A 57,671-nucleotide genomic window follows, 5' to 3' on the forward strand; every position below is an offset into this window, starting at 1 on the left:
CTCTGGAAGGGCATGATGCTGCAGAAAATCTTGCACTGTGGACACTGCTATGTGAGCCGCCTGGTCTTTGGGGTAACCGTAGATGCCCGTGCTGATGTTTGGGAACGCAACCGTTTTGATCCCATGCTTTTCTGCCAGCTCCAGGGAGTGGCGGTAGCAATTGGCCAAAAGGGCAGGCTCGTTTTTATGGCCGCCGTTCCACACGGGCCCCACCGTATGAATCACGTAACTGGCCGGTAAATTCCCTCCTGTTGTAATCACGGCCTCGCCGGTTTTGCAGCCGCCCTGCCGGGCCACAATCTGCCGGCATTCGGCTAGAATGGCCGGGCCGCCGGCTCTATGGATGGCACCGTCCACGCCGCCGCCGCCCAGCAAACTGGTGTTGGCCGCGTTGACGATGGCGTCTGTATTCACCTTGGTAATGTCACTCTGCATGAGGTGGATTCTGTGGCTGTGGGGCATGGCGTTTTTGGGTTATTTTCCAGAAATCAGGCTAAAAACGATGGTTTTGGTTTGGCTTCAGCTAATGCTCCAAACAATCATTCATTCAATCAATAAGAATTAGCATTTGACGTAGACGCGCAGGGCCTTCAGGCCGCTCACGCCTTGCAGGTCTTCAATCTCCAGATGTTCCACGTCTTCGGTGAGCATGTTCTTGTTTTGGAGGTACTCAATGTACTCCAGGTACTCGTTGGCTTCGCGGGCCTGGGAGTACACAATGGCAATCTTACCCGGCTGGGTGAGGCGTTCGTCAGTGCCGCGTACCATGGCTTTGTCAACCCGCTTCTTCACAATCTCATAGCGTATGTTGTAAGCACCGTCCACGTCAAACTTGCGCTCATCCTGCCTGAACCTGATGGCCAGGGGCTGGCTGTGCATCAAGATGAGCTGGGTGGTTTCCAGCGGCACTTCCAGCTGGGGTTTTAGAGCGGCGGTGAGACGGGTGACCTCACACATGACCATGAGCTGCCAGAGCCTGAGGTTGCGCAGAAACATGGCGTCAAAGGGTTGGGTTTCTTCCAGAGACGCGCCCACGTAGATGTTGAATTCTACCCCGTCTGTCTTGAACTTCTCAAAATAATGCGGGTACATCTCCTGGGCTTTCAGCTCTTCCTGCTCAATGTATTTAGAGATGGTCTCATTGATAAGCGTGAGGCTTTCTTCAAAGGCCTTGCGGCGCTTGTACAAGATGCCCAACTGCGGATCCATGGCGTTGCGGTAGTTCTGGATGTAGGGCAGTAGGTCTGGGTGCGTGGCCTCCAGAAACGTGAACATGGGTTCTACCTGCGTGCGCAGCAGCTCAAAAATGAGAATACCGTCTTGTTGCAGCACGCCCTTTTTCAATTGCCTCAAATGCTTGGAAACCGAAAAGCGCAGCTCATCCAGAATGGGCAGGGTGTGTACTTCAATGGCTTTTTTCAAGATGCGCTCTGCCAGGTGCAGGTGCTCGGCCAGGTCTCCCTGAATGGCGGTGTTACGTTCTGTGCTGGAACTGCGCACGTCTGCCACGGCATAGAGCGGGTACACGTCTTTGAACACAATAGGCTCCATTTCTGCCGCGCCGTTCATCTCATTGGCTCGGTTGAGCATGTTGAGGGCCGCTTCTCTAAACCGCCATTCCAGCACCGGATGAATGGCCGTGAACTTCTCCCTGATTACCGCCTGCACCCGTGATTCTACTTCCTCTGAGTTCCTGTTCACAGCCACCGAGAAGAGAGGCAGGAACTGGTCCATTTTGGCCAGCGAGAAATTGTCCAGGTCGCCGGGGTTGGGCGAGCCCAGTTCCAGAATGCCAATGGGCTCATCGCCGTACCGTAACAGAGCCAGGATGATGTTGCGTATGCCCATGCCCAGCATTTCTTCGCGCACGCCGTCTGGCAACAACTGCGTCACAGACACGTCTTTGATGACCAACGGCTTGCCCTCGCGCACCAGACTGTCATAAATGGACTTGAACCCCACGTAGCTGCTGCTGCCCGGCTCACTTTGCAGTAAAAAGCTGTGGTTGATCTTATTCCCGAAGTTGACGAACGTGCTCCGGTTCTTATGGAAGGCCGCCACGCCCAACTGCAGGTGCGGGCGTTTAAAGAAAATGCGCACCTTCTCCTGCAACTGCTCAAAGCGGTCTGGGGCCAGCATCACGTCGCGTTCCAGCAAATCATTCTTAAGCGATGACAATACCTCCTGCACCGTCACGTCTACCAGATGCAAGGTGTAAAAGCCACTTATCTCAAACAGATCGGGTGGCAAGGCCTGCATCCAGATATCCATGTCCCGGATGTTGTCCAGCAGGTACTGGATATCAGATTCGGCGAGTTCTGGCAGCTCCTGCAAGGCGTTGATCTCCAGAAACTGGGTATTAATTTCTACATTGAAATGGCGGTACAAGCCCAGCTGGTAATCTGGAACGGTATAGATAAGGAACTCCTCATGCGGCACCTGTATGCCATAGAACTTCTCCAGCACCAGAAAATACACCATGCGCACCCGGTTGAACAGCATGCGGTTCTCATCAATGTTAAGCGGGCGCTTTAAATGGTTTTGGTCTGTGAGGATGATCTGTTTGAACAGGTCAGTGTAGTAAAAGCTGGCATCATACAATGGTCCCACGGTGCCAATGGCCTCCACCACCTGCGTGGCCGGCGGAAAAATAGCCGTCATGAGCAAATCAATCAGGCACTGATGCTTTTCCAGGGCGCTGAAGTCTTCAATGGGCTGAAGCAGTTCTGGGGCGGCCTTCAACTGCTTTTTTATCTCATCGGCGCATAAATTAAAGCTGCTCCGGCAGCCCGTTTGCTCATTCTGCCAGTAGTTAATGATGGGAGTAAGGCTGAAATAAGCCTTAAACGGAAACGCAGCGATGCTTATCTGGTGTTCTTGGGAATTCATACACGGCTTTAAACGGAAAATCTGTGGTGTAGGGCAAGAAAACCCACGTTTCCTGCAGGAGTTTTTCAATAATTTTCTGCCGGCCTGTTCCCAACGTTTCAGGTAAGTGCTAAAAAGGTCCTTGCTGCGTTAGACAACTCGTTCAGAAAGGCTAGCAAAGCTAGTTTTGTAAACGCTCTTATTGCAAAGGAAATTGGAGAAAATTAGCTGAAGGTTTTTATTTTAAATTGGTGGAATTGTAAAAAAAAGACTTAACAAATAGTTGGCCTAATTGTTTTATTTAAACTGAAAATTGGTTACATGAGAAGGCGAAAAATAACCTTTATTAAAAAGAAAAGCCCGTCAACGGCGGGCTTTTATTTGTGCTCATGTAAATCTGTTAAAGTTTACATGGTGGGTAAAACTACGGCATCAATCACGTGGGTTACGCCATTGCTGGAGATGACATCGGCTATGGCAACCGTGGCTCCATTGATCATGACCATGTTGCCCTTGCGGGTGACGGTGAGGGTTTCTCCATTCACAGTTTTTAGTTTCTGGCCGTTTTTCAGGTCTTTGGCTTGCAGGCGACCGGGTACTACGTGGTAGGTTAAGATGGCCGTGAGTTTTGCCTTGTTTTCTGGCAGTAACAGCATTTCAAGGGTGCCGGCGGGCAGTTTCTCAAACGCTGCATTGGTTGGGGCAAACACTGTGAAAGGGCCTGGGCCCATCAAGGTTTCTACCAGGCCAGCGGCTTTTACAGCGGCAACCAGAGTGGTATGGTCGCTAGAACCCAAGGCATTGGCGACAATGTTTTTGGACGGTACCATCATGGCGCCGCCCACCAGCACGCCTTCTTTTTTCTCGGCACCGGTGGTTTTGTCCATTTTAGTTTTAGACGTGGTTTGGGCAGTGGCATCAACGGCAAAGAAAGAGGCGCCTGCCAAGGCAATGAATAGGATAGACTTTTTCATAATGGTAAGATGGCTTTTGGTTTGTTATGCCTCACTTACGTTGCCAGCCCCGCCTCCGGATTTTAGCTTTTAAAAAATATTTTATGCGCTTATTAAATACACTTTTGTATTGTTTGTTTTAATGTTGTTTTTGGTGTGTTTTATCGGAATTAGCCAAAAACAGGTAGCTATTAAAAAAGAAAAGCCTGCACATGCGGCAGGCTTTTCTTGAGAGATAAGGGAATGTGGTTTATTTGAACGTGTCTTTGGTATCTACCACGCGCACTTCTTTTACATTTAGTTTGAAGTTGGCAATCTGGGCGTCTTCTGTCTTCACTGCCTGCGGCAGTCCTTCCTTGACAATGTTAGAATAACTCATTGGGGAAGGCGTGTTGTTGCGTAGGGCATCGGCGAGAGGTTGGGCTTCGCTGTCATCGGTGACAATGGTGACAAACAGGTTGTCTGCGGTCCAGTATTTCTTGATGGCGGCGTTCACATCTTCTACCGTCAGTTTAGCCAGCAGGGCGTCCATTTCCTCTATGTAGTTTTTGCGGCCGTAGTAATGCGAGTCCAGCAAGAAGCCCAGTTGTTTCTCTGGCGTCTGGATGTAGAGTTTGTTGTAGCTGCGCAGGAACTGGCGGGTCAGGTCAAAGTCTTCTTTGGAGATGCCGTTCTTAATCATGTCATCCACCTCGCGCAAAGCCAGCCGAAGCGCAAAATGCGCATGCCCCACCTTGATGTTGCCCAACTCCTTGTACTGCTGTTTCAGGCCTTCGGCGGTTTGCACGGGCCTGATCCAGAGGGCGTGGTAATTAGACGTTCTGGGCACGCCTGCTACCGGCAGCATGTTACCGCCGCCGTTCTCGTACCATTCAATGTAAGAATAGTCGCCGTAGTTCATGGAGCGGGTGCTGCGTATTTTCTCATACAGCTGGCCGTAGCTTTTGCGGTGCTCGCCCAAATACGAGTTAGCCACCATCAAAGCGGCAAAGTTATCTGAAGACCGCGTGATGGACAAAGGCGCACCCGTGAAGATGGCAGAACCTAACGCGTTTGGCTTACTGATGATCTCCACCACAATACCGTTCGGCTTATTGGGCTGACCCGGACGCCCCACATTAGGCTCTACAGATGAAAGGCCTTTCATGTCTTGCTTCAGCTGGCTCAGAAACTCTGGAGAGTAGTTACCGGCAATGCCAATGGTCACGTTGTTATGGGTGAAGAAGTTCTTGTATTGGTTCTTCACGTCCTCTAAGGTGATGGCCTGCACGCCGGCGCTGGTGCCTTGGGCGGTGTGCTGGTAGTTGGTGCCCCTGAACAACAGATCTTCCAAGGCTTTCTTGCTGTATTCTTCATCTGAAGAAGTTCTCAACACCTGGTCTACGTAGTTCTGCTGGTTGGACTTCACGCGGCTGAAATCCTCTGGCGCAAAACGCGGCGTGAGCATCAAGCCTTTCAAGATGGGATAGAACTGGTTCAGGAAGTCTTTGTGCACCGCAAAGGTGAACACCGTCACTTCTTTGTCCACGCTGGCGCCGTAGCGGGCCGCCATGGGGTAGATTTTTTCCTGAATCTGGGTGTTGGTGAGGTCCTGCGTGCCGCTGGCCATGATGGTTTGCGCCGTGGCATAGGTGAGGCCTTCTTTTCCGTCTGGGTCAGTCATAGAGCCGTTTCGGAACATGAGCTTTACAATCACCTTGTCAGACTCGGGCAGGGAAAGTTCTACCACGTCAATAGGACGTAATGGCTGTAAGTTTTCTATAACCGTTGGTGCGGCGCCGTCTGTAGTGGTGGCAGACGTTTGCAGTTGTTTCTGGCAGGCTGCCATGGTCATAGCCAAGGGCAGAATGTAGGCGAAGATTCTTTTCATTATTTCACACCTCCTTCTTTGTTAGGCGAAATGGTGGCAATGGTTAAGCCGCTTTCCACGAAATATTTTTTAGCCACGTTCATCAAGTCCTGCGGCGTTACCTGGTCATACAAGGCATAGGTTCGGTTGAGGCTCTCTGCGTCACCGGTCAGCCAAATGAACCTAGACAGCGAGTTGGCGATGGCGTCTGGGCTGTCCATACTCATGGCAAAAGAGTAACGGTTGTTCGACTTGGTGTCGGCGAGCTTCTGGGCATCTACCGGTTTGGTCTTCATCTCATTCACGGCCTTCACAATTTCGTCCTTTACGTATTGCATGTCTTCGGCTTTCACTACGGAGGCAGACAAGGAAATGAGGTTAGGGTCGCGGGCAAACTGCGCACCGCCGCCCACAAAGCGTACTTTCTGCTCTTGCAGCACCAGTTTCTTGTACAAGTCTGAGGTCTCTGAAAACAGGATGCTGGTCAACAGGTCCAGGGCCGGCAGGTCCTTGGCTTCGTCTGAAAACGCCGGGCCTTTGTAACCCAGCATCAGGTACGGCGGAAAACCGGCTTGCTGCACGTGCGCGTATCGCGTCTCTTTCTGGGCGGGCTCGGTCTCAATTTTAGGTTGGTAGCTTCCGCGTTTCCAGGCCCCAAAGTATTTCTCTGCCAGGCGGTTTACTTCTTCCTGTTTCACATCGCCTACTACCACAATGGTGGCGTACTCTGGGCGGTAGAACCGGTTGAAGAATACCTTGGAGTACTCATACTGGTTGGGCATGTCTACCACGTCTTCAAAGAAACCCATGGTGGTGTGCGCGTAAGTATGCTTCTTGAAGGCCGTGCCGTACACCTTCTCATTCAGCTGCGAATAGGGGCTGGCCGAGTTTTTGGTGTATTCGCCTTTCACGGCGCCGGCCTCTGTCTTAAAGTCATGCACCGAGTATTTGAGGTTCTGGAAACGGTCTGCCTCTATCTCGAACATCTTGTCCAACATGTCGGCGTTGCCTGTCATGTGGTAAATGGTGCGGTCAATGGAGGTGTTGGCGTTGGCAGAGGCCCCCAGGGCTTTCACGGTCTCCTCGTACTTCTCTGTAGGGTATTTGTCTGTGCCCCTAAACATCATGTGCTCAAAGAAGTGCGCGAAGCCTGTCTTGCCGGGTTCCATTTCTTCCCTGGAACCTGCGCGCACCACAATGTAAAAGGCGGCCAGTCCCGGGCTGTTGTAGGGCACCGTCACCACGTTCAGGCCGTTGGCCAGTTTTTTCTGCTGAATGGGGTAGGGCAGAATCTTGTCGCCGCCCTGGTCTTGGGCAAAGCCACTGGACACCAGTGCCGCCCAGGCCACCAGAAGGCTGAGTAGTTTCGTCTTCATTTGTCTTGCGTTTTGGTAGGAATTTGTGAACTGCTGGTAAGTCGCAGCCACCGGGTTGAATTTACAAAAGCATTGCCGTTTTTGCTCTGTTTTCTGAGAAAGAAGCTAAAAACTGGTTTGTAAGGAGGTTCATCTTCCTCCTTGAGGGCAAGGGTATGAGGGGCAAGTTCAAAGTCTATAGTAGCTAATCCAAGGCAATGTCTTGACTCGCCGCAGATTCTTACCTTGAGGATGATTGCCCAAACGAGCGTTTGAGACAGCGAGCGTAGCTCAGGGGAGGGGTGTTTACATCAACTGGTCATCCTTTCTGCCGTTGTTGGTGTTATCACCGACAACCAAAACTGCCGTTAAAGCCACTACCTCCCAACTCCTTCTTACTAAACCTCTACTTATCTTACTTTCTGCCTGGGTTTGTCACTTTTCTCCTTGATGAGAAAAGTAACCAAAAGAATCAAGAGCCCCCGAACTCGCTGAACGCTCGGACAGGCGGTGGTTCAGAGTTCTGCACCTGGCTGAGGTGATCTGTTTCATGGCTGGCTTACGCCGCTGCCGGTTGACAAGCCACTACTTTCTCCCTCGGGAAAAGAGACTTAGATTGAACAGTCTCTTTTCCCTCAGTCAAGGGCAGGCTGGGTCGTGTTTGAAGGGTTGCAATGCCTGCATTCGCTGGCGCGGGAATGTAGAGACAACGGCACTGCCTTGTCTCCCGCGCGTTGCTGATAAAGCTCCCCTCCTGATGTAGGAGGGGCTGGGGGTGGTTATCCCCTGCGTCTGTGCCAAATACCGTTTTTGACCTAAATCACCCAAAAAAACAAAAACGAATTGCCAGACTCAGAACTCAGGACTAAACGCGTAGTGCACGCAGCTCCTATTAGAGTCTATGCTCGCTTTTCGCCTAATTCCCAGAAAGCAGGCCAGAAACGGCTTTTAATCCATCCTGGCTCTGGAGGAAAGTACCGCTACGGTGATGCCCATCACGGCAATGAGGGCGAAGGAGAGGCGCAGGCTGCTGAGGCCGGCCACCAGGCCAATCAACGGTGGGCCTACCAGAAACCCCGCAAAGCCGATAGTGGTCACCGCCGCCAGGGCCGTACTGGGAGACATGGTCTTGGACCGGCCGGCCTCACCATACACTAGGGGCACTACCGCACTCACGCCCATCCCAACCAGCAAAAAGCCTAAAATGGCAGTCGCCAGGTACGGGAACAAGACGGCAATGGTCAGGCCACCGGCCGTTAGAAGACCGCTGAAGATTAAGACCTTCCGGAGGCCCAGTTTGGTGGTAAGCCAGTCGGCAATGAAGCGGGTGCCGGCCATGGTGCTCATGAAGGCAGTGTACCCGGCGGCTACCCAGGCTTTTTCGGCGCCCACCACTTTCTGGAAGTAGATACCGCTCCAATCAAACATGGCCCCCTCGCAGATTAACGAGCAGAAGGCAATCATGCCCAGCACAATCAAAGAACGGTCTGGCATGACAAACAAGGGCTGCTTTTCCTGGGGCTTGTCGTCTGCCGGCAGAACGTATCTGAAACAAACGGCCACGCCCACTACGGTCACTGCCAGAATGAGCAGGAAATGATGAAACGGGATCACATTGGAGCCGATCATGAAGGTGCCAATGGCCGCGCCCGTGAAACCAGCCAGACTCCAGAGCCCATGAAAAGAAGCCATGATAGACTTCTTGTACATATTCTCTACGCCCACGGCCTGCGTGTTCACGGCAATGTTGGAGAGGTTGCTGCCAAACCCGAAGAAGAACAAGGCCACCACTAGCTGCCAGGTGTTTTGGGCTAAACCAATGGACACCAGCACCAGGCTGTAGAATAGCAGGCCCGCCGTGATGGCGTTTCTGCTGCCAATCTTGGGAATGAGCCAACCGGCAAAGGGCAGTGACATCATCAAACCCACGGGCAGGGAGAACAACACGCCGCCCAAGGCTGCTTCAGAAAGGTGTAGTTTTTCCTGAATGCTGGGAATGCGCGAACCCCAGCTGGCAAAGCACAGACCTAGTAGAAAGAACAAGCAGCCCACGGCCAGGCGGTACGTTCTGCGTGAGTATGTTGAGGAGGGAGTAGTGGTCATGAGGATACGTGGGCAAAGTGCAAAAATAGCCTAAACACATGGGAAATCGATTTCGTTTTTGGCTTCTTTCCTGGGAAACAGACCAAAAACGGACCGCTATCTTTTTTGAAACCGGCCAGACTTCTCTTTTTTTGGACCTATACAAGCACTTTTTTCTTCCAGTGTAAAATGAAAGAAAAAGTTCTCTTCTAAATTTCGCATCTTTAACCAGTCGAACTAAGTCTTCTTTTCAAAACCGCCCTTTCAGCGGATATTTTCTTCTCTTAACTTCCCCTATGGATCAAGGTCAAAGCGTCAACAACCTGGGCAATACCGTAAAAAATACAATTCTCATTGGAATGGGCATCCTGTCGGCGGCCTTTGGCCTGAAGGGCTTCTTGCTCTCCAGCCACCTGATTGACGGCGGTGTAACGGGTATTTCCATGCTGTTGTCGGCGGCGTTTGGATTGCCGCTGGCCATTCTTATTCTGCTCATCAACCTGCCGTTCATTGTGCTGGGTTATAAGCAGATGGGCATGCGGTTTACCTTGAAAAGTGCGGCGGCCATTGCCGGTCTTTCCCTGGCCTTGGTGTTTGTGGAGTTTCCAGACGTAACCCATGACATTCTGCTTACTGCCGTATTTGGCGGTGTATTCATTGGCGCCGGCATTGGATTGGCCATGCGGGGCGGGGCAGTCCTGGACGGAACGGAGATTGCCGCCCTGGTGGTAAGCAAAAACTATCCGCTCAAGGTGAGTGACTTCATCCTGCTGCTCAACATACTCATCTTCCTTTCGGCGTTGTTCGTGCTGGGCACCGAGACGGCGCTTTACTCTATCCTGACGTACTTCTCTGCCTCTAAGATGATTGACTTCTTTATACAGGGTATTGAGCAGTACACTGGCGTGACCATTGTCTCTGAGCACAGTGAGAAGATACGGCAGGCCGTGACCGAGAACCTGGGCCGCGGCGTGACCATCTACCAGGGCAAGCGCGGGTTTGGCAAGCGCGGCACCTCCAACGTAGACATTGACATTGTCTTCACGGTAGTGACGCGGTTTGAGCTGCCAGATTTAAAGAAGGAAGTGAAATTGATTGACCCCAATGCGTTCATGTTCCAGCACAGCATTGATGACACTGAGGGCGGCATGGTTAAACGCAGACCGTTGCACTAATATTTAATTGGTACATTACTCTTATTAAGTCTGTTTTGATGTTATTTTAGGAATAATGAGAAAGATATTGCTGGGAATTACGATAGGAATGGTTGTCGTCTTAGGATTTTTTGGCCTGTCTAAAAACAGAACAGGAGAGGCAGGAAAGGAGCGATTCCCTCTAGAAGATTTCAGTATTCTTCAAGCCAATGACCGAAACGGCGGACTTGGGTTCTTAATGGTGAACCAATCCTATAAGAATTATGAATTTAAAAAAGAGTATCCCTGGTATTTGTGGGTAGATATTGAGGTCCGAGAAAAAAATGCAAACGGACACCCCACCAGTAATGAAGCTACACACTTAAATAATTTGGAGGATGAAATAGATGCTGAATTGAAGAAGGTCTGCGGTAGGCATTACTTGGGAAGAACCACCTTTGAAGGGACCAGAGAATTACTGTATTATGTAGATGACCCAGAAAAAGCGAATGCTGTCCTGCAAAAACTAGCGAGTAATCCCAATTCTATCAGGCAATTTCAGTTTAAGATAGAAGAAGACAAAGAATGGAGCAAGGTAGCCTATCTCTTTCAGCAGGATTAAGCATCAGGTTTGTTGATTAAACCGTTTTTGGCTTGTTTTCCAGGAAACAGCCTAAAAACGGCAGCATAAATCAGGATAAAATAAGAGAGGCCGAAGAAAAAGCACCATACATGCTTTCTTCGGCCTCTCTTATTTTGGTAAGCTTTGGGGTTACTTTTTCTCGGTGCCTTTGATGATGTTGAGCAACTGCATTTCAATGGTTGGGTAGGCTACTTCTACAATCCTGCCCAGTTCCTTGCCTTCTTTGTTGTACACGATGAAGGTAGGCACGGCCGTCACGTTGTATTGCTTTTCTTCGCCGGTCCAGGTGGTTTTGTCTTCGCGCAAGCTTACCATCTGCAGTTTGGTAAGCGGTACGCGGCCCACGTCCAAAACCTTGAACAAGCGCGGCAGGTCGCGCTGGGTGTCTATGCACCAACTTCCTACAAAAGCCTTGAACGTGACATTCTCCAGCAGCGGCGTCAGTTCTTCCATTATTTTGGCGTTGGGCGTGTACCGCTGGTAAGCCGGGTGGAACCAGCCGCTGTACGGAGCCTGGTCAAAGGCCACGCGTGTGATGGGGCCAATTAGAATGGTCTCGCCGGTAGCGGTTTTCTCCTCGCGGTTCTCATTGGGGTTGATGCCCGTGTGCACGGCTTCGCTGGAGCTTTGTTTGGATCCGGCGCAGCCAGCCAGGGCCAGGGCCGTCGCAAAAACAAGAAGATGCTTTTTCATACTATTTTCTATTCTAATAACAGCCGCGCTCGCGGTGATGACTTAGATGGCTTCAATAGGTCTTGGCTCGTCCAGGTCCACAAACTCGCCTTCCCAGCGGGCAATGACGGCGGTGGCCAGGCAGTTACCAATCACGTTCACAGAGGTGCGGGCCATGTCCATTAGTTCATCAATACCTAAAATGATAAAGATTGGTTCTACCGGCAGGTTGAAAGAAGCGGCCGTGCCCAGCAGAATTACCAGAGAAGCTCTTGGTACCCCGGCCACGCCTTTACTGGTCAGCATGAGGGTAAACACCATCAACAACTGCTGCTCCCAGCTTAAGTTAATGCCCGCAGCCTGCGCCACGAAGATAGAAGCCAAGGAAAGGTACAACGTGGTACCGTCCAGGTTGAAGCTATAGCCCATGGGCATGACAAAGGCCACCACCTTGCGGGGTACGCCAATAGATTCCATGGCTTCCATGGCACGCGGCAGGGCGGCCTCAGAACTGGTGGTGGCAAAGGCAATGGATACGGGCTCTGCAATGGCCTTGGCAAACATCTTCACCGGAATCCGGAAGAAGAGCGCCACCGGAAGCAACACCAGTAACAAGAAGGCAATCAAGGCCACATAGAGCGTAGCCAGCAGTTTGAACAGGTTCACCAGAATCCCGAAGCCCATGTGCCCCACGGTGTAGGCAATGGCCGCACCCACCGCAATGGGCGCAAAGTACATGATGATGTTGGTGAACTTGAACATGGTCTCAGCCAAGCTCTCTGTTACCTCTAGCAACGGACGGCGTTTGCGCTCATTGAGCATGGCCAGGGCAATGCCAAACAGCACGCTGAACACCACAATCTGCAACACCTGACCCTCGGCCACGGACTTGGCAATGTTCTCTGGGAAGATGTGCAGCACAATGTCTTGCCAGGTTTGCGGCTCTGCGGCTTTAATCTCATTGCTGGTAACGCCTTTCAAGACAATGCCTTCGCCGGCCTTGCTGATGTTGATGGCCGCCAGACCAATGAAAAGCGCCACGGTTGTGACTACCTCAAAGTAAATCAAGGCCTTGCCACCCATCTTGCCCACCTGTTTCAGGTTGGAGTGGCCGGCAATACCCACCACCAGGGTAGCGAAGATCAAGGGAGCAATGATGGTTTTCACCATCTTCAAGAAGATTTTGCTCATCACGTTCAGGCCCTGGGCGAAGTCTGGGAAACTGTACCCAATCTCGGCGCCAATGACCATGCTCACCAGAATCCAGGTGGTCAGTGATTTTTTACGATAGGCAAACAGGATGAGCACCAGGATGCCAATCCAACGGGCGGCGCCCAGCGCCAGGTCTGGCACGGCAACAATGCCGTAGTTGTGCATGACGGTAAGAACGGCAGAGATGGTGAGCACCAGAAACGCCACCAACGCAAGAGTAGAGTTTTTCATAAAGTAGTACGCGGTCACACCCAGAAAGGGGTGTTGGGCAAAGGGTTAGAAGAATGGGAATGAGCGGTTTTTTGAAGTTCGCCCACCTTTGTGACTGCCAAATATACTTTAAAACTATGGTTTCCTAAAGAGGCAGTCAAACGATAGTTTCCCTCTTTTTTCTGGCTTTTCCCCCTTTTTTGCCCTAGACTTGAATTCTGACCCAAACCCCTGACAAGATGAACTGGCAAATTGAGCTTCTGGACCTGGCCTTGAAATTCACCTGGAAAATCTCCAGAAACGCCTCAGACATGAAAACCAACCTGTTGGTGACCGTGGGCGATGAGCGCACACAAGGCAGGGGAGAGGCCGCCCCCAACATACGCTACGGCGAAACGCCTGAACTTCTGCAACAACAGTTTAATAGTCTGCAAAAAAACGGCCTGGCCAACGTTGAAACCGTGGAGGAACTGCAACACCTTACCCAGCAGGAGAAAACGCTGCCGGCCCTGCGCTTCGCCCTGGAGTCTGCCCTGGTGCATTACCTTGCTAGAAAAGAAAACAAAACCGTGGCCCAGTACTTGGGCGTGCCGGCGGTGGCTTCTACCCCCACAGCCTTCACGTTCCCCATCATGGACCCGGGCAAAATTGCCGACTTCGCCAAAGAACACCAACTGCAACGGTTCCAATATCTGAAGGTGAAGGTAAACCAGGAGTCTGGTCTGGATATGATGGGCGAGGTGTACAAAGCCACCTCGCAGCCCCTGATGGTAGACGCCAACGAGGCCTGGCAGGACCCAGACGCCCTTATTCGGTTTATGGAAGGCCTCAAAAAGTGGCCCATTCTCATGATTGAGCAACCCATGCCAGCCGGCCTGGACGAGGAATATCTGTACCTGAAAAAGCATTCACCCTATGATCTCTTCGCAGATGAGTCTGTGACAGACCACGCCGACTGGGATTTGTTAAAGCAGCAGTTTCACGGCGTGAACATGAAGCTCATGAAAGCCGGCGGTTACCTAAATGGGCTATCCATCCTGCAGAAGACACGGTCCCTAGGTTTAAAAACCATGATTGGCTGTATGGTGGAAACCTCCATGGGCATCTGGTCTGCCATTCAATTGTCCCATGGCGTAGACTTCCTGGACTTGGATGGTATGCTGGTGGTCAAAGACGAGCCCTTCAAGTATGTAAAAGAACAAGACGGTCTCTTACTGCCCGTAACGCAGCCGTAGCCGCCGTTTTTGGCTTGTTTTCTGGAAAACAAGCCAAAAACGACGGCTACGGAATGATTTGTGATTAGTGAATAATGATTAATAGTTATTATGAAGTCATTATTTTTTTTCCATCTGCGTGAGTTGCTTCTGGACTTTGGCCAGGTCTGCGTCTACTTTCTGCAGTTCTTTTGATTTGGTTTTGGACTGAACGGCTTTTTCTAGAAGGGCGTTTTTCTGCTCCAGCAGTTCGCGTTTGCGTTGTAGTAGGTCCAGGCGGGTTTGCAGGTGCTGGGCCATGTTGAGCTCATTTCTGAGGGCAGCCGTGTCTCCCGTAACCACCGTGCTCTCATTTATAATCACGGGCGTTTTGGCAAACACGCCGTTCACGTCCACGCGGTCGCCTTCCAGCATTTTTATTTCGTCTCCTCTTCTGGTCACCACTACGCCGTCTGGGGTAACGGTGGTGCCGTTGGGCATTCTTCTGGTTTCTTGGATGGGCGTAATGACATCATTGTTGATTTCCACCACCACGCCGTTGCGCATCATGAGTCCCTGTTTGAAAGGAGTCACGCTGGGAGTGACGGTTTTTCCGCTTTTAGAAGTAGAGATAGAAGCACTCTGGGCCAGGCTCTGGTGGCTAGCACCAAAGATAAACAAGAGGAGTAAGGCCGGTAGTAAGAGGATGCGTGTCATGTGCGTTGGTTGAAAATGGTTTTTAGGCTATTTTTTGGGAATAAGGGCAAAAACAGGAATTACAGTTCTGTCTTGGCCGTGGCGTTCCGTTCTTTAAAGTACTGAATAATACCCGGCAAGATAGACAAAGCTATGATGATTGGTATAGCATAATGCAAATACTCTTTCAATTGAGGGAACTGCCGGCCCAGGTAATAGCTGCTCACCACCAGAGAGCAGACCCACAGCGCCGTGCCCAGGGCGCTCACCACCAGAAACCGAGAGAGCTCCATGCCGGTGGCGCCGGCCAGCAGCGGATTGAACGTGCGCACCACCGGCACAAACTTGCCCAGAATCACGGCAGACTTTCCTTTCTCCTGGTAAAATTTCTGTGCCTTGTCCAGGTGCCGGCGCTTAAAATACCAGGTGTCTTCTTTCTTGTAGAGCTTTTTGCCCATTTTCCGGCCAATGCTGAAGCCCAGCAGGTCTCCGGCAATGCCGGCGGCCGTCATACTGATTAACAAGACGCCCAAGGGAACCGTGAGCACGTCTGCCCCGGCTAGCAGTCCCGTGGCCAGCAGCAGAGAGTCGCCGCCGGGTATGACCAGGCCAATGAGCAGTCCCGTCTCTACAAACATCACCGAAAGGATAAGTGCCATGCCACCGTACTTGATCATGTTCTCAGGGCTGGAGAACATCTCAGGAAAAGTTACCAGAAGAAATAAAAGCGTCATGGTGCGGGTGGTTAACGGTGTCTGTGGCTCATACGCAGAGCGGTCCGGTCATGTTAGGCGGGGCCATCATCTGGTATTTTTCCTTCAGCTCAGAAAATGTTGCCATTAACTCACAGAATACTTTGCCTTTATGCTATTTTTGCCATGACATGAAGATTGAAGACGAAATAAAACAAAGCACGTTCAAGGATGCTTTCCAAAAGGCCTACATCAATATTGTGTATACGGCCAACAGCCTGCAGCTGACCCAGTCCACCATCCTGAAGGGGTACGGCATCACGTTGCCCCAATACAACATTCTGCGCATACTGCGGGGACAATACCCCAAGCCTGCCACCGTTAACCTTTTAATTGAGCGCATGCTGGACAAGACTTCTAACGCGTCCCGCATTGTAGACAAGCTAGAGGCTAAGCAATTGGTTACCCGCACACAGTGCCCCACAGACCGCCGTACGGTAGACATTCTCATCACAGAGAAAGGATTGCAGATTCTGCAGGAACTGGACCAGGCCCAGCAAGGGAACCAACACGGCATCCAGAACCTTACCCAGCAAGAAGCAGAATTGCTGAGCAACCTGCTGGACAAGATCAGAGACTAACCATTTACTCCACTTAATAAACCCTAATTTTAAGCCCATGAAAAGAATTGTACTTTCTGCGCTACTGGCCGCCGCAGTGGGAGCCTCTGCCTTTACCACCTTCAATCCTGTAACTTCTGAAACTGCGGTGCCGGCAAAACTGGCTGCCGGAGTGCAAACGTTCAAGGTAGAGACCACAGAGAGCACGCTGGGCTGGATTGGCCGTAAAGTGACTGGTGAGCACAACGGCAACCTGAAACTGCAGAGCGGCTCCATGCTATTTGACAAAAGCGCCCTGCGCGGCGGTTCCTTTGCCATTGACATGACCTCCATCACCTGCAATGACCTGCAAGGCAACTCCAACAAAAACCTGGTGAATCACTTGCGCTCAGATGACTTCTTTTCTGTGGAGAAAAACCCTACGGCCAACTTCATCATCACCAACCTGGTGCCCAAGGGCAACGCCAAAGTAGGATCTACCAACTACATTGTGACGGGAAATCTTACCATTAAAGGCATTACCAATGAAATCACATTCCCGGCGGCTGTTTGGGTGAAAAAGGGCGTAGCCACGGCCACTGGCACCTTAAAGTTTGACCGTACCAAATGGGACATCAAGTTCCGGTCTGGCAACTTCTTCGAGAACCTGGGCGACAAAGCCATTCAAGATGACATTGAACTTAAACTGAACGTGGTAGCGAAAGCAGAAGAGGTGACCAAAGCTAAAAAGGAGAAAACAGACAAAGCCAAGGTAGCCAAAAGCTAAACTAGGTTACCCGTCTAGGCATAAAAAAAGCCGCTCTTCTCATTAAGAAGAACGGCTTTTTTTATGCCTAGACGGGTAAAAACGAAAAACCCGGAAGCTCGGTGTCTTGTGGCCAGGCTTTCGGGTTTTCAGGAAAATAGGAGAAAGGGTACTAGAAAATCTCTTTAATGCGAGGTCTGTTGTAATCAGGCTCCCAGTCATCAATGGGCAGGCGAATGCCTGGGGGGAGGTCAAGGTCGGGCAAGCCGTCATTGAGAGGTTCGCCGCCGTCGTCGTCGCTGTCATCCTGGGGGGGCACCCGGTATTTTTTGCGCGGTACCAAAGCAAAAAACGCCAGCATGGCCAACACCACCAAGGAGTATACAATACTGATCATAAGAATCAACATTAGGTGTCATACATACCACTCACAGTCAGGGGGGTGGGTCCTCTTGTTCAACGTATAGCGGGCTCTCTATGTTAGGCCCAGAACCAAAAAAATAGCCAGGGTGAAACAGGTTCTTGGTTTGTTTTTAAATAAGTAGCTGCTAGCTTTGTCCCAAGTTTTAGGGGTGCCTTAACAAAACGGGCTGAGATCATACCCATTGAACCTGATACGGTTAGTACCGGCGAAGGGAAAAACAAGGGAAACAAAACAATTTGGGAGCACCAACCCCTGGTGTGGCCTGCATGTTTTACCATTACCATCTTTCACATGAAAAGAGTATTAGCCCTGCTTGTGGGCTGTCTGTTGCCTTGGTTTGCCATGGCACAAATTACGCTGTCTTCTTATGATTCTGTAGACGTCACCTTATCTGGCCGCGTAATAGACGCCGCCACCCGCCAGCCGTTGGTGGGCAGTACCATTTACATCCAGCAGATAAGTCTGCAAACCCAGAGCGGCGCAGACGGGCGCTTTCAATTTGTCAACCTTCTAGCTGGCGACTATTTGGTAAGAATCAGCCATGTGGGCTACGGCACCGTGACAGAGTACATAGAGTTGGGTGAAAGCCAGAACCAGGAGTTTGCCCTCACGCGCGACAACCTCACTACCAAAGAAGTATTGGTGACGGCCACCCGCGCCAATGAGAAAACCGGCACCACCTACAGCAACGTGAGCAAAGAAGAAATCCAGAGCCGAAATTTCGGTCAGGACCTGCCCTATCTGCTGGAAAACACGCCGTCATTGGTCACCAACTCAGACGCCGGGGCGGGTGTGGGCTATACCGGCTTGCGCATACGGGGCTCAGACATTACCCGCATTAACGTGACCGTGAATGGCATACCAGTGAACGACGCCGAGAGCCACGGTGTCTTCTTTGTGAACATGCCTGACTTTGCTTCTTCTTTGCAGGACGTGCAGATACAGCGAGGCGTGGGTACCTCCAGCAACGGACCCGGAGCCTTCGGGGCAAGCCTGAACCTGCAGACCCAAGACGCCAGCCAGGAAGCGTATGCGCGCACGGACAACGCCTTTGGCTCTTACAACACCTGGAAAAACAACGTACAGTTTGGTACCGGCCTGCTGGGTGGAAAGTTTGCGGTTGACGGCCGTCTATCCAGAGTCTCTTCTGACGGCTACATTGACCGCGCCACCTCAGACCTTAAGTCCTTTTATGTGTCTGGCAGTTACTACGGCGCTAAGGATTTCTTGAAACTGGTGGTCTTTGGCGGAAAGGAAATCACCTACCAGGCATGGAACGGGGTAGACGAAGAAACCCTTAAAACCAACCGCACCTTTAACTCTGCGGGCACAGACTATGGTAGCACAGAAATACCCTATGACAACGAGGTAGACGACTATCAACAGAACCATTATCAATTACACTATGGCCATTCCTTCAGTCCGCAATGGACGCTGAACGGAGCTTTGCACTATACACGGGGCTTCGGGTTTTATGAGCAATTCAAAGTGAATGAGAAATTCGCCAATTACAACATTCCGGTGGCTGATGGCAGTACCGTGAAAAGAACGGACTTAGTGCGCCAGAAGTGGCTGGACAATCATTTCTACGGAACCACTTTCTCTTTGCAGTACCAAGGCCTGGGCAGATTGTCGGCTACGTTGGGAGGGGGCTGGAACCGGTATGCCGGAGACCATTACGGCGAGGTAATTTGGGCGCAGTACGCTTCTACCATTAGACCCAACCACCGCTACTATGAGAACGATGCCCAGAAAACCGACTTCAACGTGTATGGCAAGGTAAACCTGGCCGTCACGGACCAACTAGGCTTGTTCACTGACCTGCAGGTGCGTACCGTGGATTATAAGATTGACGGCTTTGACGATGACCGCCGCGACGTAACCACCCGCGCTGATTATGCTTTCTTCAACCCCAAAGCCGGTATCACCTACAACATCACCAACAACCACAACCTGTACGCATCCGTGGCGGTGGGCAACCGTGAACCTACGCGTTCTGATTTCACAGACCGTCCGGCCAATGACGTGGCCAAACCAGAGCGCCTGGTGGACTGGGAAGCCGGTTACCGTTTCAACCAAAGCCTGGGCCAAGTGGCAGGCCAGTCATTGCTGTTCCGCTCAGATTTGACGTATTTTTACATGGACTACAAAGATCAATTGGTCTTAACGGGTCAGCTGAATGATGTGGGAACGGCACTTAGAACCAACATCCCAGAAAGCTATAGAACCGGCGTAGAGCTGTCGGGTAACCTGTTCATTGGCGAGTTTGTGGATGTGACTACCAACCTGTCCTTCTCCAGAAACCGCATCAAGCAGTTCACCGAGGTCCTGCCTATTGACTATAACCCAGAGGATGTGGTAGTAAATGAGTACGATGAAACCACCATTGCCTATTCGCCTAGCGTAGTGACGTCTTCACAGATTCAGGTGAGACCCCTGACCGGTTTGCGCGTGGCTTTCCAGTACAAGACCGTGAGTGAGCAATTCCTGGACAATACCGCCAGCCAGAACCGAAGATTATCACCGTATGGCATAGGGGATGCCCACGTGTTCTACACCTTCAAACCGGTTTCTTGGATGAAGGAAGTAGAAGTGGGATTGCTGGTGAACAACGTCTTCAATAAAGAGTATGAGGCCAACGGCTACACCTTCACAGAGCTATACGATGGTGACCCGAACCGCTATGATTACAACTATTATTTCCCCCAAGCGCCACGTAACTTCCTGGCTCAGGTAAGCCTTCGTTTTTAACCTGATTTCCAGAAAACACCCGAAAAACGGCATCCCCTGCTCAGGCGGGGGATGCCGTTTTTTTTATGGCTGAACCGATTTTGGCCTGTTTTCTAGAAAAGAGGCGAAAAACGATGTTTAACTCATCAGGTCAAGCTGGTCATGGTAGAGGGAGTCTAAGTTATTGGTGATAACACCAACAACGGCGGGAGGTGTTGCATCCATATGCTCAGAAAATCAATGCGTACTTATACTCGCAACTCTAGACTCGCGACTCAAGACTCTTTACTTAGAACTTGGGTAGCACCTCAATTCTTGCTAAGTTTGGCAATAGTCCTCATTAACCAAGTAATAACTCTATTTCTCATGGCTTCTGATACTTCTGGTTTCACAGATTACTTTAACATAGATGACCTCCTGACAGATGAGCACAAGCTTATCCGACAGACCATGCGTGACTTTGTCAAGCGCGAAATCTCCCCAAATATTGAGAAGTGGGCGCAGGACGCACATTTTCCTTCTGAGATTGTCAAGAAGTTTGGCGACGTAGGCGCCTTTGGTCCTACCATTCCCACAGAATACGGCGGGGGCGGACTGGACTACATCAGCTACGGCCTCATCATGCAGGAGATTGAGCGCGGCGACTCAGGGATGCGTTCCACGGCATCGGTGCAGGGTTCTTTGGTGATGTACCCCATCTACGCCTACGGCTCTGAGGAACAGCGCAACAAGTACCTGCCTAAGCTAGCCAGCGGCGAATGGTTGGGTTGCTTTGGCTTAACCGAGCCAGACCATGGTTCTAATCCGGGCGGAATGACCACCAACATCAAAGACATGGGTGACCATTACCTGTTGAACGGTGCCAAGCTTTGGATTTCTAACTCACCCGAAAGCCAGGTGGCGGTGGTGTGGGCCAAAAACGAGGAAGGTAGGATTAAGGGTGTCATTGTAGAGCGCGGCATGGAAGGCTTTACCGCCCCCGAAATCCACAACAAATGGAGCTTGCGTGCCTCAGTTACTGGCGAGCTGGTATTTGACAACGTGAAAGTGCCCAAGGAAAACCTTTTGCCCAACATTGATGGCCTGAAAGGACCTTTGGGATGTTTGGATTCGGCTAGATACGGTATTGCCTGGGGAGCGATTGGCGCCGCCATTGACTGTTATGAGTCTGCCTTGAAATATGCCAAAGAGCGCATTCAGTTCGGTAAACCCATTGCCAGCTTCCAGTTAATCCAGAAGAAACTAGCCGAGATGATCACCGAGATCACTAAAGCCCAATTAATGGTTTGGCGTTTAGGCATGCTTAAGAACGAAGGCAAAGCCACTACTCAGCAAATCTCCATGGCGAAGCGCAACAGCGTGGACATGGCCTTGCACATTGCCCGCGAAGCCCGCCAGATTCATGGTGGAATGGGCATTACCGGCGAGTACCCAATCATGCGCCACATGATGAACCTGGAAAGCGTGATTACCTATGAAGGCACCCATGACATCCACTTGTTGATTACTGGCGCAGACATTACCGGTATTCAGGCATTTAAGTAATCATTGTTCGTTATTGGTTACTCGAATTCCAAGTAAAAACAAAAAGGCCACTACAGAAATGTAGCGGCCTTTTTGTTTTTGGGCTGTTTTCTTGGAAACAGGCCAAAAATGAATTGATGGAAGGGCTAACTTAACTTCTTTTCCCTCGCTCGACTCTGGCGAGTGTGAAGTACGTGCGGCGTCCCGCCGCTATACCAAAACGCACCCATTCTTTTGGTTAATTCGGCCAGAGGCCTGAGGTTGCCCACACTCGCCAGAGGCGAGTGTGGATTTTGCCTGTTTTCTGGGAAACAGCCCAAAAACGGCACTAGTTGTAATTCAGGTTCAGGATAATCTCCAGGCTGGCATGGGCGGGACCGCAGATATCATGCAGGTCTACCGTCCCGTTTTGACCTGCCTGCACCGCAACGCGTTTGGTGTCAATCTCAGACAAGGCCTTGTAAATGTACTCCAAGGCTTGTTTGGTGGCAAGTTGCACGTGCGCCGAGTTGTTGGTGAACTGTAAGGTCTTTATCAGGTGGAGAATCTCGTTGCATTGCGTCTGAAGTTCATGAAGAGCTTCCTTTTCATTAGTGGCTTCGCACTCCAAGTTTTCCATCAATACCTTTAAGGAGGCGAATGTATCTATGTTCATGTGATTGGTATAAAGGAAAGGTAAGCCGGTTCAGCTTGGTAACAAGGGCAATGCCATAATCGGTCCAATTACTAGATTAATGTTCCAGACTTGGAAGATGATAGAGGAGGGATCTATGTAAGGTATGCTAAATATATTAGATTCTTGGATGTATTTGGTAAAAATACTAGCAAAAAGATACGCTTTTACAGCTTTATATGGAGCGTTTTTACATCGATAGCTGTTATCTTTACAACTGAATCTTTGCTGTACTGCTAGGAGATTTTACACATGAGAGAAGATTATTTAAGCGGCGAAGCCGAGAACTTATCACCCGCTGAGAAGGAGTATGACAAAGCTCTTCGGCCGCTGGACTTTGGTGACTTCACCGGCCAGGACAAAGTGGTAGAAAACCTGAAGATATTTGTGGGCGCAGCCATCATGCGCGGCGAGGCCTTGGATCACGTCCTTTTACACGGACCTCCCGGCTTGGGTAAAACCACGTTGAGCCACATCATCGCCAACGCCTTAGGCTCCAATATCAAAATCACGTCTGGCCCCGTGTTGGACAAACCCAGTGACCTAGCTGGTCTACTCACGAATCTGGAGCGCAACGACGTGCTCTTTATTGATGAGATTCACCGCCTGAACCCCATTGTAGAAGAGTACCTGTACTCGGCTATGGAGGATTATAAGATTGACATCATGCTGGATTCTGGCCCCAACGCCCGTTCCGTGCAGATTTCACTCAATCCGTTTACCTTGATTGGCGCCACAACGCGTTCTGGTTTGCTGACCTCGCCACTGCGTGCGCGCTTTGGTATCAACTCGCGTTTGGAATACTATGACTCCAAGTTGTTGACCTCTATTGTGATGCGTTCCTCAGAGATTCTGGGAGCGCCTATTTATGAGGACGCCGCTTTTGAGATTGCCCGTCGTAGCCGTGGTACGCCGCGTATTGCCAACAACCTGTTGCGCCGTACCCGTGACTTCGCGCAGATTAAGGGAGACGGTACCATTACGGTTGACATTGCCCAATTTGCCCTCAACGCCCTGGACGTAGACAGCAACGGTCTGGACGAGATGGATAAACGCATCTTGAGCACCATCATTGACAAGTTCAAAGGTGGTCCGGTGGGTCTTTCTACTATTGCCACGGCCTGCGGCGAAGAAGCCGAGACCATTGAAGAGGTATATGAGCCATTCCTGATTCAGGAAGGCTACATTAAGCGTACCAGCCGGGGCCGTGAAGCTACGGAGGCCGCGTACCGTCACCTGGGTAAAATTGCGCCTAACCACGTGCGTAGCGGTACCTTGTTTGACCAGGCTGAGTAATTGGATTTATACATTGCATTAGAAAGCCCTGACTCATTTGAGATTCAGGGCTTTCTTTTTAGAAAATTATGTAGTTGTCGTTTTTAGCCTGTTTTCTAGAAAGTAGGCCAAAAACAGAATTTATAAGGCAACTGAAATTCTTTTCCGCCAATTTTGTTCCCACAACAGAAGCATCTCTCTTTTTCCAATGTTTAACCTCGCCCCAAAACATACGCAACTTATCAAGCAGAAGGCTCAGGAACTGGGCTTTATGTACTGCGGGGTGTCCAAGGCTGAGTTTTTAGAAGATGAGGCGCCTAGGCTGGAGAACTGGCTCAACCAGAATAAGCACGGCCAGATGCATTACATGGCCAACCATTTTGACAAGCGCCTGGACCCAAGACTACTGGTAGAAGGTGCCAAGTCGGTGGTGAGTTTGCTGTTGAATTATTTTCCAGAGGAAACGCAGCCGGAAGACACGCTCAAAATTTCAAAATACGCCTACGGGCAGGATTATCATTTTGTCATCAAAGACAAGCTTAAGACGCTATTTAATTACATTCAGGAAGAGATTGGCGAGGTAGGGGGAAGGGTGTTTGTAGACTCAGCACCGGTCATGGACAAGGTTTGGGCCAAGAAAAGCGGACTGGGCTGGGTAGGTAAGAACAGCAATTTAATACGTCCGGGAACTGGCAGTTTCTTCTTCATTGCCGAACTGATTCTGGACTTGGAGCTGGAGCCGGATGGACCCATCAAAGACTACTGCGGTACCTGTACCAAATGCATGGACGCGTGTCCTACAGACGCCATTTCACAACCGTATGTGGTAGACGGCAGCAAATGCATTTCTTATTTTACCATTGAGTTGAAAGACCAGATTCCTTATGAAGTAGACGGAAAGTTTGGGAACTGGGTGTTTGGCTGTGATATCTGCCAGGATGTGTGCCCGTGGAACCGGTTTAGCAAGCCGCACCAGGAGCCGGCCTTTGCGCCACATCCAGAGTTGCTCCGCCTCACCATGGGGGATTGGCAAGAGCTTACTCAAGATGTATTTCAGGATTTGTTCAGGAAATCTGCTGTCAAGCGCACGGGCTATAATGGATTGCTCCGGAACCTGCGCTTTGTCACAGCCGACGAGAAAACTGCCTAGGCAGCCATTACATTCCCGAATACCCGGTTCAAGATGCTGTCATACTTGTTGTTGTAGCGTTTGTAGCACCACTCTCTCAAGCTTTCCAGTTCATTTCTCACGAGCATACGGAGACCTTTTCTAAGCTCTTTCTCAAATAGTTTTTGATCAAAGCTCACTTTGTCCAAGATCATTTTCACATACTCCAACATGGCGTGTATAAGTGTTTATAGGTAAGGTATAAGTTGAATGGATTAGACTATACGTGCTAAAATTGCAAAAGATGCCTTTAAAACAGATGATTTTATACAAATTTAATAAAAAAAGGCAGCCCACAAGGCTGCCTTTTTTTATTTTCATAATGATGGGTGAAAAATTGCCTATTTGATAAAAGGATCTACAATCGCGAGCACTTGGGCCATGGTCAACGGCTCGTCAAAGGCCTCAGACGCGGCCTCGGCGGTGATGGTTACACTTCCAAAAGTACCCGTGATAGGCACACCTGCCTGCGTAGTCACTTCTTCCCCGTCATAAATGCCCTGGAAGGCCGCTGGCAAACCACCACGGTCTTTCAACGTGATCCATGGCTTGTTAGAGGCTACGCCTCCGGTGGCAGCGTCTCTGCGCATGCGGCGCAAGTGAGCAGCGTGGCGGGCTTCTACAGAGTGAATCTGCAGGGCAGCCTGTAACACGGCGTCATTGCTGATCAAAGACGGAGCGGCACCTTTATAGGCACGGACCCCAGTGTCTTCAAAGGCCTGGGCCACGGCCAGCATGGTGCCGTAGTTGGTGAAAGTGTCAGACAACAGACCACCGGCAGAATAGTCAAAGCTAGCCTGCGTGTACGTAGTGGGGGCACCACTGTTCAAGCTGGTTATGGCGCTTCTCAAGAAGGCTACGTGGTCTTCTTCATGGTCTCTGATGGTTTCAAAGGCCGTCTTAGCCGCAGCGGTAGGGAAAAGGTTGGTAGCAGCGGCTTGCTTGTAGAAGTAGTACTCCAGGTTCTCTAAGGCCAGGGCGTATTCCAGTACTTCTCTGATAGACGACGTGCTCTGACCATAGGCTTTGTTCAACACAGACCCGAAGGCCAATGGAACGGCGGCGGCAGCCAGCTTCTTGCCAAAACCGGCGAAGTGCTTGAACACCGCTCTTCTTGGGTCTAAGCGATCGTATACCTCTGGGTCTACTTTTTCTATTTCTTTGATGATGTTGAAGATATTCATAGTAGTCTGCTGCTTATTGGGTTGGTAAATTGCTTCCGTTTAGTTTTTCTTTCACAAATGGCTGAGCCAAGGCGAGTACCTGCATAGGCGTCAACGCCACGTCCAGGCCATTTTCGTCTACAATGTTACCAGCCGTAACGCCGGCTGCACCACTGGCGAAGGTTCCGTTAGAAATCATGTCCCTGATTTCGGCGGCGTGACGGGCCTCTACAGAAACAATTTTACCGGCAATGCCCAGGTACGCAACCCCGGCGGCAGAGATTAGCTTGCCAGCGCCGTTGTAGGCGGCTACTCCCAGGTCTTCAAAGGTTTTGGCGGTGGCCAGGATGGACTCACGGCTAGCCAAGGCGCTGGCCGGCAGGTTAGGCGTAAGGCTTGGAATGATCTGGCTGGCGGCCGCGGCGGTGATGGCTTTTTTGAAAAACTCGCGGTGCGCAATCTCATGGTTTCTAATGTCGGTCAAAGAGGCTCTCTCAGTGGCATTAGGAAACAAGGTGTTGAAGTTAGGCAAAGCGACTACGGCCGTGTAGAAGGCGGCTTCCAGTTGCTCCAGCGCATAGGCGTAATTTAAAATGCCCACGTCTCCAGAACCTAAGTTTACGGAGTCATCGGTGACAACCATGTCATCTTCATCATCGTCGTCGCAGCTGGTGGTGAGCACTACCGCGGTGGCGGCCATGGCCACTCCTGTGTACTTCAAGAAGTTGCGTCTGTTGAAGGGGGTGTTGATCCTGTTTTCTGTTTCGTCTACAGGGGTGGGTTCTAGGTTTTCTGCCATAGTTTTAAAGTTTGAAGTGTAACATAAGAATGGACCTTCTGCTTGGGTCAAGCTTTAAAGGGACCGGTGACCTCCGGCGCCGCAGCCTCCCGGATTTCAGCGAGACCTACGAGGCCGGCCCGGGGTCCGGATTTTGGGAGGGGCGAATTTTTTTCGGGAGAAGTTATTTCTTCTTTGCGCGGCGGGTCTTTTGCAGGAAAGAGAGGGCACTACGGCGGTAATTCGTATTTTTGGCAATAGGCAGCGCTAATGTGCGTTTTTAGCCTGTTTTCCAGGAATTAGATGAAAAAGGGAATTGCGGTCTTCTGTTGGATATTGCTCTGGGCAGGCACCTGCTGGGGGCAGACCCTGTCCATTGAGTACGGCCCGGCCACTATTCCCATAGACCAGTATTTTACCATCTCTGTTAAGGCATCGCCTAACAAACCGGCCAAGGTAGAGGGTTTTCCTGAGGTGGAGGGATTTCAGAAAAGCACCCGCCAGCTGTCTTCGTCTACCTATAAAACCGGAGAGCAGATTACGGTGGTGTACACGCTCACGCAGCGCTATGCTCCGCTCAAAGAAGGCGAGTTTAACGTGAAACCGTTTACCCTCACGGTAGACGGCAAGACGGTGGCCGGCAAGGCCATTAAGGTGAAGGTTGGCCCGCCGCAGCCGGTCAAGCCCGCCCAGGATTCACTGCCCGCCGCCCCCCTGGTGGCCCCCGCACCAGAATTTGTAGACGTGAAGGAGAATGCCTTCCTCACCTTGTATGTGCCCAAAAAGCGTGTGTTTGTGGGGGAAAGCGTGCCTGTCTCTCTCTGGTTCTACGTAGCCGACACCGACCTTGGCTTGCTGGACTTCTATCAGTTTGAAACGCAGATCATGGACATTGTGCGCCAGTTAAAGCAGCGGAGCGCCTGGGAAGAAGTGCTGGAGCAACAGGAAATCCAACCCGAAAAAATAAAAGTAGGAGACAAGGCCTTTACCCGGTTCAAGCTGTATGAGTCGGTGCTGTTTCCTATTACGGCGCAGGCGCTGCAGTTCCCGGGGGTGCAACTGCAGATGGTCAAGTACAAAGTAGCCAAGAACCCCAGCCTGCTCACCCAGAATAGACTGCCAGAATATAAAACCTACAGCACGGCGCCGCAGTCCATAGCGGTGCAGCCTTTGCCGCCGCATCCGCTCAAAGACCAGGTGCCGGTGGGCGTGTTCAGATTGCAGGAACAACTGTCTAGAAACGCCATCTCAGTGAACCAGAACGGGGTGTACCAGTTTAAAGTGGAGGGCGAAGGGAACATTGGCGCGCTGCCGCCGCCACATACGTTGTGGGCTTCCAGTGGAATAGAAATCTACCCGCCCGAGGTGCGCCAGTACAAGAACGCCGCCAATGGCAGAATCTCTGGCGGGAAGACTTTCCGGTATTTTATTGTGGGCCGGCACCCGGGCACGTACCCTTTCAAGACCTTGTTTCAGTGGGTGTATTTCAATCCTGTTACCGCGCGCTATGATACCTTGCAACCCAAACTGACCCTTCGGGTGCGCGGACAGGAAGACCAGAATGCCTTCATCAGGGCGCAGGACGTAGGCAATTTCTACGACATCATTGAAAACGAAAGCAACACCCTGGCCGGGTTAGACCATATGCAGGAGGCCCGGCGCTATACCAACATCGCCCTGGCGGTAGTGCTGGTGGTGGCCCTGTTTATATTTATCAAGAAGAACTCATGAGCAATACCTACGGATCTATCTTCAGGATTACCACCTTCGGGGAATCACATGGCACGGCGGTGGGCGTGGTGGTAGACGGCTGCCCCGCCGGCTTGCCAATTACCATTGAAGAGATCCAACAAGCCCTGGATAGACGCCGACCGGGTCAGTCCAAAATCACCACGCCCCGCGATGAGAAAGACCAGGTGCAGATTTTGTCGGGTATTTTCAACGGACAGACGCAGGGCACGCCCATTGCGCTCACGGTCTTCAACAAGGACCAGGCCAGCCATGACTACACGCACATTGAGCAAGCCTACCGGCCATCACACGCAGATTACACCTACACCGCCAAATATGGCTCCCGCGACCACCGCGGCGGCGGCCGCAGCTCCGCCCGTGAAACGCTGGCCCGCGTGGCCGCTGGCGTACTGGCGCAGAAGTTTCTGGCGCAGCAGGGCATTCAAATCACCGCCTACGTGTCACAGGTAGGCAACATTCACGCTCCGGCAGATTATGCTCAGCTAGATTTGGGCCAGGTAGACAGCAATATTGTGCGCTGCCCAGACCCAGAAACTGCCCAAGCCATGATTCAGTTGATAGAAGAAACCAGAGATAACCTAGATACGGTGGGGGGTGTGATTACCTGCGTCATAAAAGGCGTACCGGCCGGGTTGGGCGAACCGGTGTTTGACAAGTTGCACGCCGAGCTAGGCAAGGCCATGCTGAGTATTAACGCGGTGAAGGGCTTTGAGTACGGCAGCGGGTTTGCCGGCGTGAGCATGTACGGCTCGCAGCACAATGACGCTTTCTACACCGATGAGAATGGCCAGGTAAAAACGCGTACCAACCACTCAGGCGGTATTCAAGGAGGGATTTCTAACGGGCAGGACATCTACTTCAGAGTGGCGTTCAAACCTGTGGCTACCATTTTGCAACCCCAGACCAGCATTGACCAGAGCGGGCAGGAGATCACGCTGCAAGGCAAAGGCCGCCATGACCCGTGCGTGCTACCTAGAGCGGTGCCCATTGTAGACGCCATGGCCGCCCTGGTGCTGGCCGATTTCGTGCTCAGACAGCGGGCCAATAAAATGAACTAGCAGCGGTTTTTAGCCGGTTTTGTCAGATTTAAGCCAAAACTAGAGTTTTATCATCTGGGCCGCATCTCTACTTAAGTAGGCTCCAATAAACAAGCAAGGTCCCGTTTTTGGGCTGTTTCCTGTAAAACAGCCCAAAAACGGGACCTTGCTTTTATGCAACGCTTCTCTCTTTTACCTGATGACCAGCAGCCAGATCAGGAACAAGATAGGCAGTAAGTATACCAGAGAGTATTTGTAGACATAGGTGAAGAACGGAGGCATTTTCACACCGGCCTGCTCGGCAATGGCTTTCACCATGAAATTAGGGCCGTTGCCAATATAGGTCATGGCGCCAAACAACACGGCTCCAATGGAAATGGCCTCCAGGGTAACCAGCGTTGCATGGTTGGGAACGCCTTGGGCAAACTGCTGCACCTGATGGATGCTACCATAGTCCATGCCGTATTTGGCCATGCCCAGTGACAGAAAGTTGGCATAGGTAGGAGCGTTGTCCAGCACGCCAGAAAGAGAACCGGTGGTCCAGTACAGCATGCTGGGCGTTAGGTAGCCCGAGAACTGCGGGCTGGCGGCCAGCTCAGCGGAAAGCTGCAGTGCCGGCATCATGGTAAAAAATATCCCGAAGAACAGAAACACCACTTCCAGAATGGGCTCAAACGAGAAATGGTTACCGTTGAGGGCCGTTCGGCTGGCAAATTTAAAGCAGAAGGCCGCCGCCGCCAATTGCACCAGCTCGCGGACGAAAGAAACCTTGATGCCGCCTTCCATGGGAATGTAAGGGAGCCACTCAAAGCTGGACGGATTCAGGAAGGTAGCCCCAATGATCACGGCCAGCCACAGAATGTTGCGCTTGCCCGTGAAGTAAAACTCGGTTTTGGCCTCAATCTTTTCTTTCACGCCAGGCTTAGGCTGGTAGCCTACTTTGTTCATTCTGTCTCTAAAGAAGAAGATAAGGCATAAGCCACCTACCGCCATGATCCAGGGAATGAACAAATTCTGCAGCGTCCAGAAGAACGGTACGCCCTTCAGGAACCCGATGAACAACGGCGGATCGCCCAGCGGCGTAAGCATTCCGCCGGCGTTGCTCACCACAAAGATGAAGAACACAATCTGGTAGGGTTGTATGCGGTGGTTGTTCAACCGGATGAACGGCCTGATTAAAAGCAGAGAAGCACCCGTAGTCCCGATCACATTGGCCAGGCACGCACCCAGAAACAGAATGGCCACGTTAATAAGAGGAGTGGCATTGGCATTGGCGTTGATGTAAATGCCCCCGGCGGCTACGTACAAGGCGCTCAGGAGAATGGCGAAGGAAGCATATTCGGCTAAGGTCTCAGCGGGCAGGTGGGTGTCTTGCAGCACTACCAGGTAGTAGGCCAGCACCAGCAGCCCCAGCCCCACGGCAATGGCCTTGTAGTACTTGTGCCAGAAATGCGAAAAGAAGATGGGCCCCGTAGCAATAAGGCCAATGAGCAGCAGAAAAGGGAAGATAAGGTAACCAGGAATGTCGTGCGGCGTCACCGCTAAGAGTACAGACGCTTCAAGCATGGGTGAAATCAATGATGGAACATACGTAGTGAGTAAAGTTAAGCTTTATATGATAAACGGGTGGCTCTTTTTGGGTTGGTTTCAGAAAACATACCAGTCACGGGCGGCGGCTAGTGCTACTTTCTATTGTATTTCTCCCTAATTTTGGAAACTTAATGCAAGTGCCTCAGGTTTTTATAACAAAGCAAGATATAGCCATGACTGATAATACCACCAAACCAATTTCTGTTTACGCAGAAGCCAACCCCAACCCAGAATCCATGAAGTTTGTGCTCAACTCTTCGCTGCTAGGCGAGGGACAGAGCGTGGACTATGCCACGGTAGAAGCGGCCGTAGATTCTCCGTTTGCGCAGGAGCTGTTCAACTTTGAGTACGTGTCCAGAGTGTTCATTGCCAGCAACTTTGTGACCGTGACCAAGAACACCGCAGACCAGTGGCCAACCTTGATCCCAGAGCTGAGAACGTTCATCAAGTCGTACGTAGAGGCGGGCGGGCCTATCTTCATTGGCACGCCGGCGGCTACCAGCGCAGCCACCACAGAACTGCCTACCAACCTGTCTGCCGAAGACGCAGACATCTCACAGAAGGTGATTGACCTGTTAGAGAACTACGTGCGCCCGGCGGTAGAGCAAGACGGCGGTAACATCACGTTCAAGTCATACAACGAAGGCATTGTGACCGTGAACCTGCAAGGCTCTTGCAGCGGCTGTCCTTCTGCCACGGTTACCTTGAAAGCCGGTATTGAGAACCTGCTCAAGCGCATGGTCCCCGAAGTGAAAGAAGTAGTAGCCGAAGGCGTGACCTTGTAAGCGACACAAAACTTTTTTTAAAAGCCCCGGCCCAACCGCCGGGGCTTTTTGTTTTTCACCCCAAACCGCGCAAGGCCGTTTTTAGGCTATTTTCCAGGAAATTGCCCAAAAACGGCCTTGCGCTGGAAGAAGATGGTTTTGGACCAGTGCGCAGTTGAGCAAAGGAAAGAGAAGAAAGCTAGTTGAAATTAGCCAATACCAAGAAGCCACTGCCTGCGTATACGGCCTACAACTAAAGCAAATTATGTCCTCAGCCGCCATCATTCTTGAAGATCCAAAGCCGCACCCTACCAAGTTAAAGGAACTGGCAGCCACTGCCATCTGCGGCAATGACATCACCTCTTCTTGTCTGTATGTTTCCGCCCTGGCCATTGTGTATTCGGGGCAATATGCGTGGGTGGCGCTTTTGATGGTGGGCGGCGTGCTGTACCTGTTCAGGAGCATTTACGGCGAAGTGGTAGGCGCCCTTCCTTTGAACGGCGGCGCGTACAATGCCTTGCTCAACACTACCAGCAAAAGCACGGCCTCTCTAGCGGCCTGCCTTACCTTGCTGTCTTACATGGCCACGGCCGTAATCTCTGCCAGTGAGGCCATGCATTACGTGCACCACCTGTGGGAGGGACTGCCCATCCTGTATGCCACCATTGCCCTGCTGGCAGTGTTCATGGCCCTTACCATCATGGGCATTGGGGAGTCTTCCATTGTGGCGGTCATCATTTTCCTTACCCACATCACCACCCTCACGCTGCTGGTGGTGGTGGGATTTGCCTTCCTGTTTTCGCATGGGTTTGACACCTTGGCCTTAAACTACAGCCAACCGGTGCAGGGCAGTATCTGGAAGGCGCTGTTCTTCGGGTTTGCGGCGGCCATGCTGGGGATTTCGGGGTTTGAGAGTTCGGCTAATTTTGTGGAGGAACAGGCCCCCGGGGTATTCCCTAAAACGCTGCGCAACATGTGGCTGGCCGTGACCGTGTTCAACCCGCTAACTGCGTTCCTGGCTATTGCCATCATTCCCATGGCGGCGGTTGCTCAGAACCAAACTGCCCTGCTGGCCTATCTGGGCGAAGTGGCCGGCGGTCCCTGGCTGGCTACCCTGGTGTCTGTGAATGCGGCCTTGGTCTTGAGCGGTGCCGTACTCACCTCTTATGTGGGCGTGACGGGTCTGGTACAGCGCATGACCTTAGACCGGTGCCTGCCGCAGTTTCTGCTCATCACCAACAAGAAAGGCTCGGCGTTTCTCATCATGATTTCTTTCTTCCTGCTGTGCGTCTCCATCTTATTGATCACGCAGGGAGACATAAGCGCCTTGGCGGGCGTGTACACCATTTCCTTTCTGTCAGTGATGGCCTTGTTTGGAGCAGGCAACGTGTTGTTGAAAGTGCGCCGGAAACGGTTGCCCCGGCCGGTGCGGGCCTCTGCCTTTGTTTTGGTGCTGGCCATTTTTGCTGTTTTAATGGCCTTGTTGGGTAATGCTCTTCTCAACCCGGCTTACGTGTGGGTGTTTCTCAAATACTTCATCCCCACGGTGACGCTGGTGTTCATTATGCTCTACCGGATTGAACTGCTTGGTTTTTTAGCCTACATGGTGCGCCAGATAGAGGAGCCGGTCAACAAACTCCTTCCGCTTAAGTCTAGTTCTATACTTCGGTTGATAAGCCGTATCCGGTCGCAGGAATTTGTGTTTTTTACCAAGGGAGACAACATTGCCAACATCAACAAGGTCATGCGGTACATTGTGGAGAATGAGCACACCAATCGGTTGAGAATCGTGAACATTCTGCGGGAAGGGGAAGAGCCGCCCAAAAAGCTCATGCATGAAGTTGAAGTGCTGGATGCCGCCTATCCAGAGCTTGTAGTGGACTTTATCATCTTAAGGGGCACGTTCGGGCCAGAGCTTATCCAAGAACTTTCCAACAAGTGGGGCATTCCCAAGAACTTCATGTTCATTGGTTCGCCGGGAGACCAGTTTCCCTATGGCTTGCAGGAACTGGGAGGCGTACGCCTGGTCATTTAAGAAACGCCATCTTCTATCGTTTTTGGCCTTTTTTCCAGAAAATACGCCAAAAACGACAGGAGAACAATCCTTTCATCTGCCCAGAGGCATTACTTAGTAATACAGTTTCCTTTTCATACATAGGCAGAAGTCAATTGAATACGCGTCTGCCACAAGGCATCCAAAATATTTGAAATCAGATCTCTCTTGCTTTGCGAAGTATCATAAACAAGAAAGCCCGGCAATATGCCGGGCTTTCTTGTTTATGATACTTCCTCTGTTTACTATGAAACAATCACAGGCTTGGCAGAAGTGGTGGTAACGTTCTCTTTGTCTACGTTGGTAGTGTCCACTACAATAGGAGAGGCAATGAACAAGGTAGAATACGTACCGGTCAAAGAACCTACCAACATGGCAAACGAGAAGCCTCTCAGTGTTTCACCACCAAAGATGAAGAGCACGATCACTACCAGCAATACCGTTAAGTTGGTAATGATGGTACGGCTAAAGGTGCTGTTCAAGGCTGGGTTTACAATGTCTTTGAACTTCATGCGTGGGTTTTCCTGCGTGTATTCCCTGATACGGTCAAACACTACCACGGTATCATTGATGGAGTAACCAATAATAGTGAGGATGGAGGCAATGAACACCTGGTCCATCTCAAAAGAAACTCCAAACAGGTTGGCAATGGTAAAGGCAGAGAATACCACCAACACGTCATGGATCAAGGCGATTACCCCGCCCAAGCTATACTGCCAGCGGCTGAAACGGAAGGCCAGGTAGAGGAAGATTCCGGCAAAAGCCAGCAACACGGCAATAACCGCCGTCTTCTGAATGTCATCGGCCATGGTAGCACCCACTTTAGAAGAGCTTACGATTTTAGGACTCTGTGCCTGGTATTCTTTCAAGCCTTGCACCAAGGCCGCCTGAACGGTTTCATCTGCCTGGGTAGACTCATCTTCCGCCAAATAACTGGTGGTTACTTTTAAGCGGTTAGTGGCACCATACGTTTTTACTTCGGTACCTTTTCCCTGGAACTCGTCATCCAGGGCAGAACGTACGTCAGATGCCGGAACGGCAGAGGTAAAGTCTACCACGTAAGAACGGCCTCCTTTAAAGTCAACCCCAAGAGGAAGTTCTCCCTTGATGAACACGGCGGCAATACCAAAGGCAATAAGCACGGTAGAGAAAAGATAGGCCTTCTTGCGATTGCCCAGAATGTCAAACTTGATGTTCTTGAACCAGTTTCTGGAAAGCGGCGTCTCCAGGGATAGGGTGCTGGCTTTTTCGCCTTTCGCCATCCACTCAATCAGGATTCTTGAAACGTACACGGCAGTGAAGAATGAAGTGGCAATACCAATCATCAAAGTGATGGCAAAACCTTTCACCGGCCCAGACCCGAAGAAGAACAGGATGATACCGGCCAGCAACGTGGTCACGTTGGAGTCAAAGATGGAGCTGAATGCTTTGCTATACCCTTTCTTGATGGCTTCCTGAATGTTAAGCCCGGCGGCCATTTCTTCTTTGATACGCTCAAAGATCAATACGTTGGCATCTACAGACATACCCATGGTCAAGACCATACCAGCAATACCAGGCAAGGTAAGGGCGGTGCCAAACTGGGCCAGAATACCAATGATGAAGAAGATGTTGAACAACAAGGCAATGTTAGCGATGATGCCACCTTTTGCATAGTAGGCAATCATGAAGATTACTACCAATACCAAACCAGCCAAAGAAGAAATCAAACCTTGGTTAATGGCTTCCTGACCCAGCGACGGACCTACAATGGCCTCTTCCACAATGCGGGTAGGCGCTGGCATTTTACCAGCTTTCAAGATATTGGCCAAATCCTGGGCCTCGTCAATGGTGAAAGAACCAGAGATGGAAGAGCTACCACCGCTGATCTCATTCTGTACCACTGGCGCAGAGTACACATAGTTGTCTAGCACAATGGCTACCTGACGACCAATGTTGTCTGCCGTTAAACGCTGCCATTTCTTAGAACCGGCCACGTTCATGCTCATGTTTACTTCTGGCTGACCTGTTTGGCTGTAATCCTGGCGGGCGTCTGCAATGTACTCACCTGTCAGAGGTGCTTTGCCGTCACGGCCTTTCTTCACGGCAAACAGTTCCAGGAACTCAGCACCGTCATTGGCCACGATTGGTTTCACGCTCCACAAGAACTTCATGTTCTGCGGGAACAGGGCGCGTACTTCTTCCTTGGCAAACAAGGCGTTTACTTTGGCAGTGTCACGTACGTTTGAACCCAAACCACCCGGAAGCGGCGTGAACAAGCGCGACAACAGTGAGCTTTGGTTGGTGTTTAAAGAGTCAGTTTTGGCTTTGGCAGTGTCTACTTTGGCCAGTTGGTTGGCAAGAGCGGTAGTGTCACCAGCGGCTTTGGCTAGCGTAGTGTCTGCTGGAGCCGCAGCGGCCGCCAGGGTAGAGGCACCAGTGGTAGAAGTACCTTTTAATTTGTTGGCAGACTCTTCTTTCACCAGGTAGTCATTCAGTTGGGTGAAATAAGGAGCGAACTCATCTGTGCGCCATACTTCCCAGAACTCCAGATTAGCAGTTCCTTGCAACAATCTACGAACACGCTCAGGATTGTCTACACCCGGTAATTCAATCTGGATGCGGTTGGTGCCTTTCAGTTGCTGAATGTTAGGCTGGTTTACGCCAAACTTGTCAATACGGGTGCGCAAGATGTTGAATGAACGGGCAACGGCGTCATTTACCTCACGGTTGATTTCTGCCAGTACATCTTTGTCTGAAGAAGCGTAGCTTAAGTTGCGGTTGGCGCTGTTGGCAAACAATGAAGACAATTTGGCGTTAGGGGCAATCTCGCGGTAAGAGCGGTAGAACAGGTCTACAAAGTTCTCCTGGCTGTTTACCTGCAGTTTCTGAGCCTGCGCAATGGCTTTTTCAAACGCCGGGTCTTTGCGGTTGCCGGCCATGGCTTTGATGATTTCCACTGGAGAAACCTCCAGCGTCACGTGCATACCGCCTTTTAAGTCAAGACCAAGGCCCAATTCGCTTTCTTTGATTTCCTGGTAGGTGTAATCCTTGCCCAAGAAATTCCAAACCGGAGCTTTCCAGACAGAGTCCAGATAGGTTTGCTTTTTATAGTGGTCCACCTGCCCTGAGGCGTTGGTGGCATAGGCCGTGGCTTTGTCTTCCACCTTACCTGATACCAGAGAGAACGATAGATAGTACAGGCACAAGACCGAGACTATCACCGTCAGGAAAATAAGAAATCCTTTGTTACGCATGAGTTTTGTAAAATGTATTGAAATGGATGGTAATACTACAGAAGCTCTCTGCCGTGTTCAAAGCCATTAATAGGCCGTGCCAGCAGAAAAAAGCAAATAAATTCAATGGATAGGGAGTCACCCACGCGCCAGAAAGGCCAGCGGGCGGCGGCAACACGCGTTAGGGCGCGTTGGGCGAAATAGGTTGGGTGGTCTGTTGAAGGAGGTAGAACGTCCAGTACGCCAGAGGCGCTTTGGTGCTTACATTTTGGACCGTAGGGGCAGAGAATGAAAACGATGGCAGCAGAGTGGGTTCTGCCAGTAATACGTCTGTAAACGAAGTAGTGGCCTCCAGGGAAACCTTCTGCTTAACCACTGACCCCTCTGCGTGGTGGTGGGCTTTTACCGCGGCTTCCTCCGCTGGGGTGGAGGCGGTATGGGCAAAAGCGGGCAGCGCCCGATGGTTCACCGTCAAGACGAGCAACAGGGCCAGGCTAGTGCATAGCAGGCGCCAATGGTGCGATATGTTTTGTCCGGTTTTCATCTGTATAAGCAAAGATATAGGAATCTGGCATAAAACAAAAGCCACTGCCTTACACTCAGGTAAAGCAGCGGCTTTCAAAAAGAGTTCCAACCGGTTTGGGCCGGGGTTGTGCTATTTAGATATTTTTGAGTTCAGGTAGGTCACCAAAACCTCCAGGCCTTTGTCAAAATGACGGTTGTTGGGAATGATCACGTCTGCGTCATTCTTGAAAGGCTTGATGTATTTCTCATAGGTAGGAGCCACGTGGTTGGTGTAGCGGTACAGCACATCATCCAGGTCATAGCCGCGTTCTACCTTGTCTCTAATGATGCGGCGTTGCAGTTTAATGTACTCTTTGGCGTCTATGTACACCTTCAGGTCCAGCAGGTTGGCCACTTCTTCAAAATAGAAGACAAAGATGCCTTCCACTACCACAATGGGGGCCGGCTTGAATTCCAACTGGCGCGGAACGACGTTGGGGTTGTTGAAGGTGTATTCCTTGCGGTGGATGGTCTCGCCCTGGCTTAGTTTGAGAATGTCCTGGGCGTAGGCGTGGCTGTCAATGGAAGTGGGCAAGTCAAAGTTCAGGACGCCCTGCTCGTCTTTGAACTGCTTCTCCCGGTCATGGTAATAATTGTCTTGTGAGATGAGGCAGATGTCCTCAGGTGCATATGAAGCCAGTAACTTACTCAAGAAGGTGGTTTTTCCTGAGGCGCTTCCTCCCGTAATGCCTACAATGAACGGCTTTTGATGCATAAGTGCAATTGGTTTACGGGGTGCAAAATTAGGTTTTTAGATGCAGGCCGCCTAATGAAGCCTTAAAAGAATTTGCTCAGGTGCCGGTTTGCACATAGCGGTGCCGCAAGAACGAAACCAACTGCTGCACGGCCCGCGCCCGGTGGCTGATTTGGTTCTTCTGCTCGCTGCTCATCTCGGCAAAAGACAAAGAACTGGTCTCTGGCGCGAAGATGGGGTCATAGCCAAATCCGTTAGTCCCTTTGGGAGCCTCCAGAATGTGACCCTCCACAATGCCGTCAAAGTAATGCAACTCGCCCTCCTCCAGAATCAAGGCAATGGACGTCCTGAACCGGGCTTTTCTGTTTTTCTGGCCTTGCAGGTTGTTCAGCACCTTCTGCATGTTGGCCTGGTTGTCACGTGCGGGGCCTGCGTAGCGCGCTGAATACACACCCGGCTCTTGGTTCAATGCTGCTACCTCCAGCCCCGTGTCATCTGCGAAGCAAGGCGTCTTGAACTTCTCCCAGACGTACTGCGCCTTTTGCAAAGCATTGCCTTCCAGGGTGTCCTGGTCTTCGGCTAGCTCCTCGGTGCAGCCCAGTTCTTCCAGGCTCACCAATTCAAACGGTGCGCCCAGCAATGACTGGATTTCTTTTAGTTTATGGGCATTGTTAGAAGCGAAGCAGATTTTCATGACAGTGATCAGTTAACAGTAAAGAGTAAACAGTTGGTAGTAACCAATAAATAGTGAGCAGTAAACTAGGGAACAATATTAATATTGTTGAAGCCGTTTTTGGCCTGTTTTGAGTGAAACAGACTAAAAACGGAAATCTCCTTTTATCCTGTTCACTGATTACTCCTAACTGTTCCCTGCTAACTGTTTACTGTTACATCAAATACGCCCCAAAAGTCTCGTCGTTCAATTCTACTTTCACGTGCTCTTTTAGCGTAGTGGCCAGGGAGTAGCCGGTGTAGGTGGCAGAGATGGGGTAGAGTGGGTGGTGGCGGTCTACCAACGTGGCAATCTCCAGTTTCTTGCAGTCCTTCTCCAGAAAGGCCCGCAGGGTGTAGGCCAGCGTTTTGCCGGTGTTCAAGACATCATCCACCAGTACCACCACGGTGCCTTTCAAAGACTCTGGGCTGGGTGTGAGGGTGAGGTCATGCTGCAAGGGCTGGGTTTTATGCAGGCGCACCTCCATGAGGTCAACGGGCAGGGGAGAGACGTTTTTCAGTTCCTTGGCCAGCAGTTGGGCCAGGAGATAGCCGTTTTCATGTATGCCGGCCAGCACCAGGCGCTCCTCTTCAAAATTGCGCTCATAGATCTCAAAAGCCATGCGCGTAATCTTCTGGAGGATGGCTTGCCGGTCCAGAATCAGGTTATCTGTGGTAAAGGCCATGGGCAGCGTAGCGGGTTTACGTGAGTGATGCGGCCAAATTACTGAATTATTTACAGAACAGGCCAGGCCCCGGTAAACCATGGCTCTTAAATATTTTGAGGTTATAGTTTTGAATGTGCACAAGAAGTGTTAATTTTGCCACCTGATTCTAGAAATGCGTCTTTAAAAATACAGCAATACAATGAGAAAGGACATTCATCCTGAGTACAGAGAAGTAGTTTTCCAAGATACTTCCTCAGATTTCAAATTCATCACCCGCTCTACCATGAACTCTAGCGAGACTATCACTATGGAAGACGGCAAAACGTATCCAGTGATCAAAGTAGAGGTTTCTTCTGCTTCGCACCCTTTCTACACTGGTAAAAACCTGTTCGTGGATACTGCAGGACGTATTGACAAGTTCAAGCAGCGTTACAAAAAATAAGCGATTTCTTCGCCTCACCGTATAAAGGTCTTCCTGAATTTTTTTGGGAAGACTTTTTTATTTTTGACCATGAACATCATCCTCTTCGACGACCCCGCCCTACGGGCCAACCTCCTGCCGTTCACCTACACCCGCCCCGTGGCCGACATACGGGTAGGCATCCAGACCATCTCTGAGAAATGGGCGTATGTCTCCCAGGGCCAGGTTTCCTTCCTGACCCAGGACTACCTCCAGCAGAAGTTCGCGCAGCAAACCACTGATGCCAATCTGTATGTAAACGGCGCTTTGTGTCCCACAGAAGGATTGTTTGGGCAGGTGCAGCAGTTGAAGGAGGGCCAGGCGCTTTATGCCGGAGAAACATTGTTGGCGGTACATGCGGGAGCGAAGACCTTTGCTTCTATTGAGGACTTGTACGCAACCTTTAGTGAGGAGAAAGTGCATGTAGAGGAGGCAGACGTGGTGCTAGTAGAGAACTCCTGGGATATTTTCAGGATCAACGGCGCCCAGATCAAGGCAGACTTCGCCCGCCTGACCAAAGGCCGAACCAGCCAGCCCATCAATGACGAGCATACCATTGTCTACGCCCCAGAAAACATCTTTATTGAGGAAGGCGTCAAAATTAGAGCTGCCATTTTAAATGCTGAGGACGGGCCTATATATTTAGGCAAGAACAGCCAGGTGCATGAAGGAGCCATCATCAAGGGACCTTTTGCCTTAGGCGAGGGCAGTAACGTGAACATGGGCGGCAAAATGCGCGGCGACATCACCATAGGGCCTTTCTGCAAGGTGGGTGGCGAAGTGAGCAACTGCGTCTTCTTCGGATTTTCCAACAAGGGCCATGAGGGTTTCTTGGGCAACTCAGTGGTGGGTGAGTGGTGCAACTTCGGGGCAGATACCAATACCTCCAACCTCAAGAACAACTACGCCAAGGTAAAACTCTGGCACCACACCAAAGAGCGCTTCGTGGACACCGGCCTGCAGTTCTGCGGCCTCATGATGGCCGACCATGCCAAATGCGGCATTAATACCATGTTTAACACCGGCACGGTAGTAGGCGTGGGCGCCAATGTATTTGGTGCAGGCTATCCCAGAAACTTCATCCCGTCCTTCTCCTGGGGCGGTGTGACCGGCTACGAGACCTTCCAGCTCCGCAAAGCCTTTGAAGTAGCACAGGTAGTCCTGGAACGCCGTGGCCTCCCGCTCACCGATGAAGACAAAAACATCCTCACCCACGTCTTCGAACAAACCAAACCTTCCCGTACTTGGGAGAAGACAGCGTAAGACGTAAAAAAGTATATATTCCAAAACTCCCGTTTTTGGCTTATTTCTCAGGAAACAGGCCAAAAACGGGAGTTTTGTTGTGGGTCTTCCCGCCTGCAGGGCGATATAGGCATTGCAACTCCTCCAATACCAACCCGCCTGCCCGCGACTGAGGGCAAAGAGACTGGTTGATTTAAGTCTCTTTGCCCGAGGGAGATAGCAGTGGCCTGTCCAACAGCAAAGGCCTAAGCTAACTATGAAACAGATCACCTCAACCAGGTGCAGAGAATGAAGAAAAGCTGTCTGAGCGTCAGCGAGCTTCTTTTCTTCTTGATTCTTTTGGTTACTTTTCTCATCAAGGAGAAAAGTGACAAACGCGGGCAGGAAGTAAGAAATGATTGATTGCAGAAGGAAAGATATGGGAGGATTATCTGCTGGTGTAAACACCCCTCTGCGCTCCCCTCAAGGGGAGAGTCCGCGTTGAATAACCGCATTGAGCGTAAGAAACAAAAACCGTTTTCCGCCTGATTTCTGAAAAATAGCCTAAAAACGCCGGCACTCTCTTATCTTTACAGTTCATCTGAAAACAAGCCATCTAGCCTTGTTTCTAATCTAGAACCCATCGTGCAGTTTTCTCAAATTTACGGCCACCAGGAAACCAAGCAACTGCTGTTGAACTCGGTGCAGGCACAGCACGTGGCCCATGCGCAACTGTTCTTCGGGCCAGAAGGTGGAGCTAATTTAGCCTTGGCGCTAGCGTATGCCCAATACCTGAACTGCGAGACGCCTACGGCAGAAGATTCCTGCGGCACTTGTTCCAGCTGTTCCAAAATCAGTAAGCTTATTCACCCAGACGTCAATTTTGTGATGCCGGTGACCAAGACCAAAGACCAGTCCGAGGCCCTGAGCAAGCACTTCATCAAACACTGGCGCACGTTCCTGGCCGACAGCCCCTACCAGACGCTCAATGACTGGATGCAGTACATCGGTGCCGACAACAAGCAAGGCAACATTGCCCGCGAGGAAAGCCGCGAACTCATCAGAACCACCGCGTTGAAAGCCTTCGAGGCCAAATACAAAGTAGTCATCATCTGGCTTCCTGAGCTGTTGCACTCGACCACCGCCAACGCCTTACTCAAGCTCTTAGAAGAGCCGCCCGCCGCGACGGTATTCCTGTTGGTGAGCAACTCCACAGACAAAGTGCTGACCACCATTCTGTCACGTACGCAACTGGTGAAAGTGCGCATGTTCACAGAAGAAGAGGTGATGCATTACCTGACAGAACAGCAGAATGTTGACAAGGACACCGCTTACCAGGTGGCGCAGTTGGCCGAGGGAAACTTGCAGGCGGCACGCGTGCTGAGCAAAGAGATGACCTCAGACTATTTCACGTTTTTCCTGAGTTGGATGCGCCTGTGCTACAACCACAAGTTTGACGGCATCATTGAGCAGAGCGAAGATTTCCAGAAGCTGGGCCGTGAGAATCAGAAGAACTTCCTGCAGTTTGCCTTGAATTTGTTGCGCAAGGTCTTGTTGTATGGCGTAGATAGTCACTTGATTACCTTCTTGCCGGCGCCTGAGATGGATTTCGTGCAGAAGTTCTCCAAGCTCATTCACCAAGGCAACGGTGCCCAGCTTTCTGAGCAGATTAATGAGGCGCATTACCACATTGAACGGAACGCTCACCCCAAGATTACGTTTTTAGATACGTCTATTCAGATTGCGCACTTAATCAGGCCAGTCGCTTAAATAGAATATATGCAAGCAGATACAAACTCACCCATCATAAGAATTGGTACCCGCGGAAGCCGTCTGGCGCTTTGGCAGGCGCACCACGTAGCGGACACCCTGCGCGCCCACGGCATGAAAGTGGACATTGTCACCATCACTACCAAAGGCGATTTAGTTTTAGATAAGTCCTTGGACAAAATAGGAGCGAAGGGTGTCTTCACCGAAGAGTTGGAGGAAAGCCTGCGCGACGGAAGCATTGACATTGCCGTGCACAGCGCCAAAGACGTTCAGTCTAGCATTCCCGAGGATTTGGAACTGTTGGCCTTTATGGAGCGCGAGAAAGTGCATGACGTGGTGATATCTTTTGACCCGCTGTTCAAATTAGGCGAAGGCCAGCAAGTGATTGGCACCTCGTCCACGCGCCGCCGCTCCATGCTCAAGCGCTTTTACCCAGACGTGATTACCGCCGAGTGCCGGGGTAATTTGCAGACCCGCATCCAGAAGCTGAAAGACGGTCAATACGACGCTATTCTCTTGGCTTATGCCGGCGTGGCCCGCATGCAGTATGACCACATGATTGCCCAGCATCTGCCTTTGGATAAATTCATTCCGGCCGCCGGGCAGGGGAGCGTAGCCATTGAATGCGCCAAAACCTTGCCATTAGAGCGTAAGCTGAAGTTGAAGGAAGCCTTGGACCATGCCCCAACGCATTCTTGCCTTGCCGCTGAACGTGCTTACTTGCGCACCATGGAAGGCGGTTGTAGTATTCCGTCCTTCGCGCTGGCTACGCTAGAGGGTGACCAACTGACCTTAAAAGCCGGTATCATCAGTCTAGATGGTGAAGAGTTTATCTTGGAAGAAACAACAGGTGATAAAGAGCAGGCAGAAACCATGGGCGAACAACTAGCGCACGTAGTGTTAAGCCAAGGCGGCGACCGCATTTTGCAGGAGATTCGTGCTACCAAGCACTAGGAGCTTGTTTATGTTTTGGTTTTGCCAGCGAAAAGTGGAAGCAGAAGGTTCTGGCGAAATAATTTTTGAGCAGCATAGCAGCGCTACGGTGAGAAAAAATTATGAAGACAGGTTCTTTTGATGCCGCTTTGCAGCGCAAAAAGAAAACATATACATGCTCCAAATTCGTTTTTAACCTAATTTCCAGAAATCAGCCTAAAAATAGAATATGTTGAAGAAAATCGCCCTCTTTTTTAGCCTTTGCCTGCTCGTTGCCGTGCAGACGCAGGCCCAGAAGAAAAGCAAGAAAGACTACCTCGTCACCATCACCACGTCGCAAGGAGTTATGCGCTTGGTGTTGTTTGAAGACACGCCCAAGCACCGCGACAACTTCCTGAAACTGGTGAAGGACAAGTACTATGACGGCACTACCTTTCACCGCATCATCAAGGACTTCATGATTCAGGGCGGCGACCCGAACACCAAGAATGACAACCCCAATGATGACGGCGCCGGCAACCCAGGCTATACCATTCCTGCGGAGATTTTGCCTCATCACAAGCACATATATGGCGCTTTAGCTGCCGCTCGTCTCAGCGACAATATGAACCCGAGCAAGGCCTCCAGCGGTTCGCAGTTTTACCTGGTAGAAAACAAGGAAGGTGTTCCGTTTCTGGATGGTAACTACACGGTGTATGGCCAAGTCATTGATGGGTTATCGGTGATCGAAAAGATTGCCGACCAGCCTAAAAACTTTATGGACCGGCCCACCACTGACATTAAGATGACGGTGACGGCCAAGAAGATGAAGAAGAAACAAATCACCAAGCTCTACGGCTACCACTACGAATAACCACCCGCTATGAAAACCATCCTCATTACCGGCTCCAACGGGCTGTTGGGCCAAAAACTGGTAGACCTGTTGCACACAGAAGCATCGGTGAAAATTATTGCGTCCTCGCGCGGCACTAATAAATTGGCGGAGATTTACCCGAAGGCAGCCTTCGTGGCCATGGACGTGACCAACGCCGATCAGGTAGAAGAAGTAATTTCTGAGACCCAGCCTACGCACATCATCCACACAGCGGCCATGACCAACGTGGACGACTGCGAAAGCCAGCGCGAAGAATGCTGGAAGCAGAACGTAGAAGCGGTAGAGAATCTTGTCAAAGCCAGCGAGCGCCACGGCGTGCACCTCATCCACCTCTCCACAGACTTTATCTTCGATGGAGAAAAAGGACCTTACGCAGAAGAAGCCGAAGGAAACCCCGTGAACTTTTACGGGGAGAGTAAGCTGGCCGCCGAAGAACTGGTAAAGCAGGCTGCCTGCAAGTGGGCCATTCTGCGCACCGTGCTGGTCTTCGGGATTGTTCATGATTATGGTCGGTCCAACATTGTGCTGTGGGTGAAAGGCAGTCTGGAGCAAGGCAAGCAAATAAAAGTAGTCAATGACCAACTGCGCACCCCAACCCTTGCCGAAGATTTGGCGCAAGGCTGTTGGCTGGCCGCCAAGCATGACGCGCAGGGCATCTTCAACATCTCCGGCGAAGAACTGCTTACGCCTCACCAAATGGCCCTGCAAGTAGCCGACTATTTCCACCTGGACAAAAGCCTGATTGAAGAAGTAGACGGCACGCTCTTCACGCAACCGGCCAAACGTCCGCCGCGCACCGGTTTTGACATCACCAAGGCCAAGACGCAACTGGGTTATCAGCCGCATACTTTCAAAGAAAGCATCGCCATTGTAGCGGGGCAGATTCAATAAATTAGTCCTGAGTCTTGAGTCTGGGAATCTTAGGAAGTAGATTAAAGTGTTTTCCGTTTTTGGCCTGTTTTCTGGAAAAGAGGCCAAAAACGGAAACGCAAAAGACCTCACAGTTTTGGAAAACCTGTGAGGTCTTTTGCGTTTAGAGCGTAGACACCTGTAGGATCTTCGCACACTACGAGGTCTTCTCCCCGTGGCGCAAGCGTCCGCAGGTGTCCGCATGCAATGATGATTCCTCCTCCTTGGCCTGTCCCCTGACAGGCCAAACCAATGGCCTATGAACCGTTAAAGTGTTGGCCTGTCGGGGGACAGGCCAAGGGGTGGAGATTTTGTAGAGTAACGGGCACTTCCTTGTCTCCTGACGCATTCCAGTTCTATTATGCGCGCGGACACCAGCGGACGCTTGCGCCATGGAAGGAAAGTAATGAAATAATGGCTGCCAGAAACGACCTTATCAAAAACAAGGGCTTTTCCGTAATAGGCCTATGCTCAACCGTTTGCTCCGCCAGATACGCGACTACTTCAACTTCTCGCAACGCGAGCTCAACGGCTTTCTCATACTCATCTTGGCCATGGCGGTCTTCATTGCCGCGCCCTTTCTACTGTATCAAGAAGATGAGCCCTACGACCCCACTACGGACCAGAAAATCCTTGACAGCTTAGTAATACAACTAGACACAAAAGCCGCACATGTAGCCGAGGAGCGGGCCAACCGCTACCGCAAGAAACCGATCAAACTTTACCGCTTCAATCCTAACCAACTCAACGTGGCGCAGTGGCAGGAGCTGGGGCTGAACAAATACATCGCCCAACGAATTCTGAACTACCGCGCCAAGGCTGGAGACTTCAAAAGCAAAGCGCAACTACAGAAGATTTACGGATTGCCAGATTCGCTCTTCCAACTGTGGTACCCATACATTGATTTGCCTGAGGAAAGTGCTGGCTATGCAAAGAGAGACGGCGAATCGTTTTCGGGCTCTTTTCCGGAAAACAGGCCAAAAACGGAGTATGCGCGCAAACGCTGGGAACTACAGCCCTTTGACTTGAACACGGCAGACACCACGCAACTCAAACAGATAAGAGGCATTGGGAGCAAACTGTCTCAGCGCATCGTCAAGTTCAGGGACAAGATGGGCGGCTTTCATTCGGTAAACCAGGTGGCTGAGGTGTACGGCTTGGCGCCGGAAGTGATAGACAGCGTGCGCAAATACACCTTCATCGCGCAGGGCGCCGGCCCGCAGAAACTCAACCTGAACACCGCTACGTTTGACCAGCTTCGTCAGCACCCATATATTGGTTTTAACCTGGCCAAGGCTATCATCAATTACCGCACCCAGCATGGCGCGTACGGCAGTGTGGAAGACCTGCGTAAAATCAAATTGATTGATGAGGCGGCCTTTCAGAAGATGCAACCTTATTTGACCGTGCAGTAATGTAGCGTCGTGGCACTGACACGACGGGTTTCTACGCAGAGGCAACGGTTCAATTTATCCAAGGCGCTGTCTACTCTTAAATACAGGATATCGTACCCCTCACCAATCTCGTTCCATAGAACCACGTCGTGTCGGTGCCACGATGCTACGTATTGCAATACGCGTCATTCTTGGTAATTTACCCCTTGCACAACACCTAACAAGCGCCTCCGTTTACACCGTATGCAAACTCCAGCCACGTCTCTGCCCAACCTGCTCAAACAGTACCAACGCCGCCTGCTCAACCTAAGCGGTTCCAACAGGTCTTTGGTGTTGTTGCGGCCGTCGGTGAGTCTGCATTTAGACGTGCATGCACTGGACCATACGCATAAAGGACCATCGTTTGAGTATGTAGAGGCCTTGCTGGCGGGTAAAGAGAAGATTGCCTTATGCGAGGTGGCCGACGGGCGTGATGCGGCCCTGGCGCCTTTGAATAAGCAACTGAAGACTATTCAGCGGCGGGCGCATATGATTTGGGAGGAGCGCGGCGCGAAGGAGTTGTTTGTAGGCTGGCCCTTCGTGGAAGGCGCGTTCCCGGACGGTACCTTGGTGCGCTGTCCTTTGCTGTTTTTTCCGGTTGAGTTGCAGGTGAACGAGAAACGCCAATGGCAACTAATTCGCCCCGAAGACCAGCCGCCCTTCTTCAACAAAAGCTTTTTGCTGGCTTACGCGCATTACCTCAACGTACCGGTAGACGAGGCGCTCATGGAACTGGACTTGGATGATTTCCCCTCGGACAGCCAGGCCTACAGAACCAAGCTCTACGAGACGCTGAAGGAAAGCAACATAGACCTCAACTTCAACCAGGAGCTGTTCACCAACATTCTGCAAGCCTTCAAAACCTATAAGCGCGAAGACCTGGAGAAGACCTGGAAGCCGGGGCAACTCAAGCTTCAGCCCGAGGCCGTGCTGGGCATCTTTCCGCAGGCCGGTTCTTACCAGCTAACCGATTATGAGGAACTGCTGGAAAACCCGCCGGCAGAGTCTTTAGAGGAATTGCTCTTGCCTCAAACCGAAGTAAATCCCGCCATTGCCGCCCTGGAACAGCAATTGTTTACCGCCTTTGACGCAGACGCCTCGCAGGAAGCCGCGCTTAAGCAGGTGAAGTCGGGGCAGAGCGTGGTGGTGCAGGGACCTCCGGGCACGGGTAAGTCCCAGCTCATCTGCAACTTGGTCTCTGACTATCTGGCGCGCGGCAAAACAGTGTTGGTGGTCTGTCAGAAACGCGCCGCCTTGGACGTGGTGTATTCCAGATTGTCCACGCAAGGCTTAGATAAGTTTGCGGCGCTGGTGCATGACTTGAATCTGGATAGAGGCTTGGTCTTCAATAAAATCCGTCAGCAGATTGAGCAGGTAGACGAATATCAGCGCCAGGACAAAACGCTGGGCAACGTGCACGCCGAGCGTCAGTTTCTGGAAGTGAGCCGGCGCATCAACCAAATCTCTGAGCGGCTCAACTCATTGAAAGAAGCCCTGTTTGACACTAGCGTCTGCGGTTGGAGTGTAAAGGAATTGTACCTCCGGAGCAATCTGCGCGCGCCGCAACTGCCGCTGGAAAATAACTACCTGCCGTTCACGGCGCAGACCTGGCAAGAGGAGCGGCCGCGCCTGATGCACTATTTGCAAGACGCCGTGACCTTGCAAGCCCCAGATTTCCCGTGGAACGAGCGAAGAAGTTTCCAACACCATACCTGGAACGAGCGGCAAAAACTTCTGCAATTACTAACGGAAATCCCAGCGGCGGTGCAGGAGAATGCCAAATCATTAGCACCCTTGCTTCCCGCACAAGCCGAGCCCTGGGATGCCTTGCAGGCTTTGCTTCAAGAGCTTTCCACCTTACAAACATTGCAACATGACTTGCAGGAAAAAACCGTTTTTAGGCTGTTTTTCGGGAATCTGGGCAAAAACACGAACCAGCGCGAGGCGGAAGGATTATTCACCAAAATACAGCAACAGACCAAGGCCACATCGGTGCAACTATCTGCCATGGAAGCCGACCAGCTACGGCGGTTGCTACAGAGCCATGACGAGGCGCAATCAGGTTTCTTCGGGATGATAAAGTGGCAGTTTGCGCAGGAGCGGAAGCAATTACAGACATTTGCCGAGCAGAAGAAAATCACCCACGCAGACACTGCCACGGAGCAGTTACGCGAGGCCTTGCAGAACTGGGACGGCTTGCAAACGCAGTGGAAGCAGCTGCAAGTACTAGAACCAACATTAGAGATTCTGGAGGAGCTGTTTTCACCGCAAGCCAATACAGAATTGACCGCTTTGCAAAAAGCTTGGGAATTGCGGTCACAGCTACAGCAACTGGTGGCGTATGACGTCTTGCCAGAAGAGGTTTTGCAGATGCGCCCTGAGCGTTTTCAGGCTGTTTTCTCAGAATCTCTGCCAAAACTGAAACTGCTGGAGGAGCGGCAGAACGAGTGGGAGAAGTGGCTCACCGAAGGCCAGATTGAACAGCTGGCTGTGGACCCTTCGGCCGTCACGCGCCTGTCCCAGAGCCTAGCAGAAAACTTCGACCGGTTGGTGGCTTATGATGCCTTGTTGGCTTCTTTCTCACCAGAACTCAAGGCTTGGTTAGCACAACTTCGGCAAGCGGTGCCAGAAGGCATTGAGGCGCAGTTGCAGGCCATGGAGAACAGCATTTACCTGGCCTGGATTCAGCATATAGAAGCCAAATATCCAGTGTTGACCATGGTGAGTACCGGCGAACTGGAGCGTCTTGAAGCCGAGTTGCAGGAAGCCATTCAGCGCAAAGCAGAACTAAGTAGGCAGATCATTCTCTTAAATCTACGCGAGCAGACGTTCAAAAACATGGAGTACAACCGCCTGGGTAATCCGGTGACGTACCGTAGATTGCTCACGCAGGTAAGTAAGAAAAGACAGCTCTATCCCTTGCGCAAATTGCAGGCGCAGTTCGGGGAAGAAGTGTTGCGTTTGTTACCTTGCTGGCTAGCCTCGCCCGAGACGGTGTCGGCGTTGTTCCCGCTGGAGCGCGTGTTTGACCTGGTTATTTTTGACGAGGCTTCGCAGTGCTTCGCCGAAGTGGGAATCCCGGCCATGATGCGCGGCAAGCAGGCCGTCATTGCCGGTGATGAGCAACAACTAGGACCTTCAGATTTATACCGCGTGCGCTTCGGTGGCGAGGAAGACGAGGCCGAGGAACTGGTGGTGGAATCCCTGTTGCAACTGAGCGCTTTGCACTTGCCGCAGACCCTGCTCACCGAACATTACCGAAGCCAGTACCCAGAACTCATCCAGTTCTCCAACCAGCATTTCTACCGCCACAAACTACAACTCATCCCCAAGCAGGAGGCCATGAACAGCACCCAGCCCGCGTTGCAGTTCTTGAAAGTGGACGGCCTTTGGCAAGACCAAACCAACCGGCCAGAGGCAGAGCGTGTGCGCGATTTAGTCTTTGAACTGATGGCCCAAGACGAGACTGACATTGGCGTGATTACCTTCAACTTCCCGCAACAGCAATTGGTACAGGACCTACTGGAAGAACAGGCGCTGGGGCAGAACATGCAACTGCCCGAGGCGCTCATCATCAAGAACATTGAGAACATCCAGGGCGACGAGCGGCAGTTCATCATTTTCTCCATTGGCTACGCGCCAGACGTGAACGGCGTGGTGCGCGCGCAGTTCGGGAGTTTGAATGCCGCCAAAGGTGAGAACAGGCTGAACGTGGCCATTACGCGCGCCATCAAACGCGTGTACGTGGTGACTAGTCTGTGGCCAGAGCAGTTCCCCGTGGAGAACGTGAAGCATGTTGGTCCCAAGCTCTTGCGGGACTACCTGGCTTTTGCCAAACAGGTCAGCGAGAACGGTTTTATTCCTCAACCTGCGCCGGTTGGACAGGTGCCTTCCTCCGCATTATTGTACCCAGCGATTTTGGCCTCTTTTGGCCAAAACAGCCCAAAAACGGAGGTTCAAGCAGAACTTCCGTTCGCAGACCTTACTTTCCGAAACGAGGGGCGCTATCAAGCCGTACTACTCACCGACGACGACTTGTATTACAGACGCCCATCCGCCAAAGCCACGCACGCCGATATGCCCTTCAGGCTAAGCGCAAGAGGCTGGAGGTTCGGTACCGTGTACAGTCGTCAGTTCTGGAGCCAGCCTGAACAGGTATGGCAAAAACTAACCGACTTGAGTACCCCAATACCATGACCTTAAAAGATAAAGTGCTTGAACTAACCGCCGGCCTCTGCCTCTTGGCAGTGGTGGCCTGTGACTCGGGCAACGCCAAAAATGAAGCAGCCACAGAAGACGGTTCCAGCAAGAAAGAGAAGAAAAAAGACAAGAACTCCGCCACAGACGGCTTTACAATAAGCACCGCCTATGAACTCACCGAGGTGAGCAAGATGGGCAAGAAAACCGTCCCTGAAAGCTCTGGCCTGGAAGCCTCTTCTGATGGAAATTTCTGGACCCACCCAGACGCCGGCAATGACGCGGTGCTGTACAAAGTAAACCTCTCCGGCGAGCTGCTGGAAACCATTACCCTGCAAGGAGCCCATAACACAGACTGGGAGGACATAACCCGCGGCCAAGACGGCTTCCTGTACCTGGGTGACATGGGCAACAATGAAAACACCCGGCGAGACCTACAGATTATCAAGGTAGACGAAAAGGGCAAAAAAGTGGTGGGCACCATCCCGTTCAAATACGCAGACCAAACCGAATTTCCGCCGGCAAAGCAAGACCTGAACTTTGATGTAGAGGGTTTCTTTCTGCAAGGCAACGCGTTCTACCTGTTCACTAAAAACAGAGGCAAGGGCAATGACTGGGTGAAACTCTACAAAGTGAACAATCAAACCGGCGCGGCCCAAACTGTGGCTCCCTTAGACAGCCTTGAGGTGAATACCAAAATCACGGCGGCAGACATTTCGCCAGATGGCAAGCATGTGGCTCTGCTGGGTGAAGAGTGGGTATACTTGTTTGACATCAGTAGCCCAGACCAGGTGTTTAAAGGCACCAAGCACCAGATTAAAATAGACAAAACGGGACAGGCCGAGGGCTTGATTTTTACCAACAACACAGACATGCTCATCAGCAATGAGAAGGGCAAACTCTTTCAGCTGAAGGCCAGGTAAACCTCACCCGCATTCAAAAGGATGATGATATAAAAACATGCCAGGCGCTAAGTAGTTTTCTGCTTAGCGCTTCTGCTTTCAAGTGAATTTTATGGAAAAGAGAATATTAGTAACCGGTGCCACTGGCACCGTGGGAAATGAAACGGTAAAAGCCCTTTCTGCCATGGGCGCGCACGTACGGGCCGGCCTCAGGTCTGTGGTGAAGGGCGAGAACCTCAAACGCCTGCCCGGGGTAGAAGTGGTGGAGATTGATTTTAGCCGACCTGCCACCCTTACCGCTGCTTTTACCGGCATTGACACTTCTTTCTTGATTACGCCTTTTGACGAGCATCAGGTAGAGATGGCCAAACAGTTGATTGACGCGGCGCAGAAGGCAGGGGTGCGGCACGTGGTGCGGCTGTCGGCGAGTGGGGCAGAAGCTGAGCCGGGCATCCAACTGGGCAGATGGCACCGCGAAGCGGAACAGTATCTGGAGGCTGCGCATCTTCATTATACCCACCTGCGGCCCACGTCTTTCATGCAGAACTTTGTGAACCAGCACGCGCAGAGCATTCAGGAAGAAAATGCCTTTTACCTGCCTCTGGGCAACGGCCGTGTGACCTACATTGACGTGCGGGACATTGCCGCGGTGGCCGCCAGCATACTGTTGCATCCAGAAGGGCATGACGGCATGGCCTATACACTTACCGGTGCAGAGGCGCTGTCTGGTGATGAGGTTGCCAGCGCTTTGTCACAGGCCACGGGCAGAGCCATTTCTTATGTAGACGTACCCGAGGAGGCCGCCCGAAATGCCATGCAGCAGCACCAATTGCCGGCCTGGATGATTGACAGCCTGTTGGAGTTGAACGGCATCTGCAAAGCCAATTACGCTTCCGGCACCACAGACACTGTGCAGGAAATCACTGGCAGACCGCCCCATACCTTCGCAGATTTCGCGGAGACCTATAAAGCCTGCTTCTAAAGTAAGCTTCTCTGGCAGTCCTCCGTTTTTGGCTAGTTTTCATGAAAACTGACCAAAAACGGAGGACTTTCTGTTTCCTCTAAAATGAGGATTGCCGCCCCTCCAGAAGATGCGTTCTGTCATCTCTTCCAGTTCCTGAATTCCTCGTTTAGAGTCTCGATTTGGTAAAGCCCTGATAACCAATAAAAAAAAAGATGGAAAATGTTTTGCAACTACATGATTGCGTTTATATTTGCAAACGTATGGTAGCATATTAAGAGCAGATGGAAACCAGAAGAGACGTATTTCAAGCCATAGCGGATCCTACCCGGCGCGCCATTATTTTGTTGCTGGCCGTGGGTTCTATGACCCCCAACGCCTTAGCCGAGCATTTTAACAGCAGCCGACAGGCGGTGTCTAAACACATTCAAATCTTAACCGAGTGTGAGATTCTGACGCAGGAGCAACAAGGCCGGGAAATCCATTACCACTTGAACAGCCAGAAGATGAAGGAGATTGAGAAATGGCTGGACCAGTTCAAACAGTTGCTGGCCCAACGCTTTGACCAGCTAGATGATGTATTGCAGAAACTTAAATCCAAAAAGAAATGAACAAGGCAATTCTCTTTAATTTTAAGGTAGACAAGGCCAACAAGCTAATTCAGGTGGAACGGTCTTTCAACGCCCCCAATGACCTGGTCTGGGCCGCCTGGACCGAGTCTGACATCCTGGACCAGTGGTGGGCGCCCAAACCCTACGTGGCGGTCACCAAATCAATGGATTTTAGAGAAGGGGGGCGTTGGCATTACTACATGCAGGGGCCAGAGGGAGACAAGCATTATTGCCTGTTTGACTACCAGAGCATCACCCCCTTGTCCTATTTTTCAGGGACAGACGCTTTCTGTGATGAGAACGCCGTGCCCAACCCTTCTATGCCCAGCGTGCAATGGGAAAATCGGTTTAGCCCAGAAGGAGAAAGCACCCTGGTGCATGTGCAGATGCGTTTTGAAAAGCTAGAAGACCTGGAAACCATTATCCAGATGGGCTTCAAAGAAGGCTTCACGGCTGGACTGGAGAACCTGGATCAGTACATCGCCGCGCAGTTTTACCTGCGTAAGCAAAACAAACCAGACAACAAGGCCAGGGTGACTGCATATTTGAACTTCCCGGGCAATACAGAGGAGGCTTTCACTTTTTACAAATCAGTGTTCAGGACCGAATTTGTGAATGGTATTAAACGGTTTGGCGAAATCCCCGCCGGGCCCAACCAGCCTGTTGTGGCAGAAGAAGTGAAGAAAATGGTCTTGCATGTGGAACTGCCCTTGTTAGGAGATTTTGTGCTGATGGGCACAGACGCCCCCAAAGAAATGGGCTTTACCCTCACTCCCGGAAACAACATGCACATTAGCCTGGAGCCAGCGTCTATGGAAGAGGCCACCCGGCTTTTCACGGAGCTGTCTATAGAAGGTGAGATTGAAATGCCCTTGCAGGAAATGTTTTACGGGGCGTATTATGCGGGCTTCAGAGACAAGTACGGCATTAACTGGATGATCAACTACCAACCTAAATAACCTTTTACCTTCTCATGAAACAGAAAATCTTAACCGTCCTGTGCGTGTTGCTGGGGCTGTTGCTTCTTAACGGCGGCCTGAACAAGTTCTTCAACTACATGCCTGTGCCAGAAAACCTGCCCGCTGAACTGGTAAAAGACACCACCGCTCTGATGGAAATCTCTTGGTTGATGCCGCTCATTGGCGCCGCAGAAATCCTTGGCGGAATATTAATCATGTTTCCCAGAACGAGGGCCTTGGGTGCCTTGGTGATTTTTCCGGTGATGGTAGGCGTTCTATTGACGCACGTTTTGGTGGAGCCGGGCGGGTTGCCCATCGCCTTGGTCATCTGGGCCATCCTCCTCTGGATAATCTTTGAGAACAGAAGAAAGTACCTGCCGCTCATAGGATAGAAAATAATGCGGTATTTAGTACACTCCCTCTTTTAAGAAAGAACCCCAAGAGAAACCATGGAAAAGTAAAAAGCCCTGCTGATACACCAGCAGGGCTTTTTTTAGAAAGTATAGCTAAAAGCTACGGCTTATCTTCCTCTGTTGGAAGAAGAACCTCCTCTGGAAGAAGAGCTTCCGCCGCGGTTGCTTCCGCTAGAATAGTCGTCTCCGTCGCTACCGTAAGAGGTGCGGCCCATGTCTGAGCTGTCATAGCCAGAACCGCCTCCGCCGTAGTTAGAGTTTCCGGATTGGCCGCCGTAGTTGCCACTGCTCATAGAGCCGTAACCGCTAGAAGAACCATAGGAAGAACCTCCCTGGCCGTAGCCGCCCATGCCATAGTCACGGTTTTGGTCGCCGTAGCCACCACCGGTCATAGAGCCGCCGTGGCTACCTTGGCTAGAAGAACCGTAGCCACCGCGTGAACCCATGTCATTGCCCATGTTGCCGTAGTTACCGCCTTGTGAGCCAGAGCCGGCGCCGTAAGTAGAGCCACCGTAGTTGCCACCACCCATGGAGCCATAGCCTTGTGAGCTGCGTGATCCAAAGTCGCCGCCTTGTGAGTTGTGGCTGCTGTAACCGCCTTGGCCTGAGCCGTAGCTGCTATTGCCCATAGAGCCAGAGCCACCGCTCATAGAACCGTAGCCGCTTGAGTCGCCGTAGCCGCCGCTGCCCATGTTAGAGCCGCGTGATCCCTGCCACTCTTGGTTGGCACCCTGTGAAGAAGAACCGTAGCCGCCTCTGGAGCCCATGTCTGTGTTGCCGTAGCCACCGCGTGAGCCCATGTCTGAACCTGAACCGTAGCTAGAGCCACCGTAGTTGCTGCCGCCCATAGATGAGCCGCTGTGACCGCCCTGGCCGTAGCTAGAGCCGCCATAGCTTTGGCCTCGGTTGCTAGAACCACCGTCAAAGTCTTGATTTCCGTCATAGCCACCGCGTGATGATCCACCGCGTGAGCCGTACTCTTCGCCGTAAGATCCTCCTCTAGAACCCATGGCTCCGTAAGAACCTGAGTTTTGGTTGCTATAGCCTTGGCTGTAACCTCCCTGGCCTCTGTTGCCTTGGTTGCTGTTGCCATGCATGCCATAACCGCTCTCGTTGCCGTAGCCCATTTGGTTGCCATAGTAGCCAGAGCCACCATAGTTGGAGTAGCCGCCGCGGTCAGACTCAGAACGAGAAGAGTTGCCGGAGTAGCCTCCTTGTGAACTCATGCCGTATGGGTTGCTGCCCATGGAACCGTAGCCCCCTTGGTGAGAGCCCCCGTAGTTGCCGCCCATGGAGCCAGATCCGCCACTATAGCCGCCTTGGCCATAGTTGCTTCCGCCCATGTTGCCGCTGCCCATAGAAGAGCCGTAGCCTCCCTGGCCGTAGTTAGAGCCACCCTGCTGTCCCCAGCTTTCACCGTGCTGTTGGCCAGAACCGCCGTAGTTACCGCCCATAGAGCCTTGACCATAGCCGCCTTGGCCGTAGTCACCGCCTTGTGAATTGTAACCACCTTGTCCGTACTGACCGCCGCCCATGTTGCCACCGCCCATGGAGCCGGCGTTGCGCATGGAGTCAGAGTTTCCGTTCATCATAGAGTCATTGTCCTGTCCCATACCCGAAGAGTTGGAGGCAGAAGAACCGCTCTTAGAAGAAGCAGATTTGCCAGAAGATTTAGAGGTGGAAGAACCAGACTTAGAGCTGCTGGCCTTGGGAGTAGAAGATTTGCTGCTGCTGCTTTTCTTGTCTGAGGTACCCGCAGAAAGGGTAGAAGAAGAAGCGCCTTTTGATGAGGTAGAAGATCCCTTTTTAGAAGAGCTGGAACCGGAGCCCATGCTGCTGCTAGAAGAGATGCCGGCACCGGTGGTGCTGCCACTCATGCCACCGCCAGAGGTGCCGCTGCCCATGCTGCCGCTTGCTCCAGAGATGCCAGAAGATCCAGACGTACCAGAAGAAGATGAACCAGAACCCATGCTGCTGCCGGTAGAACCGCTAGCGCCTGTATTGCCCATAGAACCACCAGTGGTTGATCCTAGATTGCTGCTGCTGTTTTGATCTTTTTGATTGTCTTTCATAGTTAATTCTCCTTGTTAAAGTTTTTTGAATGGTTAGGTTTGGTGTTTACCTGCCGGGGCAATACAGATGAACCAAAACACCCATGGTAGCCCGCACACAGCAAGTGCTAAATCTATACGAGCGCAAATAGGCATTGTTCACAACCTAATGTGAATTTTTAATCAAGCAAGAATGAATAGAATGTTAAAGGTGCGCGCAAAAACAGTTGTACACAGTCAGTTGCAATGGTGTGCTTTATGACCGCTGAAT

General features: G+C 51.4%; 47 protein-coding genes and 1 riboswitch (1 of these 48 cut by a window edge). Of the genes, 26 read left to right on the forward strand and 21 right to left on the reverse strand.

What is annotated here, in order from left to right; translation table 11 throughout:
* The 6 genes from GU926_RS16505 to GU926_RS16530 form a co-directional block, all read right to left on the reverse strand.
* Positions 1–462, reverse strand: partial view of an O-acetyl-ADP-ribose deacetylase gene (locus tag GU926_RS16505; protein WP_160693815.1) — the 5' portion only. Its footprint begins 72 nt before the window's first position; the window shows 462 of its 534 coding nt (coding positions 1–462); the start codon lies at positions 460–462; its stop codon lies beyond the left edge, outside the window.
* A 99-nt stretch (positions 463–561) separates the two neighbouring features.
* Positions 562–2,889: a GAF domain-containing protein gene (locus GU926_RS16510; RefSeq protein WP_160693817.1), complete on the reverse strand. Its 2,328-nt coding sequence runs from the start codon at positions 2,887–2,889 to the stop codon at positions 562–564.
* A gap of 386 nt (positions 2,890–3,275) precedes the next feature.
* On the reverse strand, positions 3,276–3,842 hold the full coding sequence (locus tag GU926_RS16515) for a fasciclin domain-containing protein (protein ID WP_160693819.1): 567 nt from the start codon (positions 3,840–3,842) through the stop codon (positions 3,276–3,278).
* A 229-nt stretch (positions 3,843–4,071) separates the two neighbouring features.
* Positions 4,072–5,691: a M16 family metallopeptidase gene (locus GU926_RS16520; RefSeq protein ID WP_160693821.1), complete on the reverse strand. Its 1,620-nt coding sequence runs from the start codon at positions 5,689–5,691 to the stop codon at positions 4,072–4,074.
* Positions 5,691–7,046 carry a M16 family metallopeptidase gene (locus tag GU926_RS16525; protein ID WP_160693823.1) on the reverse strand — a complete coding sequence of 452 codons (1,356 nt, stop codon included), beginning with the start codon at positions 7,044–7,046 and terminating at the stop codon, positions 5,691–5,693. Before GU926_RS16525 ends, GU926_RS16520 begins: the two co-directional genes overlap by 1 nt.
* A gap of 927 nt (positions 7,047–7,973) precedes the next feature.
* On the reverse strand, positions 7,974–9,128 hold the full coding sequence (locus GU926_RS16530; RefSeq protein ID WP_160693825.1) for an MFS transporter: 1,155 nt from the start codon (positions 9,126–9,128) through the stop codon (positions 7,974–7,976).
* Between the two features lie 275 nt (positions 9,129–9,403).
* Here GU926_RS16530 and GU926_RS16535 point away from each other — a divergent pair, with 275 nt between their 5' ends.
* Positions 9,404–10,282 carry a YitT family protein gene (locus tag GU926_RS16535; protein ID WP_160693827.1) on the forward strand — a complete coding sequence of 293 codons (879 nt, stop codon included), beginning with the start codon at positions 9,404–9,406 and terminating at the stop codon, positions 10,280–10,282.
* A gap of 55 nt (positions 10,283–10,337) precedes the next feature.
* On the forward strand, positions 10,338–10,862 hold the full coding sequence (locus GU926_RS16540; protein WP_160693829.1) for a DUF695 domain-containing protein: 525 nt from the start codon (positions 10,338–10,340) through the stop codon (positions 10,860–10,862).
* Positions 10,863–11,012: 150 nt separating this feature from the next.
* On the opposite strand, the gene GU926_RS16545 is transcribed toward GU926_RS16540, so the two are convergent.
* Both GU926_RS16545 and GU926_RS16550 read right to left on the reverse strand, forming a co-directional pair.
* Positions 11,013–11,576: a TlpA family protein disulfide reductase gene (locus tag GU926_RS16545; protein ID WP_160693831.1), complete on the reverse strand. Its 564-nt coding sequence runs from the start codon at positions 11,574–11,576 to the stop codon at positions 11,013–11,015.
* A gap of 42 nt (positions 11,577–11,618) precedes the next feature.
* Positions 11,619–12,998: a dicarboxylate/amino acid:cation symporter gene (locus GU926_RS16550; protein WP_160693833.1), complete on the reverse strand. Its 1,380-nt coding sequence runs from the start codon at positions 12,996–12,998 to the stop codon at positions 11,619–11,621.
* A gap of 218 nt (positions 12,999–13,216) precedes the next feature.
* Here GU926_RS16550 and GU926_RS16555 point away from each other — a divergent pair, with 218 nt between their 5' ends.
* Positions 13,217–14,212, forward strand: a complete 996-nt coding sequence (locus tag GU926_RS16555; protein ID WP_160693835.1) for a dipeptide epimerase — start codon at positions 13,217–13,219, stop codon at positions 14,210–14,212.
* A gap of 99 nt (positions 14,213–14,311) precedes the next feature.
* Here the strand turns inward: GU926_RS16555 and GU926_RS16560 are convergent, their stop codons facing one another.
* Both GU926_RS16560 and GU926_RS16565 read right to left on the reverse strand, forming a co-directional pair.
* Entirely contained in the window at positions 14,312–14,887 is a 576-nt protein-coding gene (locus GU926_RS16560; protein WP_160693837.1) for a DUF6799 domain-containing protein, read from the reverse strand.
* 59 nt (positions 14,888–14,946) lie between these two features.
* Entirely contained in the window at positions 14,947–15,600 is a 654-nt protein-coding gene (locus GU926_RS16565) for a DedA family protein (protein ID WP_160693839.1), read from the reverse strand.
* A gap of 23 nt (positions 15,601–15,623) precedes the next feature.
* Here GU926_RS16565 and GU926_RS16570 point away from each other — a divergent pair, with 23 nt between their 5' ends.
* Entirely contained in the window at positions 15,624–16,199 is a 576-nt protein-coding gene (locus GU926_RS16570; protein ID WP_317165584.1) for a MarR family winged helix-turn-helix transcriptional regulator, read from the forward strand.
* A 37-nt stretch (positions 16,200–16,236) separates the two neighbouring features.
* Complete coding sequence (locus GU926_RS16575) at positions 16,237–16,944, forward strand: YceI family protein (protein ID WP_160693841.1); 708 nt, start codon at positions 16,237–16,239, stop codon at positions 16,942–16,944.
* Positions 16,945–17,095: 151 nt separating this feature from the next.
* On the opposite strand, the gene GU926_RS16580 is transcribed toward GU926_RS16575, so the two are convergent.
* The gene (locus GU926_RS16580) at positions 17,096–17,320 is read right to left on the reverse strand and encodes a hypothetical protein (protein ID WP_232058366.1); all 225 of its coding nucleotides are present in this window, start codon (positions 17,318–17,320) and stop codon (positions 17,096–17,098) included.
* 161 nt (positions 17,321–17,481) lie between these two features.
* Positions 17,482–17,578: riboswitch (TPP riboswitch) on the forward strand.
* A 60-nt stretch (positions 17,579–17,638) separates the two neighbouring features.
* Between GU926_RS16580 and GU926_RS16585 the strand changes: the two genes are divergently transcribed.
* Together GU926_RS16585 and GU926_RS16590 are read left to right on the forward strand one after the other, a co-directional pair.
* A complete protein-coding gene (locus GU926_RS16585; RefSeq protein ID WP_160693845.1) occupies positions 17,639–20,098 on the forward strand; it encodes a TonB-dependent receptor in 2,460 nt (819 codons plus the stop codon).
* Positions 20,099–20,443: 345 nt separating this feature from the next.
* Entirely contained in the window at positions 20,444–21,622 is a 1,179-nt protein-coding gene (locus tag GU926_RS16590; RefSeq protein ID WP_160693847.1) for an acyl-CoA dehydrogenase family protein, read from the forward strand.
* 307 nt (positions 21,623–21,929) lie between these two features.
* On the opposite strand, the gene GU926_RS16595 is transcribed toward GU926_RS16590, so the two are convergent.
* Positions 21,930–22,256, reverse strand: coding sequence for a hypothetical protein (locus GU926_RS16595; RefSeq protein ID WP_160693849.1), 327 nt, complete (start codon positions 22,254–22,256; stop codon positions 21,930–21,932).
* A gap of 270 nt (positions 22,257–22,526) precedes the next feature.
* Between GU926_RS16595 and ruvB the strand changes: the two genes are divergently transcribed.
* Together ruvB and queG are read left to right on the forward strand one after the other, a co-directional pair.
* Positions 22,527–23,570 (forward strand): Holliday junction branch migration DNA helicase RuvB, encoded by a 1,044-nt coding sequence (ruvB, locus tag GU926_RS16600; protein ID WP_160693851.1) that lies wholly within the window; start codon positions 22,527–22,529, stop codon positions 23,568–23,570.
* Between the two features lie 187 nt (positions 23,571–23,757).
* Positions 23,758–24,699, forward strand: a complete 942-nt coding sequence (queG, locus tag GU926_RS16605; protein WP_160693853.1) for a tRNA epoxyqueuosine(34) reductase QueG — start codon at positions 23,758–23,760, stop codon at positions 24,697–24,699.
* 359 nt (positions 24,700–25,058) lie between these two features.
* On the opposite strand, the gene GU926_RS16615 is transcribed toward queG, so the two are convergent.
* Both GU926_RS16615 and GU926_RS16620 read right to left on the reverse strand, forming a co-directional pair.
* On the reverse strand, positions 25,059–25,901 hold the full coding sequence (locus GU926_RS16615) for a ferritin-like domain-containing protein (RefSeq protein WP_160693857.1): 843 nt from the start codon (positions 25,899–25,901) through the stop codon (positions 25,059–25,061).
* 13 nt (positions 25,902–25,914) lie between these two features.
* Entirely contained in the window at positions 25,915–26,679 is a 765-nt protein-coding gene (locus GU926_RS16620; protein ID WP_160693859.1) for a ferritin-like domain-containing protein, read from the reverse strand.
* Between the two features lie 282 nt (positions 26,680–26,961).
* Here GU926_RS16620 and GU926_RS16625 point away from each other — a divergent pair, with 282 nt between their 5' ends.
* Together GU926_RS16625 and aroC are read left to right on the forward strand one after the other, a co-directional pair.
* Entirely contained in the window at positions 26,962–28,389 is a 1,428-nt protein-coding gene (locus GU926_RS16625) for a BatD family protein (protein ID WP_160693861.1), read from the forward strand.
* Positions 28,386–29,468: a chorismate synthase gene (aroC, locus tag GU926_RS16630; protein ID WP_160693863.1), complete on the forward strand. Its 1,083-nt coding sequence runs from the start codon at positions 28,386–28,388 to the stop codon at positions 29,466–29,468. Before GU926_RS16625 ends, aroC begins: the two co-directional genes overlap by 4 nt.
* A 171-nt stretch (positions 29,469–29,639) precedes the next feature.
* On the opposite strand, the gene GU926_RS16635 is transcribed toward aroC, so the two are convergent.
* On the reverse strand, positions 29,640–31,013 hold the full coding sequence (locus GU926_RS16635; RefSeq protein WP_160693865.1) for a sodium:proton antiporter: 1,374 nt from the start codon (positions 31,011–31,013) through the stop codon (positions 29,640–29,642).
* A gap of 197 nt (positions 31,014–31,210) precedes the next feature.
* On the opposite strand from GU926_RS16635, the gene GU926_RS16640 reads away from it, so the two are divergent.
* Positions 31,211–31,822 carry a NifU family protein gene (locus GU926_RS16640; RefSeq protein ID WP_160693867.1) on the forward strand — a complete coding sequence of 204 codons (612 nt, stop codon included), beginning with the start codon at positions 31,211–31,213 and terminating at the stop codon, positions 31,820–31,822.
* A 244-nt stretch (positions 31,823–32,066) separates the two neighbouring features.
* Complete coding sequence (locus GU926_RS16645; RefSeq protein ID WP_160693869.1) at positions 32,067–33,836, forward strand: APC family permease; 1,770 nt, start codon at positions 32,067–32,069, stop codon at positions 33,834–33,836.
* A 263-nt stretch (positions 33,837–34,099) separates the two neighbouring features.
* On the opposite strand, the gene secDF is transcribed toward GU926_RS16645, so the two are convergent.
* From secDF to GU926_RS16670, 5 genes are all read right to left on the reverse strand, one after another.
* The gene (gene secDF / locus GU926_RS16650; protein ID WP_160693871.1) at positions 34,100–37,090 is read right to left on the reverse strand and encodes a protein translocase subunit SecDF; all 2,991 of its coding nucleotides are present in this window, start codon (positions 37,088–37,090) and stop codon (positions 34,100–34,102) included.
* 160 nt (positions 37,091–37,250) lie between these two features.
* Positions 37,251–37,613 carry a hypothetical protein gene (locus tag GU926_RS16655; RefSeq protein WP_160693873.1) on the reverse strand — a complete coding sequence of 121 codons (363 nt, stop codon included), beginning with the start codon at positions 37,611–37,613 and terminating at the stop codon, positions 37,251–37,253.
* Positions 37,614–37,724: 111 nt separating this feature from the next.
* Complete coding sequence (udk, locus tag GU926_RS16660; protein ID WP_160693875.1) at positions 37,725–38,348, reverse strand: uridine kinase; 624 nt, start codon at positions 38,346–38,348, stop codon at positions 37,725–37,727.
* Positions 38,349–38,424: 76 nt separating this feature from the next.
* Complete coding sequence (locus tag GU926_RS16665) at positions 38,425–39,021, reverse strand: non-canonical purine NTP diphosphatase (protein ID WP_160693877.1); 597 nt, start codon at positions 39,019–39,021, stop codon at positions 38,425–38,427.
* 193 nt (positions 39,022–39,214) lie between these two features.
* Positions 39,215–39,724: a phosphoribosyltransferase family protein gene (locus GU926_RS16670; protein WP_160693879.1), complete on the reverse strand. Its 510-nt coding sequence runs from the start codon at positions 39,722–39,724 to the stop codon at positions 39,215–39,217.
* Between the two features lie 181 nt (positions 39,725–39,905).
* Between GU926_RS16670 and GU926_RS16675 the strand changes: the two genes are divergently transcribed.
* From GU926_RS16675 to GU926_RS16735, 13 genes are all read left to right on the forward strand, one after another.
* A complete protein-coding gene (locus GU926_RS16675) occupies positions 39,906–40,148 on the forward strand; it encodes a type B 50S ribosomal protein L31 (protein WP_160693881.1) in 243 nt (80 codons plus the stop codon).
* Between the two features lie 69 nt (positions 40,149–40,217).
* On the forward strand, positions 40,218–41,429 hold the full coding sequence (locus GU926_RS16680) for a GlmU family protein (RefSeq protein ID WP_160693883.1): 1,212 nt from the start codon (positions 40,218–40,220) through the stop codon (positions 41,427–41,429).
* Positions 41,430–42,032: 603 nt separating this feature from the next.
* Positions 42,033–43,157 carry a DNA polymerase III subunit gene (locus tag GU926_RS16685; protein ID WP_160693885.1) on the forward strand — a complete coding sequence of 375 codons (1,125 nt, stop codon included), beginning with the start codon at positions 42,033–42,035 and terminating at the stop codon, positions 43,155–43,157.
* A 9-nt stretch (positions 43,158–43,166) separates the two neighbouring features.
* Positions 43,167–44,111: a hydroxymethylbilane synthase gene (hemC, locus tag GU926_RS16690; RefSeq protein ID WP_160693887.1), complete on the forward strand. Its 945-nt coding sequence runs from the start codon at positions 43,167–43,169 to the stop codon at positions 44,109–44,111.
* A 208-nt stretch (positions 44,112–44,319) separates the two neighbouring features.
* The gene (locus GU926_RS16695) at positions 44,320–44,943 is read left to right on the forward strand and encodes a peptidylprolyl isomerase (RefSeq protein ID WP_160693889.1); all 624 of its coding nucleotides are present in this window, start codon (positions 44,320–44,322) and stop codon (positions 44,941–44,943) included.
* A gap of 9 nt (positions 44,944–44,952) precedes the next feature.
* On the forward strand, positions 44,953–45,855 hold the full coding sequence (locus GU926_RS16700) for an SDR family oxidoreductase (RefSeq protein ID WP_160693891.1): 903 nt from the start codon (positions 44,953–44,955) through the stop codon (positions 45,853–45,855).
* A 485-nt stretch (positions 45,856–46,340) separates the two neighbouring features.
* Complete coding sequence (locus GU926_RS16705; RefSeq protein ID WP_160693893.1) at positions 46,341–47,288, forward strand: ComEA family DNA-binding protein; 948 nt, start codon at positions 46,341–46,343, stop codon at positions 47,286–47,288.
* A 222-nt stretch (positions 47,289–47,510) separates the two neighbouring features.
* Positions 47,511–51,503 carry an AAA domain-containing protein gene (locus GU926_RS16710; protein WP_160693895.1) on the forward strand — a complete coding sequence of 1,331 codons (3,993 nt, stop codon included), beginning with the start codon at positions 47,511–47,513 and terminating at the stop codon, positions 51,501–51,503.
* On the forward strand, positions 51,500–52,426 hold the full coding sequence (locus tag GU926_RS16715) for an SdiA-regulated/phytase-like domain-containing protein (protein ID WP_160693897.1): 927 nt from the start codon (positions 51,500–51,502) through the stop codon (positions 52,424–52,426). The genes GU926_RS16710 and GU926_RS16715 overlap by 4 nt, the downstream gene beginning before the upstream one ends.
* A 91-nt stretch (positions 52,427–52,517) precedes the next feature.
* Positions 52,518–53,387 carry an SDR family oxidoreductase gene (locus tag GU926_RS16720; RefSeq protein WP_160693899.1) on the forward strand — a complete coding sequence of 290 codons (870 nt, stop codon included), beginning with the start codon at positions 52,518–52,520 and terminating at the stop codon, positions 53,385–53,387.
* A gap of 263 nt (positions 53,388–53,650) precedes the next feature.
* Positions 53,651–53,977, forward strand: coding sequence for an ArsR/SmtB family transcription factor (locus tag GU926_RS16725; RefSeq protein ID WP_160693901.1), 327 nt, complete (start codon positions 53,651–53,653; stop codon positions 53,975–53,977).
* Positions 53,974–54,936, forward strand: coding sequence for an SRPBCC domain-containing protein (locus tag GU926_RS16730; protein WP_160693903.1), 963 nt, complete (start codon positions 53,974–53,976; stop codon positions 54,934–54,936). The genes GU926_RS16725 and GU926_RS16730 overlap by 4 nt, the downstream gene beginning before the upstream one ends.
* Before the next feature lie 14 nt (positions 54,937–54,950).
* A complete protein-coding gene (locus GU926_RS16735) occupies positions 54,951–55,328 on the forward strand; it encodes a DoxX family protein (RefSeq protein ID WP_160693905.1) in 378 nt (125 codons plus the stop codon).
* A 128-nt stretch (positions 55,329–55,456) separates the two neighbouring features.
* On the opposite strand, the gene GU926_RS16740 is transcribed toward GU926_RS16735, so the two are convergent.
* A complete protein-coding gene (locus GU926_RS16740; protein ID WP_160693907.1) occupies positions 55,457–57,421 on the reverse strand; it encodes a hypothetical protein in 1,965 nt (654 codons plus the stop codon).
* Positions 57,422–57,671: the final 250 nt, after the last annotated feature.

It is taken from the genome of Nibribacter ruber, from assembly GCF_009913235.1.
Classification (GTDB): domain Bacteria; phylum Bacteroidota; class Bacteroidia; order Cytophagales; family Hymenobacteraceae; genus Nibribacter; species Nibribacter ruber.

Coding starts and splice junctions, on each gene's coding strand:
- GU926_RS16510 (WP_160693817.1), bottom strand. CDS start 2,889: ATGAATTCCCAAGAACACCAGATAAGCATCGCTGCGTTTCCGTTTAAG.
- GU926_RS16515 (WP_160693819.1), bottom strand. CDS start 3,842: ATGAAAAAGTCTATCCTATTCATTGCCTTGGCAGGCGCCTCTTTCTTT.
- GU926_RS16520 (WP_160693821.1), bottom strand. CDS start 5,691: ATGAAAAGAATCTTCGCCTACATTCTGCCCTTGGCTATGACCATGGCA.
- GU926_RS16525 (WP_160693823.1), bottom strand. CDS start 7,046: ATGAAGACGAAACTACTCAGCCTTCTGGTGGCCTGGGCGGCACTGGTG.
- GU926_RS16530 (WP_160693825.1), bottom strand. CDS start 9,128: ATGACCACTACTCCCTCCTCAACATACTCACGCAGAACGTACCGCCTG.
- GU926_RS16535 (WP_160693827.1), top strand. CDS start 9,404: ATGGATCAAGGTCAAAGCGTCAACAACCTGGGCAATACCGTAAAAAAT.
- GU926_RS16540 (WP_160693829.1), top strand. CDS start 10,338: ATGAGAAAGATATTGCTGGGAATTACGATAGGAATGGTTGTCGTCTTA.
- GU926_RS16545 (WP_160693831.1), bottom strand. CDS start 11,576: ATGAAAAAGCATCTTCTTGTTTTTGCGACGGCCCTGGCCCTGGCTGGC.
- GU926_RS16550 (WP_160693833.1), bottom strand. CDS start 12,998: ATGAAAAACTCTACTCTTGCGTTGGTGGCGTTTCTGGTGCTCACCATC.
- GU926_RS16555 (WP_160693835.1), top strand. CDS start 13,217: ATGAACTGGCAAATTGAGCTTCTGGACCTGGCCTTGAAATTCACCTGG.
- GU926_RS16560 (WP_160693837.1), bottom strand. CDS start 14,887: ATGACACGCATCCTCTTACTACCGGCCTTACTCCTCTTGTTTATCTTT.
- GU926_RS16565 (WP_160693839.1), bottom strand. CDS start 15,600: ATGACGCTTTTATTTCTTCTGGTAACTTTTCCTGAGATGTTCTCCAGC.
- GU926_RS16575 (WP_160693841.1), top strand. CDS start 16,237: ATGAAAAGAATTGTACTTTCTGCGCTACTGGCCGCCGCAGTGGGAGCC.
- GU926_RS16580 (WP_232058366.1), bottom strand. CDS start 17,320: ATGATCAGTATTGTATACTCCTTGGTGGTGTTGGCCATGCTGGCGTTT.
- GU926_RS16585 (WP_160693845.1), top strand. CDS start 17,639: ATGAAAAGAGTATTAGCCCTGCTTGTGGGCTGTCTGTTGCCTTGGTTT.
- GU926_RS16590 (WP_160693847.1), top strand. CDS start 20,444: ATGGCTTCTGATACTTCTGGTTTCACAGATTACTTTAACATAGATGAC.
- GU926_RS16595 (WP_160693849.1), bottom strand. CDS start 22,256: ATGAACATAGATACATTCGCCTCCTTAAAGGTATTGATGGAAAACTTG.
- ruvB (WP_160693851.1), top strand. CDS start 22,527: ATGAGAGAAGATTATTTAAGCGGCGAAGCCGAGAACTTATCACCCGCT.
- queG (WP_160693853.1), top strand. CDS start 23,758: ATGTTTAACCTCGCCCCAAAACATACGCAACTTATCAAGCAGAAGGCT.
- GU926_RS16615 (WP_160693857.1), bottom strand. CDS start 25,901: ATGAATATCTTCAACATCATCAAAGAAATAGAAAAAGTAGACCCAGAG.
- GU926_RS16620 (WP_160693859.1), bottom strand. CDS start 26,679: ATGGCAGAAAACCTAGAACCCACCCCTGTAGACGAAACAGAAAACAGG.
- GU926_RS16625 (WP_160693861.1), top strand. CDS start 26,962: ATGAAAAAGGGAATTGCGGTCTTCTGTTGGATATTGCTCTGGGCAGGC.
- aroC (WP_160693863.1), top strand. CDS start 28,386: ATGAGCAATACCTACGGATCTATCTTCAGGATTACCACCTTCGGGGAA.
- GU926_RS16635 (WP_160693865.1), bottom strand. CDS start 31,013: ATGCTTGAAGCGTCTGTACTCTTAGCGGTGACGCCGCACGACATTCCT.
- GU926_RS16640 (WP_160693867.1), top strand. CDS start 31,211: ATGACTGATAATACCACCAAACCAATTTCTGTTTACGCAGAAGCCAAC.
- GU926_RS16645 (WP_160693869.1), top strand. CDS start 32,067: ATGTCCTCAGCCGCCATCATTCTTGAAGATCCAAAGCCGCACCCTACC.
- secDF (WP_160693871.1), bottom strand. CDS start 37,090: ATGCGTAACAAAGGATTTCTTATTTTCCTGACGGTGATAGTCTCGGTC.
- GU926_RS16655 (WP_160693873.1), bottom strand. CDS start 37,613: ATGAAAACCGGACAAAACATATCGCACCATTGGCGCCTGCTATGCACT.
- udk (WP_160693875.1), bottom strand. CDS start 38,348: ATGCATCAAAAGCCGTTCATTGTAGGCATTACGGGAGGAAGCGCCTCA.
- GU926_RS16665 (WP_160693877.1), bottom strand. CDS start 39,021: ATGAAAATCTGCTTCGCTTCTAACAATGCCCATAAACTAAAAGAAATC.
- GU926_RS16670 (WP_160693879.1), bottom strand. CDS start 39,724: ATGGCCTTTACCACAGATAACCTGATTCTGGACCGGCAAGCCATCCTC.
- GU926_RS16675 (WP_160693881.1), top strand. CDS start 39,906: ATGAGAAAGGACATTCATCCTGAGTACAGAGAAGTAGTTTTCCAAGAT.
- GU926_RS16680 (WP_160693883.1), top strand. CDS start 40,218: ATGAACATCATCCTCTTCGACGACCCCGCCCTACGGGCCAACCTCCTG.
- hemC (WP_160693887.1), top strand. CDS start 43,167: ATGCAAGCAGATACAAACTCACCCATCATAAGAATTGGTACCCGCGGA.
- GU926_RS16695 (WP_160693889.1), top strand. CDS start 44,320: ATGTTGAAGAAAATCGCCCTCTTTTTTAGCCTTTGCCTGCTCGTTGCC.
- GU926_RS16700 (WP_160693891.1), top strand. CDS start 44,953: ATGAAAACCATCCTCATTACCGGCTCCAACGGGCTGTTGGGCCAAAAA.
- GU926_RS16705 (WP_160693893.1), top strand. CDS start 46,341: ATGCTCAACCGTTTGCTCCGCCAGATACGCGACTACTTCAACTTCTCG.
- GU926_RS16710 (WP_160693895.1), top strand. CDS start 47,511: ATGCAAACTCCAGCCACGTCTCTGCCCAACCTGCTCAAACAGTACCAA.
- GU926_RS16715 (WP_160693897.1), top strand. CDS start 51,500: ATGACCTTAAAAGATAAAGTGCTTGAACTAACCGCCGGCCTCTGCCTC.
- GU926_RS16720 (WP_160693899.1), top strand. CDS start 52,518: ATGGAAAAGAGAATATTAGTAACCGGTGCCACTGGCACCGTGGGAAAT.
- GU926_RS16725 (WP_160693901.1), top strand. CDS start 53,651: ATGGAAACCAGAAGAGACGTATTTCAAGCCATAGCGGATCCTACCCGG.
- GU926_RS16730 (WP_160693903.1), top strand. CDS start 53,974: ATGAACAAGGCAATTCTCTTTAATTTTAAGGTAGACAAGGCCAACAAG.
- GU926_RS16735 (WP_160693905.1), top strand. CDS start 54,951: ATGAAACAGAAAATCTTAACCGTCCTGTGCGTGTTGCTGGGGCTGTTG.
- GU926_RS16740 (WP_160693907.1), bottom strand. CDS start 57,421: ATGAAAGACAATCAAAAAGATCAAAACAGCAGCAGCAATCTAGGATCA.